The sequence below is a fragment of the Bacillus sp. FSL K6-1338 genome (assembly GCF_038006965.1).
Classification (GTDB): domain Bacteria; phylum Bacillota; class Bacilli; order Bacillales; family Bacillaceae_G; genus Bacillus_A; species Bacillus_A thuringiensis_S.
Genome location: NZ_JBBOWI010000001.1, coordinates 4,452,226 through 4,509,896, shown reverse-complemented (window position 1 = coordinate 4,509,896; position 57,671 = coordinate 4,452,226). Strand labels below are relative to the sequence as shown.

The window sequence follows — 57,671 nt, the reverse complement described above, 5'->3', positions numbered from 1 at the left end:
TAAGGGATGATGCAACAATTCAGCAAGGCCTTCAATATTTAATGGGTTCATTAAAAGCTATTGAATACAATGAATTTGTTGTATGCCATTGTGATGTAAACCATAACAATTGGATATTGTCGGATGAAGATGAGTTGTTTTTAATTGATTGGGATGGAGCTGTAATTGCTGACCCGGCTCTAGACCTTGGTATGTTATTATATTGGTACATTCCGCGCCAGGAGTGGAGTGAGTGGCTCGGTTTTTATGATATTGAAATGGATGAATCGCTGCTTAGGCGTATGAGATGGTATGTGATAGCACAAACGATTTTGTCTATTCAATGGCATACAACAAAAAAACAGCAAGCAGAAGCTGAATATTGGCATCAATATTTACAGCAACTACTTGCTTCAGAATAATACTTAAGAAAAATTGTCCATTCCAGCAATCCACTGAGTAAGTTGTTCTTGATTATTGGAAATATGGTTGTCCAAATTAGAGGAAGATTTACCCGATTGACTATAAGAATATACATCGTTTAGCATTGTTTTAGCGTCACTACTTATATTATCGTTTGCGAGTAACGATTGAATGAGGCGCTCTAATTGCTCGCATTCTGAAACTGTCCCGCAGCAATCACTTTGGTGGTTGACTAAAATATCTTTCAGCACTTCTAATTGATGTTGTTGATTAATTGGCATGAACGGATCATCCTTTCGATTGTTTTTCTCTTCAAATGTAAGAGAAAAAGCTGTTTCGTCATGGAATGTTTAATGCTGTATGTAGTTTTTATCAAAATGGTACATCTTATACTTGAAAGAAACGGACCGAGTGCTCGTACGTACTTGGTTTTTTGTTTGGTAGATTAATTAAAAAAAGAAAGAAGGAATTATTCCTTTAAAATAGTTTTGTAAAGAGAGGGAGACATCTATGCGTTTAAGACATAAACCATATGCAATGGATCGAATTAACGAGTATTCACATATCGTAATCGGAAACCCAGAGGAGCGCGCTGGTAACTGGAAAGAAGTATTTGGAAATGAACAACCAATTCATATTGAAGTAGGTACAGGTCGTGGCCGCTTTATGTATGATATGGCAAAAGCGAATCCACATATTAATTATATTGGAATTGAAAAATTCACAAGTGTTGTTGTAGATGCACTTGATAAATTAATTGAAGAAGAAGTGCCGAACTTAAAGTTAATTAATAAAGATGCTGAAGATTTAACAGTTTTCTTTGCAAAAGGTGAGATTGATCGCGTTTATTTAAACTTCTCAGATCCATGGCCAAAGAAGCGTCATACGAAGCGTCGTTTAACGTATAAAACGTTTTTACGTAATTATGAAGAAGTGTTAGTAGAAGGCGGAGAAATTCATTTTAAAACAGATAACCAAGGTTTATTTGAATATTCTCTTATGAGTATGGCTGAGTATGGTATGTTACTAACGTACTTAAGCTTAGATCTTCATAACAGCGACTTTGAAGGTAACATCATGACTGAATACGAAGAGAAATTCTCTAGTAAGGGTCATCGTATTTACCGAGTTGAAGCAAAATATCGTACAGAGCCTATGCAGTAATGCATAGGTTTTTTTATGCCTAAAATAATCAGAATTTTATGTTAAGATTAATTAAAAGGGGGATGTGTAATGGAACAGTTACAAATTGGAGATATAAAAGTAACGTGGTTAAAAGGCGGAAATACACATTTAGATGGAGGCGCAATGTTTGGTGTTGTGCCGAAAGTACTTTGGTCACGTAAATATAAACATAATGACACAAATCATATTTACTTACGAACAGATCCGTTACTTTTACAAACGAAAGATGGAAATATGCTCATTGATTCAGGAATAGGAAACGGTAAGTTGAATGAGAAGATGAAACGAAATCAAGGTGTAACAGAAGAATCATCGGTTTATGAATCGTTAGAAAAACAGGGATTAAAGCCTGAAGATATTCAATATGTTTTAATGACACACCTTCATTTTGATCATGCATCTGGTCTAACAAAATGGGAAGATGATCACCTTGTACCGGCATTTCCAAATGCGAAAGTTTACGTAAGTGAAACAGAGTGGAATGAAATGAGGAATCCAAACATTAGATCACGTAATACATATTGGAAGGAAAATTGGGAGCCAATTGTAGATCAAGTTGTTACGTTCCAGCAAGAAATAGAAATTACAGATGAAATCAAGATGACGCATACCGGTGGTCATAGCGATGGACATGCAGTTATCGCTTTGGAGAGTCAAGGAGAAACGATGCTACATTTAGCAGACCTATTGCCGACACACGCGCATCAAAATGTATTATGGGTAATGGCATACGATGATTATCCGATGACTTCGATTGAAAATAAGCAAAAGTGGATGAAGTATGGTGCTGAAAAAGAGGCGTGGTTTACGTTTTATCATGACGCATATTATCGTGCTGTGAAGTGGAATGAGGAAGGACATATTGTAGAAAAAATAGAACGGAAAACGAGTATAGAAGCTTAAAAAGAGGAGATTGTTCCATCATATTTGTTGGAGCAGCTTCTTTTTTATTATCGGATTTTGTCGGTAAGTCGATATATTCGGAAAATCGCTGATATAATTTTAATCAATACCCACAATTTCAAAAAAATAAGAGGTTCACCTAATGGGAACCCTCCTTTTTATGCTGCTATAACTTCTAAAACAGTACCTGTTTTAGCATCAACTAAAAATTCAAATCGTTCTTGTATATCATCTAACATTGTTGTAAGACCGCCGCGATAAACTTCATATGCGACATCATATTTTTCAAATGTCTCTGGAACCATATGTACCCAAGAGCCAGTAATTTCACCTTTATGACTTAATGCTTGTTTCACCATTTTCAATGCTTTTTCTGAAGAAATATGGGATTGTTCTTGTACTTTGTTTGCAACGAGATAACCAGCTGCGAACCCAACGCCAAGACCTGCTACTAAACCTTTCCAACTCATATATTCACCTCAATTCTATAAAATAAAAATAGTGTACCAATAATAATTATAAAGCAAATACAGTTAAAAAAGAAGAAACTAGAAACATTTCGAAAATTTCGTTACAATAAAAGAGGTATTCTACTAAGGTTTGAAAGAAGGGGACTTCGTGAATAAAGAGACATTACAATTATTTCGTACGTTAACAGAATTACAGGGGGCATCAGGTTTTGAACATGATGTACGCCGTTTTATGAAACAAGAATTAAGCAAATATGCGGATGAAATTGTACAAGACGGTTTAGGTAGCGTATTTGGTCTGAAAAAAGGGGACGAAACTGGCCCGCGTGTTCTTGTAGCAGGTCATATGGATGAAGTAGGTTTCATGGTTACGCAAATTACGAAAAACGGAATGCTTCGTTTTCAAACGTTAGGCGGCTGGTGGAGCCAAGTTTTATTAGCACAGCGTGTACAAGTTATGACGAAGAATGGTCCTGTTATTGGGGTTGTTGGTTCTATTCCTCCTCATTTATTAAGTGACGCGCAACGTGCAAAACCGATGGATATAAAAAATATGTTAATTGATATAGGTGCAGATAGTTATGAAGATGCGATTGAAATTGGTGTAAAACCAGGACAACAAATCGTGCCGATTTGCCCATTCACACCGATGGCAAATGAGAAGAAAATTATGGCGAAAGCTTGGGACAATCGTTACGGATGTGGTCTTGCAATCGAATTGTTAAAAGAATTAAAAGATGAAACATTACCAAATACATTATATTCTGGTGCTACTGTACAAGAAGAAGTAGGCCTTCGCGGAGCGCAAACAGCTGCAAATATGATTCAACCAGACATTTTCTATGCGCTTGATGCAAGTCCAGCAAACGATGCATCTGGTGACAAAACGCAGTTCGGTCAATTAGGAAAAGGTGCTCTTCTTCGTATTTACGATCGCACGATGGTAACACATAGAGGAATGCGCGAATTCATTTTAGATACAGCAGAAACAAACAATATTCCGTACCAATACTTTATTTCACAAGGTGGTACAGATGCGGGCCGTGTACATACAAGTAACTCTGGTATCCCATCAGCAGTAATTGGTGTTTGTGCACGCTACATTCATACACATGCTTCAATTTTACATGTTGATGATTATGCAGCGGCGAAAGAATTAATTACGAAGCTTGTAAGAACAACAGATAAAACGACGTTAGAGACAATTAAGAATAACGCGTAGAGAAGAAGGGCGAAAAACCCTTCTTTTTTTAGGTTGAATAGATGACCCAGCGATGATTGGGAGCGGTCAGTGCTTAATTGGTGTTCGAATGATGTATGAAGACTCCAAGTAGGAAGTGAGAGGAAGGCTGTTTTTGTTTTCGAAGACGGTAATGTTGCTAGAAAAAACCTTCTTTTTTAGGCTGAATAGATGACTTGGTGATATGTGGTAGTGGTTGATACTTAATTCGTATCTGATGCGGATATTAGAATAGAATGATGAATTTTTATAGAGGTGAACGAAATGAAAGTAGTAGTTGGATCGAAGAATAAAACGAAAGTTGGTGCTGTGGAGAAGGTTTGGAAAGAGGCTACAATTACATCTCTCTCTGTTCCTTCAGGAGTAGCAAATCAGCCGTTTTCAGATGAAGAGACGATGCAAGGAGCGATTAATAGAGCGAAGCGAGCGCTAGAGGAAGGAGAAGCTCCAATTGGTATTGGGCTAGAAGGCGGTGTGATGAAAACGGAGCACGGTTTATTTATGTGTAACTGGGGCGCGCTAGCAACAAGTGATGGGAAAGTATTCGTGGCTGGAGGAGCGCGTATTACGTTACCAGACGATTTTTTAGCACCTCTTGAAGATGGCAAGGAGTTAAGTGAAGTGATGGAAGAGTTTGTACATAGAAAAGATATTCGTAGTCACGAAGGAGCGATTGGTATTTTTACAGATGATTATGTCGACCGCACGGAATTATTTGTACACGTTGTTAAGTTACTTGTTGGGCAATATAAGTATGACAAAAAGCAAGCATAAACCTTGCACCATGCGCGATGTATGGTAGTATAAAAGAAAGATTATAACATGAAAAATGCACTCGTTAGAGGAGGAAATATAGATGAAGTCATTAGAAAGCATGGAGCAATTCCAACAATTAAAAAATGAAGAGAATGTAGTCTTTATGTTCTCAGCAGAATGGTGCCCAGACTGCCGTTTTGTAGACCCATTTATGCCAGAAGTAGAAGAGAAATATAGTGATTTCTCATTTTACTATGTAGATCGTGATGAGTTTATTGATCTATGTGTAAAATTAGACGTATTTGGCATTCCGAGCTTTGTAGCGTACAATAAAGGTGAAGAAACTGGTCGCTATGTGAACAAAGATCGTAAAACACAAGAACAAATCGAAGAGTTCATTGAAGGTTTAAAATAAGGCAATTTGCCAATTGAATTGTAAAACAACCTCTACCTTCGCGGGGGAGGTTATTTTTTTGGAAGGGAGGAAAAAGAGATGAAGATGACAAGTAAAAAGATGAAAGACGAGTTAATGAAGAAATTATCTCGTCCAGAGTGGGACTTTCAGTATGATAGCGAGAAAGAGGTTCTACGTATAGAACAGAAAGACTCGAAAAAAGGTATTAACGTATCACTTCCAGGAGTTGTAGCAAAATGGGAAGTGAACAAAGAAAAGGCAATTGAAGAAGTTGCTTATTACGTACAAGAAGCGCTAATTGCGATGCATAAAGAAGAAAATAGCGGAGCAAAAATTTTACCTGTTATTCGTTCTACTTCTTTCCCGAAACAAGCAGAAGAAGGAAATCCGTTTATTATGACGGATCATACGGCGGAAACACGTATTTACTATGCGTTAGATTCGAATAAAACGTATCGACTAATTGATGAACGTCTGTTACAAAAATTAGAACTTACAGAACAGCAAGTGCGTGAAATGGCATTATTCAACGCACGCTCATTAGGTTATGAATTTAAACAAGACACAGTAGCGGGTAATACATTCTACTTTTTAAACACAAATGATGGGTATGACGCGACTCGTATTTTAAACGAATCGTTACTACAATCGATGCGTGAAAAGATTTCTGGTGACATGGTTGTTGCTGTTCCTCACCAAGATGTATTAATTATTGCTGATATCGTCAACGAAATCGGTTATGATATTATTGCACAAATGACAATGAAATTTTTTGCCGAAGGGCATGTTCCGATTACATCACTTTCATTCGTATATGAAGATGGAGAATTTGAACCAATCTTTATTTTAGCGAAAAATCGGAAGAAGACAGATGGAAAAGAGAAAGGATGAACGAAGTGAACGTTTTTTACAACCTTGAAGGAATTGGTGACACTTTAATTGTTGCCTTACAAGATATTACTTTAGAGAACCGTACTTTTGATCGCAAAGGAGATGTTGCACGCGTTTATGATCGTGAAAGCAACGTAACGGGAGGATTCAACATCTTTAATGCATCTTCTTATTTAGAAGTAACAGAAACAGGTAACCTTACATTAACGAAAGAGCTTGTTGAGAAAATCAACGAAATTTTAGCGAAGAACGGCTTTGAAGAAACAGTAGAAGCAGATCTTTCTCCGAAATTTGTTGTAGGTTATGTAGCTGAAAAAGAAAAGCATCCAAATGCTGATAAGTTAAACATCTGTAAAGTAGAAATCGGTACAGAAACATTACAAATCGTATGTGGCGCACCAAATGTTGATGCAGGACAAAAAGTTGTCGTTGCAAAAATCGGTGCTGTAATGCCAAGCGGTATGTTAATTAAGCCAGCTGAGCTTCGCGGTGTTCCTTCTTCTGGAATGATCTGCTCTGCACGTGAATTAGAGCTTCCAGACGCTCCACAAGAAAAAGGTATTCTTGTATTAGAAGATAGTTTTGAAGTTGGACAAGAATTTAAATTTTAATTGATATAAGAAAAGAGAGGTTGTCCTTTTGGGCAGCCTCTCTTTTTTGTCATTTTTGTTGGTAAGTCGAAATTTCGTGTTGAATCGTTAATATATTGAGGGTTGTGATAGATATACTCAAAAAATCGTAAATATGATAAAGGTGTCACCTTTTTTCTTAAAATCTATATTGTATTTTATAAACAAACTAGTTAAAATTTAGAAAAATAGAAGGGGATAGACGTATGAAACAACAACCAAAAATCGCAGAACTTCTAAAACGAATTGAAACTTCAAAACAGCAAGATGTTGAGCTAGGTACTTATGAAATATATGTGTTTAGTGAAAGTGAATTAGAAAAAGGACAAATCGGTTACCGATATGATAAACATAAAAATTCATTAATAAGTGAAGAAAACGGAAAGTGGCAAGAAGGATGGATTGCAATTGGATATGAAACGGATATGGGTGATCCAGTTTTCGTAAATATAGATGATAACGCTTATCCGGTTTATACTGCAGAGCGTGGTACAGAAACGTGGCATCCTGTTTATATTGGAAATATGGATGAGATTATAGGGCAATTATAAGAAAAACTTTGAATCCGGTGCAAAGTGATGGGAGAGAAGTATGAAGTATATAAAAATAATGAGCATGATTGCATTCATTGGAATATATATGGCTGGTTGTTCACAAGAGCAGCCGAAAAAAGAAACTACATCTTCTATACAAGAGAAAAGAAAAGATACCAAAGAAGATGCACCGGTAGAAAAGCAGCAAGAACAAGAAAAGAACGAAGAATCGCAAGCAATTAAAACGAATGAGCAAGTGGAGCATAAGCAGGAGGAAATGCCGACTGAAGAAAAGATAGAGGAAACTACACTGGTGCTGCCAACTGAGCAACCAGTGCAAAATAATGAACAAAAAGTAGAGAGTAATGAAAAACAAGAGAAGTTTCTCGTCGTTATTGATCCAGGGCATCAACAAAAAGCGAATTTAAATTTAGAGCCGATTGGGCCAGGGGCAACAACACAAAAATATAAAGTCACAGATGGTACAACTGGTGTTGTGACGAAAAAAAGAGAGGCCGTACTTGTATTAGAAATGGCTTTCGTATTAAAAGAAAAGTTAGAAGCGAAGGGAATGCAAGTATTAATGACGAGAACGTCACAAGACGTTGATATAAGTAATAAAGAACGGGCGACATTCGCAAACAATCATAAGGCAAATTTATTTTTACGTCTTCATGCAGATGGTTCTGAAAATCCAAACCAAAGTGGATTTGCTGTATTGACGCCAGCAGAAGACAGTCCGCATACGAAAGAGATTTATGCGGAAAGCCTTCAAATCTCTCAAATGATTGTAAATAAAATGAGGGAGAACCAGCAAGTGAAAGTAAATGGAATTAAATTCAGGGATGATCTTTCTGGATTTAATTGGTCCAAAGTACCTGGTGTACTATTAGAACTTGGGTTTATGTCAAATCTTGAAGAAGATAAAAAATTATCTGACCCGCAGTATGTAAATTCTTTATTGCAAAGTGTAACGGATAGTATAGATGCATATCGGAAGCGTAAAGCTTAAGCGCAGTCTTACATGAAAGGCTGCGTTTTTCCATATGAAACACTCGTAAATTAGAATATTGTGGATAAATATGACATGCTTAATTTTACCTGCACTTTTTGCCGAATGCTGATACAATAAAGGATGTTACTATTTAGTAGAAAGAGTGGTAAGCATGTTAGATTGGATGAAAAAGTTGTTTAACAAAGAGGAAGAACAAACAGCGTTGAATAAAGAAGTACAAAAGCAAATTGAAAGTCAGCCGAAAATTCCTCGTGTAAACCACTACACTGAAGCAAGAGAAGCACAAATGGCAAGTAGGAATGCAGGTAAATGCCGTTTTCCTTTAGTACCGGATAATGGGTTCGATGAAGAGGATGAAAGAGAAGTAGATCACTTCGAAGAACAACCTGTTCAAGGAGTAACATATGAAGAACCGACTGCTCAAAGAGGAATACAGGTGGAAAGAAGCAGACGACCGTATGTGGAAAAGGTAGTTTCTACATATGAAGAACCGGAAGTACAATATGAACCGGTGCGAGAGGCTGTCGTTAAAAAGGCATCTGCACCTTCGCAAGAGAGTAACCGTAGACCATTTCGTCCAACAGAAATGATTTCGCCAATTTATGGATATAATCGTCCTTCAGTAGAGAAAAAGGTTGAAAAGCAGGAGGAAGTAAAAGAAAGAGAAGATCTTGAAATATCTGTAGAGGGCAAAGCAGTTGTTGATGCATGGTTAGAGAAAAAAGGATATACATTATCAGATTTCTCAGAAGGGCAAGCAACGTCTTCTTCGCCTAGTCATGAATCGGTTGGTCAACAGGATAAAAAGCAAGAAAAATCAGTTGTTGATCAATGGCTAGAGAAAAACGGTTATGAAATCGAACGCCAAGAGCCTTTAGTAGAAGAAAAAGATGTAGTGGTGTTAAACGAAAACAATCTACAAGAAGAATTAGTGGCTTCTAAAGTAGAGCACGAGGATACAATATTATCAGAAGAAATTAAACGTAATACAGAAATAAAACAACCTACTATTGAAGTGGAAAAGCAAGCTCCAGAAGAATCAGTGATTGTCAAAGCAGAAGAAAAACTTGCAGAAACAATCATTGTGGAAATACCAGAAGAGCCAGAAGAAGTGGAAGTAATTACAGAAACAGAAGAGCCAGAAGAAGTGGAAGTAATTACAGAAACAGAAGAGCTAGAAGAAGTAGAAGTAATTACAGAAACAGAAGAGCTAGAAGAAGTAGAAGTGATTGCAGAATCAGAAGAAGTGGAAGTAATTGCAGAAGCAGAAGAGTCAGAAGAAGTAGAAGTAATCGCAGAAGCAGAAGAGTCAGAAGAAGTAGAAGTAATTACAGAAACAGAAGAGCTAGAAGAAGTAGAAGTGATTGCAGAATCAGAAGAAGTGGAAGTAATTGCAGAAGCAGAAGAGTCAGAAGAAGTAGAAGTAATCGCAGAAGCAGAAGAGTCAGAAGAAGTGGAAGTAATTACAGAAACAGAAGAGCCAGAAGAAGTGGAAGTAATCGCAGAAGCAGAAGAGTCAGAAGAAGTGGAAGTAATCGCAGAAGCAGAAGAGTCAGAAGAAGTGGAAGTAATTGCAGAAACAGAAGAGCCAGAAGAAGTAGAAGTAATCGCAGAAGCAGAAGAGTCAGAAGAAGTGGAAGTAATTGCAGAAACAGAAGAGCCAGAAGAAGTGGAAGTAATTGCGGAAACAGAAGAGCTAGAAGAAGTAGAAGTAATTGCAGAAACAGAAGCACAAGAAGAAGTGGAAGTAATTGCAGAAACAGAAGCACAAGAAGAAGTGGAAGTAATTGCAGAAACAGAAGAGCCAGAAGAAGTGGAAGTAATTGCAGAAGCAGAAGAGCTAGAAGAAGTAGAAGTAATTACAGAAACAGAAGAGCTAGAAGAAGTAGAAGTGATTGCAGAAATAAAAGCACCTGTAGTAGAGACATTTGTAGCACTTGAGGAAATTCAGCAAGAAGATGAAGCGATTGAACAAAAGAGTGAATTCATACATGTAGCTGAGGCTGATGAACAGACAAAGAACGACGTTCAAAGCTTTGCGAATGTTTTACTTGCAGAAACAGAAGAAAATAAACGAGTTGTAGAAGAAGCGCCAGTCGCAGAAGAACAACGAGTTGTAGAAGAAACACCAGTCGCAGAAGAACAACGAGTTGTAGAAGAAGCGCCAGTCGCAGAAGAACAACGAGTTGTAGAAGAAGCGCCGGTCGCAGAAGAACAACCAGTTGTAAAAAAAGAAGAACCAAAACGTGAGAAAAAGCGTCATGTACCATTTAATGTTGTTATGTTGAAACAAGATAGAACACGATTAATGGAAAGACATGCAGCTAGGGCAAATGCAATGCAGCATTCTGTTAATGTACGAGTAGAGAATAGACCAGTGCAACAAGTAGTAGCAGAACCACAAGTGGAAGAACAACCAGTGCAACAAGTAGTAGCAGAACCACAAGTGGAAGAACAACTAGTGCAACAAGTAGTAGCAGAACCACAAGTGGAAGAACAACCAATGCAGCAGGTGGTAGCAGAACCACAAGTGGAAGAACAACCAATGCAGCAGGTGGTAGTAGAATCACAAGTGGAAGAACAACCAATGCAGCAGGTGGTAGTAGAATCACAAGTAGAAGAGCAATCAGTGCAGCAAGTAGTAGCAGAGCCACAAATGGAAGAACGCCCAGTGCAGCAAGTAGTGGAAGAGCAAGTACAAAAGCCAATTTCAAGTACGGAAGTACAAGAGAAAGCATATGTTGTAAATCAAAGAGAGAACGATATGCGAAATGTATTGCACACACCACCGACATACACTGTTCCGCCATTAGCGCTGTTGTCGATTCCGCAGCAATCAGCGCTAGATAATACAGAATGGTTAGATGAGCAAAAAGAATTATTAGATACAACGTTTAATAATTTTCATGTTGGAGCACATGTTATTAATGTATCGCAAGGGCCAGCAGTAACTCGTTTTGAAGTGCAACCAGACCCAGGCGTGAAAGTAAATAAAATTACCAATTTAAGTGATGATATTAAGTTAAGTTTAGCTGCGAAAGATATTCGTATTGAAGCGCCGATTCCAGGGAAGAGTGCGATTGGAATTGAGGTTCCAAATAAAGAAAGTAAGCCAGTATTTCTTCGTGAAATTTTAAGAAGTCCTGTATTCACAAAGAGTGAATCACCGCTTACTGTTGCGCTTGGACTTGATATTTCAGGTGATCCAATTGTAACAGATATTCGAAAAATGCCGCACGGACTTATTGCGGGTGCAACGGGTTCAGGTAAAAGTGTGTGTATTAACGCGATTTTAACGAGTATTTTATATAAAGCGAAACCGCATGAAGTGAAGTTAATGTTAATTGATCCGAAGATGGTTGAGCTTGCACCATACAATTCTGTTCCACATCTTGTAGCACCTGTTATTACGGATGTAAAAGCAGCGACAGCGGCTTTAAAGTGGGCAGTCGAAGAGATGGAACGCCGTTATGAATTGTTTGCGCACGCTGGTGCTCGTGATTTAACTCGTTACAATACGATTGTAAGTGAGCGAGAAATTCCAGGAGAAACATTACCTTATATCGTTATTGTCATTGACGAGTTAGCCGACTTAATGATGGTAGCACCTGGTGATGTTGAGGAAGCGATTTGTCGTATTGCGCAAAAAGCACGTGCTTGTGGCATTCATTTATTAGTAGCGACGCAGCGTCCATCTGTAGATGTTATTACAGGTTTAATTAAGTCAAACATTCCAACGCGTATTGCGTTTACTGTATCATCTCAAGTTGATTCGCGTACGATTATTGATATTGGAGGCGCGGAGAAATTACTTGGCCGTGGTGATATGTTATTTTTAGGGAACGGTACATCTAAGCCAGTTCGTGTACAAGGTGTATATGTATCGGATGATGAGATCGAAAAGACAGTTGATCATGTGAGAAAGCAAATGAAGCCGAATTACTTATTTAAGCAAGAGGATTTATTAGCGAAAACAGAACAGGCTGAGTCGGAAGACGAATTGTTCTTTGAAGCATGTCAATTTGTTGTAGAACAAGGGGGAGCGTCCACATCTTCTGTACAGCGAAAATTCCGCATCGGTTATAATCGCGCGGCACGTCTCATTGAGGAGATGCAATCGCAAGGAATTATTTCTGAAGCAAGAGGGACGAAGCCAAGAGATGTCCTTATTTCTGAGGATGAATTCGCTGCTATGCAGGAAACGAATGTATAGTCCACGGTTTTGCTGTATACTAATAGAAAATGTTGGATAGTAAAGTAGGGAGTAAAGCGACATGAAAGAAATTGAATTAAAATTAAAAGGTGAAATAAATCGACTAACAAATAAAACATTTAAATTTGACGAACGAGTTGGAGAAGGGTGGTTCTCCGCCGTTTACTTTTTAAAAACTAGAGAAATTATTGAAGAATTTCGCCCGAAAAGTGTTGTAACGATGCAATTTTTCCAAAAAGAAAATGCAGTTCTTTGCGGAACAGATGAAGTAATTGCATTGCTACAAACATTCGCTAAAAATCCTGAGGAACTTGAAATTAACTCTTTAAAAGATGGCGATAAAATTAGTCCATTTGAAACAGTGTTAACAATTCATGGTCCTTATGAGAATTTCGGATTTTTAGAAGGTGTTATTGATGGGATTTTAGCTCGTCGTACATCGGTTGCAACAAACGTATATAATGTTGTCCAAGCTGCGCGTAGTGTAGATAAAGAAAAACCAGTTATTTTCATGGGAGATCGTGACGATCATTATACACAACAAGCTGGTGACGGTTATGCAGCATACATCGGAGGTATGAGCGCACAAGCGACGCATGCAATGAATGAATGGTGGGGCAGAAGTGGTATGGGAACAATGCCTCACGCATTAATTCAAATGTTTAATGGTGATGTTGTAGAAGCGGCAAAAGCATATCATAAGAAATTTCCAGAAGATGAATTAGTTGTACTAATTGATTACAATAATGATGTTATTACAGATGCACTTCGTGTAGCGCGTGAATTTGGATCAACATTAAAAGGTGTGCGTGTAGATACGTCTCGCACAATGATTGATCAATACTTTATTCGCCACCCAGAAGTACTTGGAACATTTGATCCACGTGGTGTAAATCCATCTCTTGTATTTGCACTTCGCAAGGCGCTTGATGAAGAAGGATTCCAGCATGTAGACATCGTTGTAACTGGTGGATTTGATGAAAAGCGTATTCGTGAATTTGAAGCTCAAAAGGTACCTGTTGACATATATGGGGTAGGGAGTAGCTTGTTAAAAATGAATATTGGCTTTACTGGTGATAATGTAGAATTAAATGGGAAACCAGAAGCAAAAGCTGGTCGTAAATATCGTCCAAACCCACGTTTAGAGCGTGTTCAATTAGAAAAAAGAGAAGATATGTAAAAGAGAGAAAAACTGATAGGTGATTGACCCTATCAGTTTTTCTGTTATCATAGTATAGCGGCTTCTTTTTTGCTATAATGGACTTGTTATGGACATATAAAGAAGTACGTACGAGTTTATCCTGATAAGTGAAGGGAAAGAATAACCTCACTACATCAAAAATGTATGATGATTACCAAAATAAGAAAAGATTCATATACTGTCTTATAGATAGGCCGTTGTATTAGTTCGAAATGTTGGAGGTTCTTTAAGATGACAGTTTACCATTTTGTAGGAATTAAAGGAACAGGAATGAGTTCATTAGCGCAAATTCTTCATGATATGAAGCATACTGTTCAAGGGTCTGATTATGAAAAGCGTTTCTTTACACAAACAGCGTTAGAAAAGCGTAGTATCTCGATCCTTCCTTTTGATAAGAATAATGTAGAAGAAGGACAAGTGATTATTGCAGGAAATGCATTTCCTGATACGCATGAAGAAATCGTAGCAGCAAAAGAATTAAACATCCCAGTACATCGTTACCATCACTTCTTAGGTGACCTTATGAGCCAATACACAAGTGTTGCTGTAACTGGTGCACACGGAAAGACATCAACAACAGGTTTGTTAGCCCATGTAATGCAAGGTGCACATCCTACATCTTACCTTATTGGAGATGGAACAGGGCATGGGGTAGAAAATAGTAAGTATTTTGTATTTGAAGCTTGTGAGTATCGTCGTCATTTCTTGTCTTACAATCCAGACTATGCAATTATGACGAATATTGATTTTGATCATCCAGATTATTTTGCAGACATCAATGATGTATTCAGTGCATTCCAAGAGATGGCATTGCAAGTGAAAAAAGGCATTATTGCATGTGGAGATGATGAAGAACTTCAAAAAATTCAAGCGAAAGTACCTGTTATTTTCTATGGATTTGGAGAAGATAATGATTTCCAAGCACGTAACATCCAAAAGAGAACAGATGGCACGATATTCGATGTATTCGTTCGTAATACGTACTATGACACGTTCAAAATTACAGGATACGGCAATCACAGCGTATTAAATGCGTTAGCAGTAATCGCACTTTGCCATTATGAAAACGTTGATGTAGAAGCAGTAAAACATCAATTAACAACTTTTGAAGGCGTAAAACGTCGCTTTAATGAAAAGCCGATGGGAGAGCAAGTTATTATCGATGACTACGCACACCATCCGACAGAAATTAATGCAACGATTGAAGCAGCTCGTCAAAAACATCCAGAGCGTGAAGTTGTCGCTGTATTCCAGCCGCATACATTCTCACGTACAGAAAAGTTCTTAGATGAGTTCGCTGAAAGCTTAAGCAAAGCTGATCAAGTATACTTATGTGATATTTTCGGATCAGCACGCGAAAACAAAGGTGAATTAACAATTGAAGATCTGCAAAAGCGTATTGATGGTGCAGAACTAATTACAGATACAACAACGGATGTATTAAAGAAACATAAAAACGGCGTTCTAATTTTCATGGGCGCAGGTGACATCCAAAAATTCGAAGCAGCTTACGTAAAAGAAGTTCAAGTTGCAGAGAAATAATAGAAAAGACGCATAGCTGTGGCTGTGCGTCTTTTTTTGTTGTGTTCAACTTTTATCCCGCATTAACGTGCAATAAGACCCCCACTGATTAAAGTTTCACTTTATTTATGTATTGACCTAGAGCTAACTCTAGGTTGTAAGATGAAAGTGTAAAAACAAGGGGGAGAGAACATGTATAAAATCGGCGAAGTAGCAGAATTAACAGGGATGAGCATTCACACTTTGCGCTACTATGAGAAATTAGGTTTATTACCACCACCAACGCGAAATAGCGGTATTCGTCAATATACAGAAGGCGATGTACGTTTATTAAAATTTTTATATTCATTAAAACAAACTGGGATGTCATTAGAAGAGATAGCTGAGTTTGCAAGTGATGGGTGCATTATAGAGGAAATTAGGCAGAAGAAAGAGGAAGTACCAGCGAAAGTAAAAAAGAGAATTTCCATTTTAACAACTCACTTGGAGCGATTAAAAGAACAGCAGGAACAATTGCAAAAAGTTGTTCAGCTAACGGAGGAGAAGTTAGAAATTTATTACGGTTTTCTAGAAGAAAAAGACTTGGAGGCCGGCAATGAAAAATAAAGTATATACGCAGTTATTAGGTTTTGCGATATTTACTGGTGGGACATTTAATGCTTCGAAATATGCGGTGCAGTATTTCGAAGCAATTCATATAGCAGCATGGCGTTTTGGGATTGCTGCATTTGTGATGTTATGTTTGTTAAAAATACGAAAAGATTTTGATTTGGAAGTATGGATGCAGAATAGGACCTATTATCTTTTGCTAGGTATTGTTGGTGTATTCGGCTTTAACTTCTTTTTCTTTTTAGGAATGAAATATACAGAAGCTGTTAATGGTGCACTTATTATGGCGACAAATCCTCTCGTTACGACGCTGTTAGCAAGTGTCATTTTACGAGAGAAAATTGTGAAGCGTCAAGCAATTGGAATGTTACTTGCACTAATTGGCGTTGTTTTTGTACTTACACAAGGTTCGTTTACAATACTACAACATTTATCATTTTCAAAAGGGGATTTTTATATTTTATTAGGGAATATTTGCTGGGCGTTATACGGCGTGCTAGGCAGAAGGTTTATTAAAACTGGTAATCCAATACAAACGACGACATATACGATGACTATTGGTGCACTTGCCTTTATTATCATATCTTCTACACAAAAAAGTATAGTACCAGTTTTAGAAATTCCTTGGTTGGCATGGGGAGCGATTCTCTTTATGGCAATTGGAATGAGTGTGCTTGGTTACTTATGGTGGAATAATGGAATTGCTCAAATTGGGGCAGCAAGGACATCTTTATTTTTTAATCTAGTGCCTGTTGTTACAATACTTATTTCTTTTATTGAAGGAGTCAATATAACATCTGCACAATCTGTAGGAATGATATTAGTTATTACGGGAATATTGTATTCTTCTGGTTTTATACAAAGAAAATCAAAAGAAAGTGTTAATATTTAACTTTTTATATCTAAAAATGTTAGAATAATAAGAAAAATAAAAAGGGGACTAAAAAACATGTTCACACTTCGAGTAGATGACGAAATTGAACTACAATTACTAGAAAAACATCATAAAGAAGAATTATATCAATTAATAGACCAAAACCGTAATCATTTACGAAAATGGCTTCCTTGGGTAGATGGGACAAAATCTGCTGATGCTTATGATGAGATTTTTCCGATGTGGTTAAAGAAATTTGCAGAGGGAGACGGTTTTGAAAGTGGTATACGTTACAAAGGAAAGCTTGTTGGGATGGTAGGTATTCATCCAGTGAGCTGGGGGAAGAGAGCGGCGAGTCTTGGGTATTACCTTGCAGAAGATGCTGGAGGAAAAGGCGTTATGACACGTAGCGTAAAGGCTGTGCTTCACTATGCATTTGAGAATTTAAAATTAAATAAAATGGAAATTAGATGCGGTGTTGAAAATGTGAAAAGCCGCGCTATTCCAGAGCGTTTAGGGTTTAAATTAGATGGTATTTTAAGAGATGAAGAATGGTTATATGATCATTTTCATGATATCGCTGTATATAGTTTATTAGCTTCAGAATGGAAAGATATTCGATGAACGAGAAGATTCGTATTATTCCGTATGAAAGTACGTTTCAAGAGGAAGTAGTAGATCTTATCGTTCATATTCAGCAAAAAGAGTATAATGTTCCCATTACGAAAGAAGAGCAACCTGATTTACTTGAAATAGAAACATTCTATCAAAAGGATCACGGAAACTTTTGGGTAGCACTTTATGATGGGAAAGTAGTTGGAACAGTAGCTTTATTAGATATTGAGAATCATCAAGTAGCGCTAAGAAAAATGTTCGTACAAAAAGAGTTTCGTGGAAAAGAATGTGGCGCGTCATATATGTTGCTTCAAACAGCAATTTCATGGGCTGAGGATAAAAAGTTGAAAGATATTTATTTAGGAACAACAGTAAAATTTTTAGCGGCACATCGCTTTTATGAAAAGAATGGTTTTCAAAGTGTGAGTATAGATGAGTTGCCGAAAAACTTTCCAGTGTTACAGGTAGATAAGAAATTTTATAGGTACATTGTGAAAAAGGTCATCTAGAAATGGCCTTTTTCTATGAACCAAAATGGAAATAGTGGTATAATTTGGATTAGGGGGTGTAGGTATGAACTTTCCAATTCAAAGAAGTAAGTCAGTAGTCATTTTCGTTTGTCTTACGTTAGCTTTTATGTGTATATATCCAATTGTCATGCTTTTCACTAATAAAGCGCATTGGATGTCAGCGTTGATTGGGATGGGTTTATGCTTCATTGTAAATGTACCACTCGTTTGGGAAGTATTTATTAAAAAACATAAAGTAGAAAATGGCGTATTAAAGTACGGTATTCTAAATGATGATGTTGTATTAAAAGATATAAGAGGTGTTCGTCAAGTTGGAAAGTATCTTGAAATTACGACGAATGCATATAAAGTACATATGGTTGCGATGCCGCAAGATATGAATGAATTTTTGGCGCTTATCGAGAAAGAAAATCCACATGTGAAAATAGAAATGGTAGGGAAGAAATAAAAAAACGCTCGGAGAAAATTCCGAGCGTTTTTATTATTATTTTAAGTTCTCTGGATTTAAAGCTTCTAATTCAGGTACAACGAAGCGTCCGTCTTTACGGATTAGTACGTCGTCGAAGTAAATTTCACCGCCGCCGTATTCAGGGCGTTGGATGCATACTAAGTCCCAATGGATGTTCGAGTTGTTACCGTTCCATGCATCGTCGTAAGCTTGTCCAGGAGTGAAGTGGAAGCTGCCATCGATTTTTTCATCGAATAGGATGTCTCCCATTGGATGTAAGATGTATGGGTTTACGCCGATTGCGAACTCACCAACGTAGCGTGCGCCTTCGTCTGTATCGAAGATTTTGTTAATGCGTTCTGAATCGTTTGCAGTTGCTTCAACGATTTGACCGTTCTCGAACTTAAGTTGTACATTTTCAAATGTATAACCGTTGTAAGGAGATGGTGTGTTGTAAGAAACTGTACCGTTAACAGAATCACGAACTGGTGCAGAGTATACTTCACCGTCTGGAATGTTTAAATGACCTGAGCATTTAATAGCTGGAATGTCTTTAATAGAGAATGTTAAGTCAGTTCCAGGACCAGTTAAACGAACTTTATCTGTTTTATTCATTAATGTAACAAGGCTATCCATCGCCTTATCCATTTTACCGTAGTCTAAGTTACAAACTTCGAAGTAGAAGTCTTCGAAAGCTTCTGTGCTCATTTTAGCAAGCTGTGCCATAGAAGCATTTGGGTAGCGAAGAACAACCCAACGTGTTTTTGGAACGCGAATATCTCTATGAACTTTTTTCCCAACTGTTTGGCCATGAACTTTCATGCGCTCACTTGGAACGTCAGCCTGTTCATTAATATTATCGCCAGAGCGAAGACCGATATAAGCGTCCATGTCTTTCATTACGCTTGCTTCATATGCAGCGATTTGTTCGAAATGTTCTTCAGTAGCACCCATTAATAAAGAGCGATCTACTTGATGATCTTTTAAAGAGACGAATGGGAAACCACCAGCTGCATATGCTTCTTTTACAAGTGCAGTTACAAGTTCTTTTTGTAAGCCAAAGTTTTCAATTAATACTTTTTCGCCTTTTTGTAAGCAAATAGAGTAGTTAATTAAATTGTATGCTAACTTTTCAATACGTGGATCTTTCATATGTAAAGCCTCCCTACTAATTATGTATCCTCTCCTATTGTAACCTACTTAGTGGAATTTGTTGAATGATTTATGTTACAGTTAACGAATAAGTATGAAAATTCTAATGATGAGATAGGGATTAGAATGAAACGGAAAATGATTGTATAATAGGGGAAAGTATGAAAAAGATAAAGGAAGTGATGAAATGCAAGTTCTTTTATATGTAAGTGCGGCTATTATCGCGGTTGCTTTCGCAGTATTAGTTGTGTATGTATGCAGAACGTTGTTATCGGTTCAGAAGACGTTAGAAAACGTTGCAAGCACGTTAGAAGGTTTAGAAAAACAAATGCAAGGAATTAGCGTAGAGACAGAGCAATTATTACATAAAACGAATGCGTTAGCTGATGATATTCAACAGAAGTCACAGTCTTTAAATAAAGTGGTAGCGGGTGTAGATGGGATTGGAACGACAATCCAATCTTTAAATACGAAGCTTCGTAATGTATCAGACTCTGTAACGGACGAAATTGAAAATAACGCTGATAAAGTAGCGCAAGTTGTACAGTGGAGCAGTGCGGCGATTGAAGTATACAATCATTACCGTGCGTCGAGACAAGAGAAGAAGGTTGAAAAAGAAGAGCGTAAATTAGAAAGAATTGAGAAAAACGCTGAAAAGAAAGAGAAGCGCTCTAGATTTCGTATGAGAGGTGAATCGTGATGAATATGACAAAGCTTGAAACAATTGAAGAGCTTGAAGTCTTAGTAGAAAAGAATGAGCCGTATGTTCTTTTTAAACATAGTACGACATGCCCGATTAGTCACGGTGCATACACAGAATTTCAAGCGTATTGCAGTGAAGAAAGAGAAGTGCCAGCGTATTACTTATACGTACAAGATGCGAGAGATGTGTCAAATCGTGTTGCAGAACAATACAGTATTAGACATGAATCACCGCAAGTGTTATACATAAAAGATGGGATGGTAGTATGGAATACATCTCATTGGAATATTAAAAAAGATGCTTTAGAAGAGAATATAAAGTAAAAAGAAGCAAGCTAAAGGTGCTTGCTTCTTTTTTTTTGTTTTTGTTGAAATATATTTAGTGGTACACTATTAATAGTTCAAACTAAATAACTAGATTGTTGAAAGTAGGTTTTAAGTAATGAAGAAAATGGCATTATCCTTCGCAGTCGTAAGTTTATTACTGGGAGCTTGTAGTAACAATAGTAATACGATTAGTAAGAAGGATGAAGTTATACAAAAAGATACAAAAGAAAAAAGTATGATTCCGAGAACTGCTGTTTCTAAAGATTATTATAGAACTGTTATTCCTTTAAAAGAACAAAAGGTTATTAATACAGCTAATATAAAAACAAATTCTAAATTAGATTTAGCAGAGTATGAAAATGGTTTAATAAATATTGCAACGCAGCAATTTGATACAGAGAGTCACGTACTGCAATTAAATCAGTATATTCCAGAGAAACTAGTTGATGAACTAGTTGCGAAAGTAGAAGCGCCAGTTTTGACGAATATTATAGAACAAGACTATTTTGGAAAACAGAATTCAAATGAATTAAGTTTATCTGGTGTTATGATTGGCTTAGCTATGTCTTCAAGTGTATCGAATGAAGAAGCTATGTCTAAAGGGTCTGAAGTTGCTAAACAACTTATTGAAGCTATTAACAAAAATGATAAATATAACAAATCTCCAATTACGTTTGCTATCTTTAAGCAAGAAAGTACAAGTTCTTTAAAAAATGGTACGTATATTGCTAGTGCTACTGTTCAAAAGAATGATATGAACCTTGGAAATTGGAGTACAATTGATGAAAAGTCGTATTCATATCCTTCTGATGAATTTACACAAGCACATGGAGAAGATAATACAAAAATAAATAACTTTGCTAAGGAAATAAAAGGTTTTTCTAATGGAGATTTTATTCCAGTCAATGCAAAAGTTTCTTATAAGAAAGATCAAATGGATACATTAAATATGAATATTGTTATTAAATATAACGGTAAAACAGAATTAATGGCTCTTACCCAATTGGCTGCTCAAGGTATGTTAGACAAATTGCCTAAAGATGCGAAAGTACAATTACAGATCAAGTCCGAGAGTAAAATTGAGGCCGTTATTATAAAAGAGAAAAGCAGTGATAAACCGTTTGTTTCCTTCTTGTAAAAAAGACAGTATGTAAACTGTCTTTTTTTATTTTAAATGAAAATATAAAAGGTTTTTTGATGGTAATTCATTGCTGTATATCGTGTGACAATCGTATATGTATCAACTATAATAAGTTATCTTAAAAAAGTAATATATAGGGATTTGAAAGAGATGGCTTTCTTATGGCATCACAACAATTAGGTCGTTTACGTTCTGAAATTGATCAACTTAATTTACAAATATTAGAGTTACTAAACGAAAGAGGTCGTCTCGTACAAGAAGTTGGTAATTTAAAAGAAGTATAAGGTGTGAAACGTTTTGATCCTGTACGTGAAAGTAATATACTGGATTTAATTGCAGAGAATAATAATGGTCCATTTGAAACTTCGACTTTATAACATATTTTCAAACAAATTTTTCAAGTTGGTTTAAAGTTACAAGAAGAGGATCATCGTAAAGCACTACTTGTTTCTTGTAAGAAAAAAACAGAAGATACGATTGTTGAAATTAATGGTGAAAAAATTGGTAACGGAAATTAGTATTTTATTATGGGACCGTGTGCAGTGGAAAGTTATGAACAAGTACGTCAAGTTGCTGAAGCAATGAAAGAGCAACGCGTAATACGCTTGATATTTCCGCTGTACCGATTTTAAAGAAAGAGACACATTTACCTGTCGTTTTTGATGTAACGCATTCTACAGAGAGACGTGACCTTCTCTTACTAACTGCAAAAGCAGCGATGGCAATTGGTGCAAACGCAATTATGGCTGAAGTACATCCAAATCCAGCTGTAGCTTTATCAGATGCGGCGCAGCAAATGAATATCCCGCAGTTCAATGATTTTATGAATGAATTAAAATCATTTGGAAGTAAATTATAAAAACTTTTAATGAACTGTTCCAAAAAGGCATTTTGGGACAGCTGTATAGCGACTGTCATTGTCGATTTTTGTTGGGAAGTTGGTATATTAAAAAAATCGCTGATATAATTAGAGTTGTGGTCGATATATTCGAAAAATCGCCGATATAAATTTCATTTACTATCGTACTGCTTAAAATAAGATTTCTACTTAGGAAATATCTATTTTTTTACAAAAAATGCCCTTTTTTCATAAAAAATACGAAAATACGAGAAAAGAAGCGAATTTTTTCGAAACTTTTGCGGGAAAATATTGTATGAGCCTGCGTTTATATCGTATCATTAGTAAAAGGAAGAACTCGGGACGATTGGTGGCATCTGCAAATAGAGTTGATGTCTTTTTTTCATTCAAGTAACCGATACATAAAAATAGATAACAAAAATAGAAGGAGTGTGCGATGAGATGAACGTAACAATCTATGATGTAGCGCGCGAAGCGAACGTTTCAATGGCTACCGTATCACGCGTTGTGAACGGTAACCCAAATGTAAAGCCTACAACAAGAAAGAAAGTATTAGAAGCAATTGATCGTTTAGGATACCGTCCAAATGCGGTAGCACGTGGACTAGCAAGTAAGAAGACAACTACGGTAGGTGTTATTATTCCTGATATCTCAAATACGTTTTATGCAGAACTTGCACGTGGAATTGAAGATATCGCAACAATGTACAAATATAACATCATTTTAAGTAACTCTGATCAAAACAAAGAGAAAGAGTTCCATCTATTAAATACGATGCTTGGAAAACAAGTGGACGGAATTGTTTTCATGGGTGAAGATATTACAGACATTCACATTGAAGAATTTAAAAAATCTCCAGTACCAATTGTATTAGCAGCGTCATTTGATGAGCAAAATGAAACGCCATCAGTAAATATTGATTATACACAAGCAGCTTACGATGCAATGAAGCACTTTATCGAGCAAGGACATAAGCGTATCGGTTTCGTCTCTGGTCCATTCATTGATAAAGCGGGAAGCGCGAAGAAGTTACAAGGTTATAAAAAAGCTTTAGAAGAAGAAGGTATTTCATATGATGAAAATCTTGTAATCGATGGAGATTACACATATGACTCAGGTATCGAAGCATTCGAAAAGCTTTGGAGCAATGATGAAAAGCCAACAGCAATCTTCGTGTCTTCTGATGAAATGGCACTAGGTGTAATCCATGCAGCACAAGATGCTGGATTAAACGTACCAACTGACGTAGAAGTACTTGGTTTCGATAATACACGCCTTGCATTAATGGTTCGTCCGCAGCTTTCAACAGTTGTACAACCGATGTATGATATCGGTGCAGTAGCAATGCGTCTATTAACAAAGTATATGAACAAAGAAAAAGTGGAAGATCACACTGTTATCTTACCTCACCGTATCCAATTTAGAGATTCAACGAAATAAGTATAAAAAAGCTCACAGCGATTGCTGTGAGCTTTTATTCATATTCAGGATAATATTTTTCAATTACTGTATCTACAGTTTCATTTTTCTTAACGTGTAAAAATTTTGCGTACAATTCTTTTCCAGTTTCAAATGGGGTATCGTCTAATTCAAACACATGTAACACTTTTCGGAACGTCCATGTGATTTGCTCATCATACATATTATCGTATGTGTGCTCCGATTGTATAGCTATATTTTCACCTAGTTCATGAGCTTCTTCTAAACTGTTTGCTTTAACAAGAATAATACTTTCTTCAAAAAGTGTATCGTGATTCTCTTCATAATGCTCATCAATTTTCGTAGGATCAGGCTCACCAGCATGAACAGACTCAAACAATAATTTTACAGCGTACACATTATGCTGCATGTTTCACTTTATAAATAATACTTGCGACAAGCGAAGCAGGTATTGTAAATAAGTTACTTTGATAATGGTAATGCACTTGGGATTCTTCATAAGACATGTTGTCATATAGTTCGTTTTGTGAGACATTCATTTTTTTCTGTTTTTCTTTGAGCATTTTAATGTAGTTGTACTGTATTGGGACGAGAATGATGAAATAAGCTAATACGATTAGTGAAATCCAAATCATTATGAACACTCCCTTACAAAGAATATTTGTATATGGTAATTATATCAATTTATATGAGGGATATCCATATTTTTCTAGTGGTCAATTTCTTTTCCAAAATGCAAAAAGTTCTTCAGCGCTTCGTAAATTATGTTCAAGGCATGTTTGTGCAGTGCGTTTAAAATTTTGTATTAAATGCTCTAGCCTAGAAGAATCATAGTGCTTTGCTTTTCCATCTACAATCGTTTTATCTTTTTTTTAAGTTAAGTGATATTTTTAGCAAAGTTACATTTGTTTCTATTTGTACAACTTCCATGTAAAAAAAATTTTGTCTAAGTCGATTGTAATATAATCAAATCGCTCTACTTGTTTAAAATATCCTACAATATCATCTTCCAATTGAAATCCTCCCTAGTATATAGCTTACCTGGAAGAGTTCTCTATAGATTGTATGATTCCTTGTTATATGTCACATAAGTGTAAAAATAACTATTATAGGGCAATGTCATGTATAATAGAAAGAAAAGGCTTGTGAGGGGGGAAAAGAGATGATCGTTCTTTGGATAATTACGCTTTGTATGACTGCTATTTTTGCATATATGACGTTAAAACAAAATGGTTTAAAGCGATTTGTTCCAGGAAGTATTCTTGCAGGAATTGCCCTTATCACGTATGTAATTTCTATTTTTATTGAAAGTGTATCAGTAGATATGAGCAAAAGTTTAATGTTTATTGGTATTACACTATTTGCAGGTAGCATTATGGTACTTATGGTTGCTGGTATTATTTTATTTATTCATATGAATTCGGAAACGTTATAGCATATAGAAAAGGCATGTCCCGAGGGACATGCCTTTTTATCCGTTCAATTATGCTCTATCTTTAGAAGAATTTTGTTGTTTTAATAAGTCGCGAATTTCGCCAAGAAGAACTTCTTCTTTTGTTGGTTCTGGAATTTTTTCCTCTTTTTCGTCTTCTTTTTTAGATGTTAGTTTGTTGAAAACTTTAATAAACATAAAGATAGAAGCTGCGATAATTAAGAAATCAAAAATTGTTTGGATGAAGTTACCATACATAACAGCTGATTTACCGTATCCAAAGTGCAAATCTGTAAAGTTAACGCCACCTAATACCATACCAAGTAATGGTGTAATAATGTCTTTTACTAAAGAACTAACGATTTTACCGAATGCAGCACCGATTACAACCCCGACAGCTAAATCAACGACATTCCCTTTGAAAGCGAACTTTTTAAACTCGTTCCACATGTGTCAATCCCATCCTTTCCACGATTCATTATGAAATTTATAATTCCTATCAACATATTTTATAGAAATTTACGAGAGAAATAAAGGGGAAATGGGAATGAAAGTAAATTCTGAAAAATGTATCCGTTTTAATTTTTGTTTACATCATCTAGTAAAGATTGTAGCATTTGCTGCGTTTTTAATCCTTCTAATCCATCTACAACAGGCTTTGTATCTCCGTGTACACATTCAATAAAATGATGAACAGCATCTTCAAAACCACGTTGTTTTAACGTCGTATCCCATGATGGAGAACCGCTTTGTGAAACTGAGTTTTCCTGTTCAATTTCAAATGTATTCATATTTTTTACGCGAATGATTTTCCCTGGCGTTACAAGTTCAATTTGTTCTAAATTTGTACCGGCATGGCGATGCATTGCAGTAGAAAGTAACAGTCCACTTGGAGTTGTATATGTATGATGTCCGTAAAGAAGTTCATTCTTTTCATTGATTTGCATCATATTGTGAACGACGTTAAGGTCATCATTAGCGAACCAGCGAGCAGTATCTACAATGTGTAAATAATCATCTAACATAGTGAAGTCGTACGTATATGGCCCGACTTTATTTGTGCGATGCTTTTCAATTCGAATCCATGAAATATCATGAGCCTGTTCTTTGGCAGCAACATACATAGGAACGAATCTGCGATTAAATCCGACCATTAACTTTCGGTTATACTTCTCGCTCAACTCGACTAGTTGCTCAGCTTGTTCCACAGTAGCTGCTAACGGCTTATCAACATAAACGTCGATTCCTTTTTTCAAAAGCTCAGAAACGATTTCATAATGCGATGCAGTTGAACTATGAACGAAGATTGCATCACATTCCGAAGCTAACGTTTCAATAGAATGAAAGTCTTGAATTCGGTATTGCTGGCAAACTTGTTTTCTTTTCTCTGCGTTAGGTGTAAACGCCCCGACAAAGTTCCAATCTGTTTCTTTTGTAAGTGTTGGAAGATAGGCCTTTTGCGCAATGCTACCAAGTCCAATCATCCCAATTTTAGGTTTATTCATATGTATTCCCACCCTATTAATATTGATGTAACGGCTTAAATGTAGCATAGGATGGGGGAGGAAGGCAAAGATAAGCTTTTTACTTATTTCCTTCTAACAAAATTTTCTCTATCTCTGCAAAATTATGAGCGCGAGCATGCTCTAACGGGGTAACACCATCATTATCTGGAATATTTACATCTGCACCGTGCTCAATAAGAAGGCGAATGACTTGTTGCTGTGTTTCGTTTCCGTTACTTAGTACGATAGCTTCCATTAAAGCTGTCCATCCTAGGTTATTTACATGATTTACATCAATATTTGTTCGAGTGAGGAGTTCTTTTATAACGTCAATATAGCCATGTTCTGAGGCTGGGATAAGAGCTGTTCCGCCGTAACGATTTGTAATCGTAGGATCTGCACCAGCATTAATTGTTAGCTTTAAAATGTCTAAGTAACCTTCCGCACCGGCGTATAGAAAGGGATTGTTTTTCATGTCATCTTGGATATTTACGTCAGCACCAGCTTCGATAAGTGCTTTTGCGGTTTTTACATCATTTTTGTATGTAGCAATCATAAGAGGGGTACGTCCTTGATTATCCGTCGCATTTATATTTGCACCTTGTTTTAGTAAAGATATAACAGTATTCGTTTCATTTTTTTCAGTAGCTGCTAGTAGTGCAGTCTCCATGTTTGTCATCTCCTTTTTGACTTCTTGTTCTTGCGAGCATCCTTGTAAAAAAATTACGCAACATATCATACTGAATGTTTTTTTGAACATGGAATTTCAACCTCCTAATTTCAACTGTAAAATAGGAACATTAAATTTTTATAAACTGACGCTAAAATTACTATAAAATCGCTTGAGTATTTGAACATATATTTTTATGCTTATGAATATGAAGGATGGGTAAAGTGAGGATGTAACATATGTCTATTAAAACAAGGTTTTTATTTTCTTATATTGCTGTAATTCTCGTTTCTATTACGCTCATATTAGTCGCGGGATTTTTAATTGTTTTTTCAATAACAGGTGATTTGGAAGCAGTGAAAAATTTCTATAAAAGTTCTTACATTCAAAAGCCGCTTACACCAGAAGAAGAAAATGCCTATCTTGAATTAAAATTAGCGGCAAAGCAACATCAATCTCAATTATTAGATAAATCGTTCGTTTCATCAATTGAAAAAGAAGGTGTGAAAATAATTGTAAGAAAGGGAGAAAACATTTCTTATGCTAATAAGGGATTTGAAAGTTCGACTTTAACAGAAGCCCTTCCGAAATTTGAAGCGGCAAATATTAATAGTCGTGGTACAACGGAACTAGGCAAGACATTTTATCGATATGTAAAGTTTGATTTTTATTTTCCAGAGAAAGAAGAAGGGAGTATATTTGTACTAAAAAAGCAAAGTTCATTTGTAGATCTTACACAAAAATTATTTCCAATCTTATTCGTATCGCTTTTACTATTAGCCATTTTACTCATTGGTTTATTAAGTTATCTTGTTTCAAGAAGTGTAATAAAACCAATTTTTGTATTGAAAGGTGCAACGGAGAAAATTAAAGAAGGAAATTTAGATTTTCAAATGCCAGTTACATCGCACGATGAAATAGGTCAATTAAATCAAGGATTTGAGGAAATGAGGAAGAAGTTAAAGGAATCGATTGAAGTACAAACGCAGTATGAAGAAAATCGAAAAGAACTTATTTCAAACATATCGCATGATTTAAAAACACCGATTACATCTATTATCGGATATGTAGAAGGAATAAAGGACGGGGTAGCAAATACGCCAGAAAAAATGGATAAGTATTTAACGACAATTCATACGAAGGCAAAACATATGGACACACTCATTGATGAACTCTTTTTGTTTTCGAAGCTCGATTTAAATCGAGTTCCATTCCAATTTGAGACAGTTGAATTAAATACGTTTATGCAAGAATTAATAGAAGAGATGCAGATGGATTTAAGTGAAGAAGGTATAGAAATTAACTTACAATTACATTCATCGCCATTATATGTAACGGCTGATTGCGAAAAGATAAATAGAGTTATATCAAATTTAATTCATAATAGTGTGAAGTACATGGATAAAGAAGAGAAGAAAATTACCGTAACAGTATCGAGTGATAACAATAAAGTTATTGTGAAGGTGATAGACAATGGATCAGGTATAGAATCTGATACGCTACCGTATATCTTTGAACGTTTTTATCGTGCAGAACAATCGCGAAATTCTAGCACAGGTGGAAGTGGACTTGGTTTAGCAATAGCGAAGCAAATTGTTGAAGAACATGGCGGGGAAATTTGGGCGGAAAGCGAGCTTGGTAAAGGCACAAGCATTTTCTTCTCATTGGAAAAAGTAGAGGAATGTGGTGAGTAAATTGAAAAGAATTTTACTAATAGAAGATGAAGTAAGTATTGCAGAATTACAGCGAGATTATTTAGAAATTAATGATTTCCAAGTTGATGTAGAGCATTCAGGAGAAACAGGTTTACAAATAGCCCTGCAAGAAGACTATGATTTAATTATTTTAGATATTATGCTTCCGAAAATGAACGGATTCGAAATTTGTAAACAAATACGTGCTGTAAAAGATATTCCGATTCTACTTGTTTCAGCAAAAAAAGAAGATATAGATAAAATTCGCGGGCTCGGATTAGGAGCGGATGATTATATAACGAAACCGTTTAGCCCAAGCGAATTAGTCGCAAGAGTAAAAGCGCATATTGCTCGTTATGAAAGATTATCAGGAAATGTAAGTAAGCAACGTGATACGCTATACATTCACGGAATTTCTATCGATCAACGAGCGAGGAAAGTTTTTATAAACAATGAAGAAGTGGCATTTACAACGAAGGAATTTGATTTATTAACATTCTTTGTCACACATCCAAACCAAGTATTAAATAAAGAACAGTTATTTGAACGCATTTGGGGATTAGATTCCGCTGGTGATTTAGCCACTGTTGTCGTCCACATTAGAAAGCTACGTGAAAAAATTGAAAGAGATCCTGCCCACCCGCAATATATTGAAACAGTATGGGGAGCTGGTTATCGTTTTAATGTGTAGGGAACCTGTCAAAGTTTTGGCAGGTTTTTTTGTATGTGATCAAAAGGGGATAATAGGTAATTTATGTTAAAATATAAAGAGAGATAAAACATAGGAGAGTGTGAGAGGGCGTGCTACATTTTGGGGGATACATTAAAAGATAATAAATCAAACAAGGTTTTAAAGATTGGAACTAATATTGTACTTATCTTATTAATTATTGGTGCAATACAAATGTTTTATGATGAAGATTCTACGAATGATCATTTGGGTTGGTTATTTATGATGGTCTTTTTTGCAATTAAAATAATTTCTAGTTTTATGATAAGTTTAAAAGAAGGAGATAAAAAGTCAGTATTTATTGATTTAGGTTTAATGATTTTTTCTGTTCTTCTTTTGGTTGTTACTAGTGTGAAATATTTCTTTTGAAAAACCTCATAGTCTTATAGAGGCTGTGAGGTTTTTGTTGGAAAATTAACTTGCGACCTTAATATGCTATTTTAGAGTTCCTTGTTGCAATGATTTATAAAATATTTGAGTAGTAGAAGTAAACTGAGCAGCTTCTTCTAAAAAAGGATAATGGTTGCTCTCCTCAAATGTCACAAAAGTAGAATCGCATATACCCTCATGTATCTCGATGGAATATTGAATAGGACACTGCACATCGTGTCTTCCACACATAATTAGTGTTTTTGTTTTTATAGAAGGTAAATACTCCCTTAAATCAAATGAAGGATATTCATTGGCGAAAGCATTCATCCGGCTAACGGACATTGTTTTTTTGATTGGTTTACAAAAATAAGAGTTGTAGTTTTCTGGTTTATACAATGATAATTTTGTTCTCTTAGTAGATAGTTCTTTCCGTTCTTCACTTGTAAGGTGAGGGCTTTTTAAGTTTTCGATGAGCTCTTGCATATAATGAAACTGTGAATGTTCTGGATGATAAATACAAAATGGTGTTTCGGTATAGTTACTTGCTGCAGCGCCTGCTACGACTAATGATTGTAAGGAATTTGGATATGTAATCGCATATAAAAGTCCAAGCATACCACCTGTTGAATGACCAGTGAAATGCCATGTTGGGAGTTGTAAAGCTTCCCGTATTGCTTCTAAATCGTGAACCGTTTCAATCATACTTAATTCGTTTTCTGACTGGGTGGTTACAGAGCTACCAGCATCTCGTAAATTAATGAGAAATACACGATGCGTAGCAGTGAAAACATCTGCAAAGTAATCACCAGTTTCATTAAATTGTGAATAGTGATGTGTAATACAAAGCGGTTCGCCATTTCCTTTTGTAAAGAGTTCAAATGTGCCGCGTTTTGTGGGGATCATTTGTTGTGTCCACATAATATCACGTCCTTTTTTCATAAAAGTTGGACCGGTTAATTATTAAATAAAATATATCGGCGCAACTCGAAACATATCGACTTACCGACAGTAGTCGACAATAAATAAAAGGAGGCTATTCAAAAACGAGCCTCCTTTTCGTTTAGTACAAAGATTTTGTCATATTATTCCGAATGATTTCAAGGGATTTCGCTACAGTTAATGCATTCTTTTCTTCAATTTCTGGTTTACGGGGGATAGGTTTATACATGTTGTCTGGATCTTCCCATGTGAGGGGAAGTTCTGTTTCGGCTTGTCCTTTCCAAGCGTCAATCCATTCTGGAGGGAGATAACCCGAGATGTTTTGGATGTTGTTCATTTCGAGCCAAATAAGTGCCCAAGCTCTTGGTACGACGCGCCAATGGTCATAGCCACCGCCGCCGACAGCGATCCAGCGACCGTCGCAATATTCATTAGCAATTTCACGAGCGAGCTTCGGTATTTCGCGGTAAATATTCATGGTTGCACAAAGGTGTGTAAGTGGGTCGTAGTAATGTGCGTCGGCACCATTTTGCGTTAAAATAATATCCGGTTTAAAGTACGCTGCAACTTCTTTTACAACTGTTCGATATGATTTTAGAAAGGATTCATCTTCTGTAAAAGCATCCAGTGGAACGTTAAAAGAATAACTATAACCATTACCTTGTCCACGTTCGTTTACAGCGCCAGTTCCAGGGAATAAATAGCGACCAGTTTCATGTAATGAAATGGTGCATACGTTAGAATCATCATAAAACGACCACTGCACGCCATCACCGTGATGAGCGTCTGTATCAATATATAAGACGCGTAAACCGTATTTCTTCTGAATATACTTCATTGCGATGGAGCTATCGTTATAAATACAAAAACCAGATGCCTTGCCACGGAAGCCGTGATGTAAGCCTCCACCTAAGTTAAGTGCGTGTTTTACTTTTCCGGAAAGAACAGCATCGACAGCTGTTAACGTACCGCCAACGAGCAATGCGCTTGCTTCGTGCATATTTGGGAACATCGGTGTATCTTCTGTTCCTAGTCCATATGTCATCGCAATTGATTTTTCTAACTTTCCTTCTCCAGCACGTTTTACCGCATTTATGTACTCCTCTGTATGAACGTAGGCAATCTCTTCATCTGTAGCCATCCGTGGTGAGATGATTTGAGAGGGAGAGATGAAACCACCCTTTTGTAATAAATCATACGTAAGTGTGACGCGCAGTTGGTTAAAAGGATGATCAGGGCTAAATGAATAGCCCCGAAAGTCATCCGAATAAATAAACGCGCTACTCATGCTTGCATCCCCATGATGTTCGGCCATAATACGAGATAGCCTTCTGCTTCAAGTGCATCAATCACTTTTAGAGGATTCATCGTTTGAATGCGGAAAACAAGTACTTTATCATTCTCATCTTTTGCTGGGTAGACGAGAACGCTCACGATATTTATTTGTAAATCACTAAAAATAGCAACGACTTTTCCAAGAATACCAGGTTCATTTTTTACTTGAATTTCAATTTGTGAACTCGGTTGATGTGCTCCTGTTAATTTTACTAACGTGTGCAGTACTGTAGATTCTGAGATTATTCCAACTAACTTCCCAGCTTTTGTAACAGGAAGACAGCCAATTTTATTTTCAAAAAATAAAGTAGCAATTTCCTCAACGAAATCGAGAGGGTGGCAAGTCATTACAGGATGTTTCATAATAAGTTCAAGCGGTTGCTGTAGCATATCGAGTGAAACTTGTTCATCTAGAATAGACGGACTTGCATCTCTTACATCCCGATCAGAAATAATGCCTACGACGTGATTATTTTGATCGACAATTGGAATGTGCCGAATTCCTTTCGTGCGAATCGTTCGGATTGCTGTTTCGATTGTATCGTTTGGATGTAGTGTAACTACATTTTGATTCATAATTTCTTCTACAATCATTCCAGTTGCCCCCTTTATTAATACATAAAACGATTGTGAAAACGTAGACGATCAAAAGCTTGAATAGAATCCGTATCAACGCGTTTACCGATGCGGACCATTAAACAGTTGGCGGGATGTGAACAAATTTCAGGATCGTCTGTAGCCATCCATTGTAACCCGCCGGCATTCATCATCTTTTCCATTACTTTTCGGTATTCCCAAACATTTAATCCTGTTTGTTTCAAATCCCAGTGCCAATAATATTCAGTCGTCAATATAATGTAATCTTCCATATAATCGTCCATCATAGAAACCTCTAGTAAGTTCTTTCCGACAGAACTCCCGCGGAAGGCTGGAACTACTTCAATTGCCCCAAGCTCAATTAAGTTTTCTATTTTTCCTTCTGACCATCGTTCAAGTGGATCAGGATATAAATATGTAACATATCCAACAATCATCTGGTCATGTCTAGCAATAATGAGTCGAGCTTCTGGTAATTTAGAAATTTCGACAATTGCTTTATATTGCTGTTCAGCAGGACGAAATGCAACTAAATCTGGATGAAATTCATACATTTCAAGATTATGTGTAGAGACAGGACCTTCAATAATTAAAGTGCCTTTCGCTGTTTTTAAGTTTCTAGCATTGTATATTTTTTTATGAATCAATGTATTGCTCACCACCTTGAGGGTTTGTGAATCTATTAATATCGTACTTTATAATATATGCGATGTGAATCGAATTTTGTCATTAAAAATTTGTCTAAAAACCAACAAATATACTGAAAATTTTAAATAATATCATTATAATAGATAATAGAATACATAGGAGGGGGATGTAAAGTATGAAAGTAGAAACGCTTCCTGTCATTAAAGGAGAAAATAATTTGCCGAATTATGATGAGGCATACGCGAATTTTAACTGGGAAGAGGTTAATAAAAACTTTACTTGGAATGAAACAGGCCGAGTAAATATGGCGTATGAGGCAATTGATAAGCATGCGAAATCCGATCGAAAGAATAAAGTAGCTCTTTATTATCAAGATGGATCGCGAAAAGAGAAATATACATTTAAGGAAATGAAGGATTTTTCTAATAAAGCAGGAAATGTCCTGAAAAATTATGGCGATGTAGAAAAAGGCGATCGCGTTTTTATTTTTATGCCACGTTCTCCAGAATTATATTTCGCACTTTTAGGTGCAGTGAAATTAGGAGCAATTGTTGGACCGTTATTTGAAGCATTTATGGAAGGTGCGGTTCGCGATCGTTTAGAAGATAGTGAAGCGAAGGTGTTAATTACAACGCCTGAGTTATTAGAGCGTGTACCATTAAATGATTTACCTGCTTTAAAAACAGTTTTTCTTGTTGGAGATAATGTAGAAGAAGGCGGTAAAACGGTAGCGTTCAATCCTTTATTTGAACAAGCTTCAAAAGAATTACATATTGAATGGTTAGGCCGTGAAGATGGTTTAATTCTTCATTATACGTCTGGTTCTACTGGTAAGCCAAAAGGTGTGCTTCATGCGCAAAATGCAATGGTTCAGCACTATCAAACGGCGAAATGGGTATTAGATTTAAAAGAAGACGATGTATATTGGTGCACAGCTGATCCAGGCTGGGTAACGGGAACTGCTTACGGTATTTTCGCACCGTGGTTAGTTGGAGCGTCAAATGTTATTTTAGGTGGGCGATTTAGTCCGGAAGCTTGGTATGAAGCACTGCAAGATTACGGTGTAACAGTTTGGTATAGTGCACCGACAGCGTTCCGTATGTTAATGGGAGCTGGACAAGACGCAATTAAAAAATATGACTTATCACAAGTTCGCCACGTATTAAGCGTTGGTGAGCCGCTAAATCCAGAAGTAATTCGCTGGGGTATGAATGCATTTGGACTTCGTATTCATGATACGTGGTGGATGACAGAAACAGGTGGACAAGTTATTTGTAACTACCCTTGTATGGAAATCCGTCCAGGTTCAATGGGTAAACCCATTCCAGGTGTAAAAGCAGCGATTGTTGATAATGAAGGAAATGAAGTTCCTCCATACACAATGGGTAACTTAGCAATTGCGAAAGGTTGGCCATCTATGATGCGTGCAATCTGGAATAACCAGCAAAAGTATGAATCTTATTTCATGCCGGGAGATTGGTACGTATCAGGTGACTCTGCCTATATGGATGAAGATGGATACTTCTGGTTCCAAGGACGTATTGACGATGTAATTATGACGTCAGGTGAGCGCGTTGGTCCGTTTGAAGTAGAAAGTAAATTAATCGAGCATGCTGCTGTTGCAGAAGCAGGTGTAATTGGTATTCCTGATCCAGTGCGTGGCGAAATTATTAAAGCATTTATCGCACTTCGAGCAGGATACGAACCATCTGATGAATTAAAAGAAGAAATTCGTCAATTTGTAAAGAAAGGCCTAGCAGCTCATGCAGCGCCACGACAAATTGAATTTAGAGATAAATTACCGAAAACGAGAAGTGGTAAAATTATGCGCCGCGTATTAAAAGCGTGGGAGCTGAATTTACCAACAGGTGACTTATCAACGATGGAAGATTAAGAGAGGAAGGTCTGAACGAAAAAATGTTCAGGCCTTTTTTTATGTTATTATTAACTTATATATATAAGTTAACGGGGGTAGTATGATGAAAACAGAAAAAGAAAAGATGATACTAGGAGAAATGTATATACCGGCTGATCCAGTTTTAGTACAAGAAAGAGAGCAAGCACGTATATTAACGAGAAAATTAAATGATACGCCAGAAGAGCAATTGAAAGAGCGTAGCGAAATCATAAAAGAATTATTCGGAACGACAGGAGATAATATTCATCTTGAATCTTCTTTTAGATGTGATTACGGCTATAACATTCATGTCGGTGAAAATTTTTACGCGAACTTTGACTGCACGATTTTAGACGTATGCCCGGTAACAATCGGAGTGAACTGTATGTTAGCTCCAGGTGTTCACATTTATACAGCAACGCACCCGCTTGATCCAATTGAGCGTATAAGCGGATCAGAATACGGAAAACCAGTTACAATTGGCGATAACGTATGGATTGGCGGAAGAGCAATTATTAATCCAGGTGTAACAATTGGAGACAATGCGGTGATCGCATCTGGTGCTGTCGTAACGAAAGATGTGCCTAATAATGTAGTAGTTGGCGGGAATCCTGCAAAGATTATAAAAAAACTAAAATAATATTTGAACGAAGTGCCTTCCTCGTCTGTATACATTTATGAAAGAATAGATGAGGGAGGCTTTTATATGTCTAATAAATTACTTCTTACTTTTGCTTTAATTGGGATTATAGTTGTATTTTCTTGTGGTCTTTTCTTACCGATACCAATTGGATATAGAGTATCAATGCTTACAGCTGGAGTTATAATGGGTGTTATGTTTTCAATCATTATTCCATTTGATAGAAAACATATAGTACGAAAAAAAGGGAATAAAATCGATTTTACAAAAACAAAAGTTTATTTTCGCTGGAATGTATTTGATACGATTTCTGTTTGTCTGGCATTGTATGCATGCATATGTGTGCAAGCGTTAAATACTTTAGTTGCAATGGGATTTACGATTCAAAACCCATATGTGCAATTTTTTACAAATCAATCACAATTGTGGATTTTTATTGCGATTGCATATTTAATTTCCCGTATTTCATTAACGTTAAAAGGAATAAAGGAGATCAAAAATCATGGCGCAGATTGGGATTGAGGAGGAGCTCATGCTTGCGTATCAAAGTGGAGATAAACAAGCGGGAGAAAGACTATATGTTTTAATCAAACCAGCGCTATACACATTTTTATATCGATTTAACCGAGATGAACAATTAAGTATCGATCTTGTGCAAGATACGTTTTTGACGCTAGAGCGTAAGAAACATATGTATGAACTTGAAAAAGGTAAAATAAAAACGTATTTATTTCAAATTGGTTATCGTCTTATGATTAATAAGTTAAATAGGAGAAAAAAGTGGCGTACGCTTTTGCCATTTTTAGTGCCGATTCCGGAAAAAGAATTTTCTCACGAAGATCGGCTTACAGTAAGAGAAGCAATTTTGAAAGTTCCAGAAGAGCAAAGAGCGGTCCTAATCCTTTCTTATTATCATGACATGCAGCAAAAAGAAATTGCAGAGATATTAAACATTCCGATTGGAACAGTGAAATCGAGACTCTATAACGGGATAAAGAAATTGAAACAATTGCTGGAGGTGGATGAAATTGAGCGAAAATCTCTTTAAAAGTGAATATAAATTAAAGCAACATTTAGATAGTGATCATGTAGAAATACCAGACTTTCCAAAAACGGTAAGTCAATTCGATCGATTAATCGGGTTTCTTGGTTCTCCAGCGAAAGATCCTGTGGAGGCGACCATTGGGAATGATTTATCGGTTGTGTTTCATGTATCGTTATTAGTTGGGGTTCCAATTCTTTCTCTTATTACGATACTCTTTATGGCGTTGTAAAGGATTGGCAAGGAGGGAAACCTGACCTCTATTTGACACGCCTATATAAATGATGGTATAAAGAAAAGTATATGAATAATTGAGCGTGGAAAGGGAGAAGTAGTGATCATTTCCCTGTTTTAGAGAGCTGATGGCCGGTGAAAATCAGCACATAGATGATCGCGAATTACGCCCCTAGAGCATCTTTTTTCGATTGAATTGTATTCAAAAGGGAAAAGACGGTGCTAAGCCGTTATGTAAATAAGGTGGTAGGCTTTTTTGCCTGCAACTAGGGTGGTAACGCGATAATCAAAATCGTCCCTTATTTGAAGGGGCGATTTTTTTATGTTTTCAACCTTCACGCCAGTAATGAACTTAAAGGAGAGTATGTAGGATATGGGTATTTTACAAGATCTTGAATTTCGCGGTCTAATTAATCAGCAAACAGATGCTGAGGGCCTTGAGCAATTATTAGAAAAAGAAAGCGTTAAATTATACTGTGGTTTCGACCCGACAGCGGATAGTTTACATATTGGTCATATGTTACCAGTATTAATGTTACGTCGTTTCCAATTAGCTGGCCACCAACCAATCGCACTTGTTGGCGGTGGTACTGGTATGATCGGTGACCCGAGTGGTAAAAAAGCAGAACGTACATTAAATACGAAAGATACAGTTGCTTACTACACAGAAAGCATTAAAAACCAACTTTCAAACTTCTTAGAGTTTGAAAACGTGGACAACCCAGCAACGATGGCTAACAACTATGACTGGCTTGGTAGCTTAGATGTAATTTCATTCTTACGCGATATCGGTAAAAACTTCGGTTTAAACTATATGTTAGCAAAAGATACAGTAGCATCTCGTTTAGAAACTGGTATTTCATTCACTGAGTTCAGTTACATGATTTTACAATCATACGACTTCTTAAACTTATACCAACACCATAATTGCCGTCTGCAAATCGGTGGTAGTGACCAATGGGGTAACATTACAGCTGGTCTTGAATTAATTCGTAAATCAGAGGAAGATGCGAAAGCATTCGGTTTAACAATTCCACTTGTTACAAAATCTGACGGTACGAAGTTTGGTAAAACAGAAGGCGGCGCAATTTGGTTAGACCCAGAGAAAACAACTCCTTACGAGTTCTACCAATTCTGGATTAACACAGATGACCGCGACGTTGTTAAATACTTAAAATACTTCACATTCTTATCTCATGAAGAAATTCTTGAGCTTGAAAAGCAAGTAGCTGAAGCACCAGAAAAACGTGCAGCACAAAAAGCATTAGGTTCTGAAATGACAAAACTTGTTCACGGCGAAGAAGCATTAGAGCAAGCGATTAAAATTTCAGCTGCACTATTCAGCGGTTCTGTAGCAGAACTAACTGCAAGCGAAATTGAACAAGGATTCAAAGACGTACCATCTGTAGAACGTACTGCAGAAGATACAGTATTAATCGACTTACTTGTAGAAAGCAAAATCTCTCCATCAAAACGTCAAGCACGTGAAGATGTAACGAACGGCGCAATCTACGTAAACGGTGAGCGTACACAAGCGTTAGACTACGTTGTAACAGAAAACGACCGCATCGAAGGTAAATTTACAATCATTCGCCGCGGTAAAAAGAAATATTTCTTAATTCGTTACTAATAAATAAAAAGCTTTGGGGAAATTCCTCAAAGCTTTTTTTGTTTTAATCTCCTTTTCGAGTTCATACGGAAATCACATGTAAGCGGTATGATAAACGTATAACAATTAGAAAGGAGTGGTAAAACGAAATGTCACTAGAAGCGTTGATTATTTTTTCTTTGCTAAACGCGGGTCAACTTGCAGAGAATTCGAAGGTTGATATACATAAAGAGCAGAAAGATGCTTATGTATATGTTCAAAAAGAGGAAAATAAATAACTTTAATATATATAAATAAAAGCTACTCGAAGTAACTGTTTTGGTGTCTTCGGTAGCTTTTTTGTATGCATAGGATTCAAATTTAGTAAGTGAGCTATTTAATAGAGGGTTTGTAGAAGAAAAAAATATAATTAATGTGAACTGATAAATTGATAAAAATAAATCGTTATAAACAGGAGGATTTGTATGGAACATAGTGAGGCATCTCAAAGATTGTTACTTTCAGATTGCATGGATTCTATAATTACTATCCAAAAGTTAGGGATAGATGAACAGTTTACCCCGATAGGTTATGATAATCTATTTAGTCATAAAACAAGTAGTGACTCCTAAAGGGAACGTTTAGATAATTTAGTGTATAAAATCAAAGAAAGGTTTATCATGATATTAATATTTTCCTTTATTAAAAACAGCCGTTTCAAGTATTGACTTGAGAAGGCTGTTTTTTTGATTTAATCTTTTAAGTCCCCCTGTCAAAAAATAAAATTTGTCCTCTGGGGAGGATAGGTAGCGTAGGGGCACATCAATAGTTGCACTATTTTTAAAAAAATGAAAGGGTGGTGAAATGTCTACGAAACTCTATAAGTATTACATAATAAAAGCCACAACTCATGAAAAGACCTTCTAATATATTGTTAGTTTATTTGATTAATATTCTTTGTCCACTTTTCGTAACTCTGACTGTGTAAGTCCATATGTCTATGTTGTACAACCTGCTAACAACATAACAGGAATAGCTAAGGCTAATAGTTTACGTTTCATTGACATATACCCCTTTGTGTTATTTCTTTTTACTTAGTTCTTTTGTTGCTTTGTCTACTAACTCAGAAGCTTCGTCTAAATCCTGTTTAGCGAATTCAATTGTATCTTTATCATCCTTTTCTAAACCTGCCTGTATGTTTTCTACCCCTGATTTCGAGAATAACATTGCTTTACTTATGTTTATCGGTGCTTTATTGTCTTCAGCTAACTTATAATCTAATTTATCAATCTTATCAATTAATTCGAAATAAGGTTTCGATAACTCTTTTAACTTTTCAGCCTTCTTCTTATTAGATTTTCTGCTATCTATAAGGTCTTTTATTTCTTCCGTTTGTTCAGTGTAATCTTTAAGTAAGTATGTTGCATTCTTACTATAGTCTTCTTTCTTGTTTTCTTTAACAGAAGCTTCCATTACTTCGTCTTTCTTTTTATCGTTTGACTCACAACCTACCCCTGTTATTAACAACATTGGAATCGCTAAAGTTAATAGTTTACGTTTCATTTTTTCATACCCCTTTAGTATTTATTATTCTGCTTCACTTACACTTTGTATTTCCGCAAGACCTTGTGCGATACTCGCAGCTAGTTAAAGTGCTGTACTATAGTTATCACTAGATGTTTGATTAAATTCATATAGGTGTTCTAACTTTTCTTTCAGTTTTACCTCTCATGACTGCAAAAAGATTTGCCATAGCGTCCAGACCTGAGATTGGCATAGCTTGATCGATTGTTTCCGTACTTGCTATCATTCGATCGATTTCTCGAATTTGTTCTAATATCTCCTGTTCGATAACATCTGTAGAAGCTACCTGTGATTGAAAGCCTCTTGGAAAAGCATCATTTTGAAGGATTAATTCTTCGCATAAGTAAATGCTTCTTTGTGCTAACGGACGAAAGGTTTGTAAGAAATATGCTTTTGCACCGCTATATGTTTGTCCTTGTAGAACAGTATCCAATGCAAAAGCGTCAATAGAATGAATAATTTGTTCCATACCTTGAATAGTAGCGATACATAAAGAGTTCATACTTTCTGTTTAAGCTTGTACTTCACCGAGATGCATATTTAAAGACACGAACTTTCCCTCCCCTTACAAGAAAATAATACCAATTTAAGGGAGGGGTTGTAAACGGAATATTCTAATGATTTAACGATTAAAGAGGTACTCGTTTATTAAGTTTTTTAATCTCATTCGGATGCTCGAGTGATGAAGAGGTTTTTAAGGTTGAATGTAAATAGAAAAGGGAAGATATAGATTATGTGCAAATAAATACGTTGTAAAAATAATGTTAAGAAAAGGAGAGTACAGCAAAGAAAAATGAGTTATGGGATAGAATGTAGTGTTTTTAAGTGTTAGAAGAAGGGGGAGGTTTTTATTAATGTGGATAAAAAATGGATGGAATTCTAGAGAGGGGGTTAAGTTTTATTAACTATAGACTTGCAGTTCTTTTTTATTTTGTTACATTGGTCTGTTTCTATGCATATAATCGGGTTATATTCAATAAAAAAAGCCCAGGCTCCTTGATAAACAAGGTTCCTAAGGCTTTTAATACTACTCTTTGCAGAGTACCGAGATTAACGAGAGTAGAACTCTACGATTAATGCTTCGTTGATTTCAGCTGGTAACTCAGCACGCTCAGCGTGACGAGTGTAAGTAGCTTCTAATTTGTCAGCATCGAAAGTTAAGTATTCTGGTACGAAGTTGTTAACTTCGATCGCTTCTTTAACAACAACAAGGCTGTTAGATTTTTCGCGAACGCTGATAGTTTGGTTAGGTTTTACACGGTAAGATGGGATATCTACGCGAGCGCCATCAACCATGATGTGACCGTGGTTTACTAATTGGCGAGCTGCACGACGAGTGCGAGCTAAGCCCATACGGTAAACTAAGTTGTCAAGACGAGCTTCAAGAAGGATCATGAAGTTTTCGCCGTGCTTACCAGGCATTTTACCTGCTTGGTCAAATGTGCGACGGAATTGACGCTCAGTCATGCCGTACATGTGACGAAGTTTTTGTTTCTCTTGTAATTGTAAACCGTATTCTGAAAGTTTCTTACGTTGGTTAGGACCGTGAGGACCTGGTGCGTAAGGGCGTTTTTCTAATTCTTTTCCTGTGCCGCTTAGAGAGATTCCAAGACGACGAGACAGTTTCCAAGCTGGACCTGTATAACGAGCCATAGTTGACTCCTCCTTTAAAAATGTTTTTATTTACGTAAAATAAAAACAGACGTAATCGATATTTACGGGCATTTTGTTTTCATGTACCTTCGCTCCAGCAGCAGGGAGTTACGAGATACACCTCCGTAGAGGAACAAAATACAAACGATAAACTCACATTACAAGGCTGCCTTTTTATTTTACACAAACGCTATTATATCTTTTACCCAGAGTTTCGTCAAGCGAGTACGTTTTTGTTTTATGCATATAAATTTTGGAAATTAATATAAGAAGGAATTTAAAACAATATAAAAGAAGAGATAGAAACACAAATAAAACGCTTACATAAAATGTAGTAAAAACGTTCATCAGTTTTTATTGGTGAATATGCGGGATAAAAACATAAAGGGGATGTTTTTATGAAAAAGAAGCATATGGAGACAGCGTTAATTCATCACGGTTATACACCTGAGGAACATAAAGGAAGTTTAACACCACCTTTATTTCAAACTTCTACATTTACATTTGAGACTGCGCAGCAAGGAGAGGCGAGTTTTGCGGGAGTGGATCCATCTTATATTTACTCACGGCTTGGAAATCCAACTGTGAAATTATTTGAAGAACGTATGGCGGTGTTAGAAGGAGGAGAAGAGGCACTTGCCTTCGGATCTGGTATGGCAGCTATTTCAGCAACTTTAATTGGTCTTTTAAAGGCTGGAGATCATATTATTTGTTCAAACGGATTATATGGGTGTACGTACGGTTTTTTAGAAGTGTTAGAAGAAAAATTTATGATTACGCATTCGTTTTGTGACATGGAGACAGAGGCTAATATTGAAAATAAAATTCGTTCGAATACAAAGCTTATTTTCGTTGAAACACCGATTAATCCAACAATGAAATTAATCGATTTAAAACAAGTGATTCAGGTTGCGAAGCAAAATGGCTTACTTGTCATTGTTGATAATACGTTTTGTTCGCCTTATTTACAAAGACCGCTTGAGCTTGGCTGTGACGCTGTTGTGCATAGTGCGACAAAATATATTGGTGGCCATGGTGACGTTGTAGCGGGTGTAACGATTTGTAAAACGAAAGCGTTAGCTGAAAAGATTCGCCCGATGCGAAAAGATATCGGCGGTATTATGGCGCCGTTTGATGCGTGGTTATTATTACGCGGGTTAAAGACGTTAGCAGTAAGAATGGATCGTCATTGTGATAATGCAGAAAAAATTGTATCGTTCTTAAGAAAACATGATGTGGTAGAAGATGTTTGGTATCCAGAAGGGGAGTTAGCATCTCGTCAAATGAAACGCGGGGGCGGTGTTATTTCTTTTTCAGTAAAAGGCGGAAAAGAAGAGACGCAAGCGTTTATTAATGATCTTCACTTTATTACAATTGCGGTAAGTTTAGGCGATACAGAAACATTAATTCAGCATCCAGCAACGATGACGCACGCTGCGATTCCGGCTGAACTAAGAAAAGAAATGGGCATTTTCGATAATTTAATACGCTTATCGGTCGGTTTAGAATCGTGGGAGGATATCGTTTCTGATTTAGAGCAGGCATTAAAGAAAATATCTACTGTTAATCAATAAAAAAAGAGTGAGCTATCGGTTTTGTACAGGACGTACTAAGTCGATAACTCGCTCTTTTCTTTTTACATATGTTTTAGGAGTGTCTCCACAAACTTTTCTAAATAGCGCTGATCTACTTCATCAAAACGATTTTTTTCAGGACTATCAATGTCAAGTACACCAATGACAGCTCCTTCTTTCACAATCGGTACAACGATTTCCGAATTAGAAGCACTATCGCAAGCGATGTGACCTGGGAATTGGTGAACGTCCGCTACAAGCTGAGTTGTTTTCGTTTCAGCTGCTACGCCGCAAACGCCTCGTCCAAATGGAATGCGTACGCAAGCAGGCATTCCTTGGAACGGTCCAAGGACAAGCTGATTTCCTTCTGTTACATAAAAGCCAACCCAATTAACGCGATCTAAAAATTGGTTTAATAATGCGGACGCATTTGATAAGTTTGCGACTACGTTTGATTCGCCAGTTAATAACGCATCCAGTTGTTTAATTACTGTCTCATATTGCTGCACGCGAGATCCTGCATAACTTTCTTTAGTAAACATGGAAACAGCTCCTTTTTTATCGAGATGTGTAAAATATTAGCAAAATACGATGTATTTCACATGACTTTGTCGATAGAAAATTAAAGGAATTTGTCTTAAAAGTCAAGAAATTTAAACTATAGCTGTTCATTGAGAGGAAGTGAGCGCATGAAGCAGACGAAACAAAAAGTAATTGATGCGGCAATATCGTTGTTTAATACGAAAGGTTATGATGGAACGTCGGTGCGAGACATTGCAAAGCGAGCGGATGTGAATGTAGCGAATATTTCATATTATTTTGCTGGGAAGCAAGGTTTATTAGAACAGCTTATTACTGATTTTTTAGAAGGGTATATTCATGTGATTGAAATTTCGTTTGAACAGAGAGAGTATTTGTCGACTAAAGATGTGATGGTGCAAATGGTGCGTGGGATGTTACGATATCAATTTGAAAATAGAGAACTAACACGTTTCTTCTACCGAGAGCTTTCGCTTGATACGACATTAATTCGTGAAGTGATGACCGTTTATTTTTCTAAAGAAAGATATTATATAGAGCAAATTATTAGGCAAGGACAAATAAAACAAGAATTTCAGAAAGTATCATTTACAATGTTTATGACGCAATTAAAAGGCATGATAAATATGCCGTTTTTATATCCACAATATATATCAGAAGTACTGCATTCTTTCCCGTCTGAGACATTTTTCATAGAAATGTACACGAAAGAGATTGAGCAATGGATGGAACAAGCATTATGTAAAGCGAATATGTACCATGAATGGCCAAGAGCTGTTCATATGTGAAGAATCCCCACCTAACGAACTGAGGTGGGGAGTTTTATGTTTATTTTTCTTTGCCATAAATTGTTACATAATAGCGCGATAATTGTTAACGTTGCTCCAGCGATTTCAATTTTATCGACTGTATAACCTCGAAAGATAGAACCGATCAGTGCAAGAATAGGAACTAAATTCATAAATAATATGCCGTTAATAGATGAAATATAGCGATTTCCCATATTCCAGCAAAATACAGCGATAACTCCTGCGATAATCGACATATAAAAGAGCTCAAAACGAACGCTCACAACTTTACGCAGTGACGGCATAGTAACTATATTTGTGTACGTTAAGAAAGTAACAATAACGATGAGTGAAATGGAGCCAAATAAACAAGTTAATGTCGTGTACCTAAGTGGTGAACAGGATTGAAAACGAGCACCTCCGTTTGTATAAATGACCCAGCAAGTAACGCCGCATAGCATTAATATGTTTGTCGATAAGTGGCTTGCAGCTCCAAATAATAAGTGAATATTTCCTTTTGAAATGACAAGCATAACACCAAGTAATGCAACGAACATACAAAGAAATGTGTAGTTTTGTGGGCGACGATTTTTCGTTACCCATTGCAGTGATAAGGCGATCAGTGGCATAAGAGACTGAATCATAGCTGCATGAATTGCTCCGGAAGGTCCAGCAAGTTGTTGTCCGTAGAAAACGAGAAAACCATATCCTGCGAAACCGACTGTCCCGTAAAAGAACAGAGAAAGTGTTCTTTTTTCTAAGCGGAGTGAAGTCTTCCCTTCAGTAATTAATAGCAAAATAAGAAAAATAATAGCTGCTGATCCATAGCGAATCGTTGTGAAGAAGAACGGATCGATAAATTGCAGAGCATTTGCCATTACAGGAAACATAAATCCCCAGGCAGTGACGGCGAGTAAGCATAGAAAGGATCCGAGTAGCATTTGTTTTTTGTTCAAGAGTATCTTTCCCCTTTGCATTTCGTTATAGTAAGTTGATGAAATAAGTATAAAGAGTAATTGTTTATAGGAGGAAATATCGATTTCTTATAACGGTTATAACTTTTTGTTAGAGGTGTGTACGATGGATTTGGAGGCAGTACGATCGTTTATCGAAGTGAAGCATACGCGAAGTTTATCAAAGGCAAGTAAAATTTTACATATATCTCAACCAGCGCTTAGTAAGCAAATTCGAAAGTTAGAAGCGGATTTAGAGGTTACTTTACTTAAGCGTTCTGCGCAAGGAGTGGAGTTAACGGAGGCAGGAGAGTTATTTATAAAAAGAATGCTACCGATTTTGGAACAAATAAATGAAGTGAAAACAGAAATGAGGGGGTATCAAGAGAACCGAAAGTTTTCAATTGGTATACTACCGAGTTTAGCAGAGCATTACATATTAGAATGTAAAGATGTATTAGGTGATGAGTTCGAAGTAGAGTGGCAAATTGGACATACGGAAGTATTAAGAGATTTATTTAAAGCGCGGGAGATTGACGCGATGTTCATCGATTCCGTAGTAGAAGGTGCTACGTATATAAAAGAAGTGCAACAAGAGAAAATTGTTTGTGCCGTTTCAAATAATCATACGTATAAAGAGAAGAAAGCCATTCAAATAGAAGAGCTGCAAAATGAAAAATTAATTGTATATCCAGAAATATGCGATGTAAGGAAAATGATTATGAACATGTTTCATGAGATAGGTGTAAAGCCAACTATAGCTGTGGAAACATCTTACGCACAACCGATGCTTACAATGGTAAAAGCCGGACTTGGTATCACGTTACTTCCAGAAAGGGCAGTAGAGCAGTCTGTAAGGCAGGGAAATGTACATGTAATTTCTGTTGAACCACCACTCATGCGGAAAATTTATTTCGTATCTCATACGAAAGATTGTTTGTTATTACAATCATTTGAGGATAGGTATTGAGGTAGGCGGAATATTGAGAAAGATTACAATCGCATTGAAAGAAACATGAAATTTTAAAAAAAACTAGGTCAAAAACAAGCCATTACATGGTATGATTAGTACATTGTTAGTTGTTAAATATAGGGGAATTCCCTTTTTATACATAATGCCTTCCATTTCATAAACGGAACGGACAAAAAAAGAGATATAACTAGGAGGCTTTTTTGCATGGATTCTATCCTGACGATCGTTATCATTGTAGTAAGCTCTATTCTAGTGCTGCTCATGATAGAGCTTGTGATAAGAAATCGTTCATATAAAGATATTGAAGCACTGGAGCAGTGGAAACAAGAGATAAAAGATAAACCTGTGGCAGATGAACTAAAACGGGTAAAAGATTTAAACATGACGGGTCAAACAGAAGAACTGTTTGGTAAATGGCGTGAAGAATGGGATGAAATTGTATCAACAACCCTTCCGAAAGCGGACAAAGATTTAGCGCAAGCGCGAAAATTCGCCTCGCAATTCTCCTTCCGAAAAGCAAAGCATGCGATGAACGAATCCATAAGTGGTTTAGATGACGCTGATAATCGTATTACAGGTGTTTTAAATGAATTACAGCAATTGTTAGAAAGCCATGAGAAAAATAGCTCGGAAATTGAAGGATTACGTGATACATATCGTAGTATGAAAAAGAGTGTTCTTGCTCATAGACATATGTATGGAGCAGCAGAGCAGAAAATCGAAGAGATGCTAGACGCTGAATCTAATAAATTTAAAAGCTTTGAAGAAGCAACAGATAATGGTGACTACTTAAAAGCGAGAGAAATTGTTATTAGTTTAGAAGAAGGTTTAGCAAGTTTAGAAATCATTATTCACCAAATTCCAGATTTATTAGTAGAATGTCAAGCGACGCTACCAGTTCAACTGGAAGATTTATTACAGGGTCATAATGATATGGTAAGACAAGGTTATGTATTAGAGTATTTGGAAATCCCTAAAGAAGTTCGTGATATGACGACACAACTAAACACATGTTTAATGGATATACAGGAGCTTCATATAACAGAAGCGGCTGAAAAAGTGGAAGACTTAAAAACTCGTTTAGATGGTTTCTATGATCAACTTGAGCAAGAGGTGCATGCGAGACATTATGTGGAGCAAAAAACACTTTCTGTTTATGAAGACTTAGAAGAAATACGTATCGAAACGATTGAAACGAAAACAGAAACACAACTTGTGAAACAAAGCTATCAATTGCAAGATAAGGATATTGAATCTCAAAAAGTAATTGAAAAGCAAATGCACATTTTAACGAAACGTTTTGAAATGCTACAATTACGCGTTGCTGAACAAGATATTGCCTTCTCTATTATTCGTGAGGAACTAGAAGAGGTTTATGAGCAATGTGAAACGTTAAAAGTACTTCATGCAGAATATAAAGAGATGCTGCAAACGATGCGTAAAGAAGAATTTGAAGCGCGTGAGAAGTTACAAGAAATGCGAAATACTATTTTCGAAACGAAACGCTTTATGCAAAAGTCGAATTTGCCAGGTCTTCCAGAGAGTATTATGGAAGATTTAAAAAGAGGGCAAATGGCAATGCAAGCTGTATATGAACAATTAGAAGTGAAGCCGTTAAATATGAACGCTGTAAATAGCAGTTTAGAAGAAGCATACACAACTGTGAACGGTGTAGCTGAAATGACAGAAGAGTTAATTGGACAAGCGTATTTAGTTGAAAAATTAATTCAATACGGTAACCGTTACCGCAGTCATGATGAAAGCCTTGCAGAAAGCTTAAATTATGCGGAGAAATTATTCCGTGAATATCAATACGATGCAGCTTTAGAACAAGCAGCTTCTGTACTAGAGCAACTTGAACCTGGTGTTGTTCAAAAAATAGCTGAATATGTAGACAATGAACAAACCCTTTCATAAAAGGGTTTGTTTTTTTGTGTAATTTTGCAGACGATGTTGCTATAATGAATAGCGGAATACAGTAAGGTTATTCGTTTCAAAATAAAGTGAAACTGTAATCAGTGGGGGGGATTCATCCTCCACTGATTACTAGTTGAACCAATCGGGCATTTACGGGCAGTTGATCTCCTACCTAACTTCTTTGCTCTAGTTGAACTTTGAGGTGAGAGTCTTACTGCCCGTTAATGCGGGGTAAAGTGAAACTGTAATCAGTGGGGGTATCTCACTAATTATTATTATTCACTAATCGGGATAAAACGGAACCTTTGCGTAGTCTTAGCGTAATGACACGTATTTATGATATGATTATATGATGTGATAGCGCTGAAAGGGGAAGAACGATGATCTATTTTGATAATAGTGCGACGACGAAGCCATATCCAGAAGCTCTTCAATCGTACGTGACGGTTGCTGGGAAATATTTTGGTAATCCTTCTTCTATTCATTCGCTTGGAGGAGAGGCAGAGCGTCTATTAACACAATCAAGAACGATTGCAGCGCAGCTTCTTCACGTTAAACCTTCTGAAATTATTTTCACATCAGGTGGAACGGAAGGGAACAACCTTGCGATTAAAGGGATAGCGATGAGGAATCGTTCGCGCGGCAAACATATCATTACAACAAATATTGAACACGCGTCTGTGTTTGAGGCATATAAGCAATTAGAAGAACTCGGATTTGATGTAACATATTTACCGGTTAACGAGCATGGTGTTGTATCGGTAGAGAATGTAAAACGAGCACTTCGTGAAGATACGATTCTTGTATCAATTATTCATGTGAACAACGAAACTGGAGCAATTCAGCCCGTTGCTGAAATTGGAACGTTATTATCGAATCATCCGAAAATAAGATTCCATGTAGATCATGTACAAGGGATAGGAAAAGTACCGCTTGATTTATATGCTTCTCATATTGATCTTTGCTCAATATCTGGACATAAATTCCACAGTGTAAAAGGAACGGGTCTTCTTTATATACGTGATGGCGTAAGATTAGATCCGATTTTATCAGGTGGTCAACAAGAGCTTAAGTATCGCTCTGGTACAGAGAATTTACCTGGCATTGTAGCGATGGTGAAAGCACTTCGCATGACAATGGAACAAGTGAAAGAAAAGGTAGCTCATTTGCAAGGTTTACAAGCGGAGCTTGTCAGCTTCTTTAAAGAGATGGAAGATGTGACGATTAATACATCGCTTGCATATGCAGCACCGCACATTTTAAATGTATCATTTGTTGGTTTAAAACCAGAAGTAGTCGTTCATGCTTTAGAAGAACACGGTGTATATGTGTCAACGAAATCAGCTTGTTCTTCAAAAGCAAATGAAGTAAGCAGAGTGTTAGTGTCGATGGGAGTGCCGCATGCAGCAGCTGCAAGCGCTATTCGTATTAGTTTGGCACCAGATAACACGATGGAAGAAGTAAAACAATTTGAAGGTATTGTAAAAGAGACAATGCCAAAATTATATGAAGTGATGAGGTAAAGAAATATGATGACATATGAATATATTTTAGTGCGTTACGGAGAAATGACGACAAAAGGTAAGAACCGTTCTAAATTTGTAAGCACATTAAAAGATAACGTGAAGTTCAAACTGAAAAAGTTCCCAAACATTAAAATTGATGCAACGCATGACCGTATGTACATCCAGTTAAACGGTGAAGATCATGAGGCAATCTCTGAAAGGTTGAAAGACGTATTTGGTATTCATAAGTTTAACTTAGCGATGAAAGTACCATCAGAATTAGAAGACATTAAAAAAGGTGCATTAGCAGCTTTCTTACAAGTAAAAGATGATGTGAAAACATTTAAAATTACAGTGCATCGTTCTGATAAGCGCTTCCCAATGAAGACGATGGAGTTACTTCCAGAAATCGGTGGGCACATTTTAGAAAATACAGAGGATATAACAGTAGATGTTCATAATCCAGATGTGAATGTACGTATAGAAATTCGCAGTGGTTATAGTTATATTATGTGTGGTGAGCACATGGGAGCTGGCGGTTTACCAGTTGGCGTTGGTGGAAAAGTAATGGTACTTCTTTCTGGTGGTATTGATAGCCCGGTAGCAGCGTACTTAACGATGAAACGCGGCGTATCTGTGGAAGCAGTTCACTTCCATAGCCCACCTTTCACAAGTGAGCGTGCAAAACAAAAAGTAATCGATTTAGCACAAGGGTTAACGAAATACTGTAAACGTGTAACGCTGCACCTTGTTCCGTTTACAGAAGTGCAAAAAACGATTAATAAAGAAATCCCATCTAGCTATTCAATGACGGTTATGCGCCGTATGATGATGCGTATTACAGAGCAGATTGCTGAGGAGCGTAACGCACTTGCAATTACGACTGGTGAAAGTCTTGGACAAGTAGCAAGCCAAACATTAGATAGCATGCATACGATTAACGAAGTAACAAACTACCCAGTTATTCGTCCGCTTATTACGATGGATAAATTAGAAATTATTAAAATTGCTGAAGAAATCGGCACGTATGATATTTCAATTCGTCCATACGAAGATTGCTGTACAGTATTCACACCAGCTAGCCCGGCGACGAAGCCGAAGCGTGAAAAAGCAAATCGATTTGAAGCGAAATACGATTTCACACCGTTAATCGAAGAAGCTGTAGCGAACAAAGAAACAATGGTATTACAAACGGTTGAAGTAGTGGCGGAAGAAGAAAAATTTGAAGAACTTTTCTAAAACCATAAATTACCATATCTAAAACGTGTATGAAGTCATGTTGTTTATCACACTCTATACTCACAAGGAGGTGATACAACATGTCACGTAGCACAAATAAATTAGCGGTTCCTGGTGCTGAATCAGCATTAGACCAAATGAAATACGAAATCGCTCAAGAGTTTGGTGTTCAACTTGGAGCTGATGCAACAGCTCGCGCTAACGGTTCTGTTGGTGGTGAAATCACTAAACGTCTAGTTTCACTAGCTGAGCAACAATTAGGCGGTTACCAAAAATAATCCCATATGATGGCTTAGAAAGAGCGGGTTCTCTCGCTCTTTCTTTTTGTTGTTCATATTAGTATAAATTCATTTCGACAAAAGCATAAAAAAATTGTCAAAAGAAGAGGGTTCAAAATTTACTGAAAATTCTTTATTATATAAGGGAGGCATAAAGAAAAAGGAGGATGTTTATGAAGAGAGAGGAATTGTTGGCACCACCATCTTATAATTTAGTTTCAGAAATAGAGAAATATACAGACGATAAAGAGAAGCTTGCTTTAATTTGGCAAGATGATAAAGGGAATAGACGAGAAGTTACATATTTTGAATTAATGCAAGGTGCAAATAAAATTGGAAACGCTTTTATAAAAAGTGGCTTACAAAAAGGGGACAAGCTCCTTATTATGATGCCGCGTTTAATTGAAGCGTACATGACGTATATCGCTGCGATTAAAGCAGGATTTGTCGTAATTCCAAGTTCGGAAATGTTGCGTAAAAAAGATATCGAATATCGAATTGGACATGGCGAAGTAAAAGCGATAGTAAGCTATGAGCCGTACATTGGACAGTTTGATGATATAGAAGCAATGGAATCTCTTCAAAAATTCGTCCTGAGCGAGCAGTCAGTAGACGGATGGATCAATTTAAAAACAGCATTAGAAACAGAAAGTGACATGTTAGAAATGGCGAAAACAGATAAAGAAGATATGGTCTTTTTATCTTACACGTCAGGGACGACAGGAAACCCGAAAGGTGTCGTTCATACTCACGCGTGGGCATACGCTCATTTACGTACAAGCGCCCCGAATTGGCTCGGAATTGAAGAGAATGATGTTGTATGGGCAACGGCTAGTCCAGGGTGGCAAAAGTGGATTTGGAGCCCGTTTTTAGCAACTCTCGGTTCAGGGGCAACAGGATTTGTGTACAACGGCAAGTTTGAACCGAAAACGTATTTAAATTTATTAGACGATAATAAGGTGAATGTGCTTTGTTGTACACCGACTGAGTATAGATTAATGGCAAAGGTAGAAGATTTAAGCCAGTACAATTTAGAGGCGTTACATAGCGCTGTATCCGCAGGTGAGCCGTTAAATAGAGAAGTTATTGGAACGTTCCAAAAGCACTTTGATATTACAGTAAGAGACGGCTATGGGCAAACGGAAAATACACTACTTGTTGGTGTAATGAAAGGGATGGATATTAGACCAGGATCAATGGGGAAACCAACGCCAGGTAACCACGTCGATATCGTAAATGAGGAAGGTATTCCAGTTAAAGTAGGCGAAGTTGGTGATATTGCAGTTCACATTGAAACGCCGGCACTCTTTAAACAATATTATAAAGACGATGAGCGTACAGCGATGCAATTCCGCGGTGATTATTATATTACAGGTGATAAAGCGAAGAAAGATGAAGATGGCTACTTCTGGTTTGAAGGGCGTGGTGATGATATCATTATTAGCTCTGGTTATACAATCGGGCCGTTTGAAGTAGAGGATGCGCTTGTAAAACATCCTTACGTAAGAGAATGTGCGGTTGTCGCAAGTCCTGATGAAATTCGCGGAAGTGTCGTGAAGGCATTTATCGTATTAAGAGAGAATATAGAAAAGAACGAAGAAACATTAATTCCAACACTCCAACAACACGTCAAAGAACTCACTGCACCATATAAATACCCTCGCAAAATTGAATTTGTAGATGAACTACCAAAAACGATTTCTGGAAAAATTCGCCGTATTGAACTTAGAAAACAAGAGATGGAGATTCCGTCAAAATAATTTTGAAAACAGTGAAGTAAATAGTTGAATGAAATGCAAAACAATGATAATATAAAAACGAACACAAGTTCGATTTTATAAACTTAAAAAAGAGGTGTCCGTATGATTTTAGGTATTAATCCGTACTTAGTTTTAGATGGTAGTGGGCAAGAAGCTGTACAGTTTTATAAAGAGGTTTTAGATGCAAAAGTAGAAGTCATGCAAACTTTTGGTGACATGCCTGAAAATCCAGAATACCCGATTCCAGCTGAAGCGAAAGAGCGCGTTTTACACGCTACTTTAAAAGTTGGTAATACGGATCTTATGATTTCTGATACATTCCCAGGTCAAGGGCATGCAATCGGATCTCAAGTAACAATCGCAATTCAAATTAGTAATGCAGAAAAAGCAAAAGAAGTATTCGATAAGTTACAAGAAGGTGGAGAGGTTATCATGCCACTTCAAGAAACATTCTGGAGCCCAGCATACGGACAAGTAAAAGATAAATTTAATATTGAATGGCAAGTTACAACGTCTACTACTGAACAAAAGTAATTTTTAGAAAAGCACCATGTTTTGAAATGGTGCTTTTTTTTATACAATAAAATAAAGGAGATGGGATATATGAGAGAAATTTGGTATGGCGGCACCATTTACACAATGCGAGAAAAGAATGAAAAAGTAGAAGCTATTTATGTTGAAAATGGCATAATCGTTGATGCTGGGAGTAAGGAAGAATTAGAAAGTAGATATTCAAACGTTAAGTTGCAGGACCTAAAAGGAAAAACAATGATTCCGGGTCTCGTTGATAGCCATATGCATCTTATTGGGCATGGGGAGAGATTACTCCGTCTAGATTTATCAAATTGTACATCTTATGGTGAAATGCTTACTCTTGTTCAGAAGCGAGTGGAAGAAGCACCAAAGGGATCTTGGGTTATTGGAGAAGGATGGAATGAAAATAACTTTACAGATACGAAAGATGTTCATGCGCGTGATTTAGATGAAATTTCGAAAGAACATCCCATTTTATTAAAGCGAGTTTGTCGTCACGTTACATGGGTGAATTCATACATATTGCAAGAAGCGAACATAACAGAAGCGACGCAAAATCCAAAAGGCGGGAAAATTGGCAGGGATTCATCAAATAAGTTAACAGGACTTTTATATGAACAAGGGCAAGAATTAATTAAACACGTTCAGCCAGAAATTGATGAAGCTTATTTACAAAGAGCTCTGCAAACAGCGATTAAAGATTGTTGGCAATATGGACTTGTTGGCGGGCATACGGAAGATTTAAATTACTATGGTGGCTTTAGAAAAACGCATAATGCGTTTTCTCACGTTATAAAAGAAATGCCATTTAAAGCACATTTGCTCGTTCATCATGAAGTAGCACAAGAACGAAAAGAATATGAAAATGAACATTATATTGAATTTGGGGCAATGAAAATTTTTTCTGACGGTTCTTTTGGCGGAAGAACAGCATTATTAAGTGAACCGTATGAAGATGCGAAGGAAACGAATGGGGTTGCAATTTTCTCACGTGAAGAACTTGCAGAATTAGTGAAGAAAGCACGAGACTTACATATGCCAGTTGCGATTCATACTATCGGTGACTTATCGCTTGAATATGTCATTAATGCACTCGAATTATATCCACCAGCAAAAGGGTTACGTGACCGTATTATTCATTGTCAGCTTGCTCGTGAAGAGTTGATTGAAAGAATGAAAAACTTGTCGGCTATTATCGATATACAGCCGGTCTTTCTTTCCTCAGATTTCCCGTCAGTCATTGAAAAACTAGGCGAGCGTCGTCTTCGTTATGCATACGCTTGGAAGACGTTACTGGAAGCAGGATTACGCTGCAACGGTGGGTCTGACGCACCAATTGAACAAGTGAATCCATTTTTAGGCATATATAGCGCTGTTACACGTAGAAGTTTTATTGACGATGTATGCTATATGCCTGAGGAAAGATTAACGGTATATGAGGCTGTTTCTCTATTTACAACAGGAAGTGCCTATGCAATCGGAAAAGAAGCGAAGCGAGGGCAAATTATAAAAGGATATGAAGCAGACTTTACGATATTAGACCGTAATATTTTTGAAATTGAGGCAGAAGAAATGAAAGAAGTACAAGCAGAAATGACCGTAATAGATGGCCAAGTTGTCTATAGAAAAGGTATGTAAAAATATATGAGCGATTATTGAAATATATCGACTTACCGACAAAAATAGCAACTAATAGTTAGAGAAATAAACAACCGCAGAATTATGGAATTCCATAATTCTGCGGTTATTTTAATTCTATAAAAACGTTCTTTGTACTTTTTCCCAGAAAGAGTTGTTTTTTAATTTAACTGTTTTAATTTGTTTATCGCTTAAGCGTACAACAGCTTTTTCCACTTGTTTAATGCTAAGCGCTTCGTTATCCATGCCGATAACAGGATAATCGTTACCGTCTGGTCTTAGTTTTAAAGTTAATATACGTTCGTGATTTAAAATGAACGGTGAACCGAGCGTACGGTAAGTGTTGTTGTTTAAAGATGCTAGTTCGCTTACTTGGAAACATGGAATAAGTGGGTCAACAACTGCACCATGCAATGATTTATTGTAAGCTGTACTTCCTGTTGGGGTAGAAACTACTAAACCGTCCCCTCTAAATGTTTCGAAGTATAAATCATCAACGTGAACATCTACAACGAATGTTTTAATAATGCTAGAACGTAATGAGAACTCATTTAAACAATAGAAAGATGTACCATGATCTACATCTACCTGAATTGTTGGATATTTGCGCACTTCAATTTCATTTTTTGTAATTTCTTGAAGGGCTGTATCAATGTGATCAATGTGAAAATCGCAGTAGAACGAAGTTTCATCTTTCGTAGAAATCCCTGCGTATAAGCAATCTTCTCTAAAACCAGTTTTACGAACGGCTTGTAAGAAGGTTGCATCATCTCCAACACTGACGATAGCGTTTGCATTTTTTGGATGATCTAATATGGTAAATCCATTCTCTTCTAAAATACGATAGATTGGTTTCATTTTTTCAACGAGCGTTGCTTTGTCATCACCATAAAAGAAAAATAAATTGCGACGATCTGCCATTATGTATCCCTCCACTGCAGTTAAATTTTCTGTTTTTCGTGCTGCATATCATTAGAGTCCGTTCCCTGATGATATGTTCAAATAATATATTTCGATATAAATTGTCAAAATACCTTTTTATTTTTAGAAAAATTTTTATATTCAATCTTATAAAACTCTGTTTAACGATGAATAAACTTGTCGATAATGGGTATGGAGTGAAAGGATGATACGTATGAAGTGGCTCGTAATTGGAATAATAATTCTTCTCCTTTTTATTTTGCTTATACTATTGTCGAAAATATCGCTTAAGGTGACATTTTTATATTCAGAAATGGAAAAGCAATGTTTATTTCAAGTGAAAATATGGATGATTCGATATACATTTGATGTGTTGGAAAGAATTGAAAAACAGCAGAAAAAGACAGGACAGAAAATCGA

At 36.6% G+C, this 57,671-nt stretch carries 62 protein-coding genes, 3 pseudogenes and 1 other annotated feature (2 of these 66 only partly in view); of the genes and pseudogenes, 46 read left to right on the top strand and 19 right to left on the bottom strand.

Going from position 1 to position 57,671, the window contains the following annotated elements:
* Positions 1–401: the 3' portion of a phosphotransferase family protein gene (locus NZ044_RS23145; protein WP_002162466.1), read on the top strand. It extends 397 nt beyond the left edge of the window; only the last 401 of its 798 coding nucleotides appear in the window; its start codon lies off the left edge, out of view; it ends in the stop codon at positions 399–401.
* A gap of 3 nt (positions 402–404) precedes the next feature.
* Here NZ044_RS23145 and NZ044_RS23140 read toward each other — a convergent pair whose 3' ends face one another.
* Complete coding sequence (locus NZ044_RS23140) at positions 405–683, bottom strand: YtzH-like family protein (protein ID WP_001122235.1); 279 nt, start codon at positions 681–683, stop codon at positions 405–407.
* Positions 684–912: 229 nt separating this feature from the next.
* On the opposite strand from NZ044_RS23140, the gene trmB reads away from it, so the two are divergent.
* Positions 913–1,566 (top strand): tRNA (guanosine(46)-N7)-methyltransferase TrmB, encoded by a 654-nt coding sequence (gene trmB / locus NZ044_RS23135; protein WP_001239383.1) that lies wholly within the window; start codon positions 913–915, stop codon positions 1,564–1,566.
* Between the two features lie 69 nt (positions 1,567–1,635).
* Positions 1,636–2,490, top strand: a complete 855-nt coding sequence (locus tag NZ044_RS23130) for a YtnP family quorum-quenching lactonase (protein WP_000436873.1) — start codon at positions 1,636–1,638, stop codon at positions 2,488–2,490.
* A 158-nt stretch (positions 2,491–2,648) separates the two neighbouring features.
* Here the strand turns inward: NZ044_RS23130 and NZ044_RS23125 are convergent, their stop codons facing one another.
* Positions 2,649–2,960 carry a PepSY domain-containing protein gene (locus NZ044_RS23125; RefSeq protein ID WP_000118541.1) on the bottom strand — a complete coding sequence of 104 codons (312 nt, stop codon included), beginning with the start codon at positions 2,958–2,960 and terminating at the stop codon, positions 2,649–2,651.
* Between the two features lie 148 nt (positions 2,961–3,108).
* Between NZ044_RS23125 and NZ044_RS23120 the strand changes: the two genes are divergently transcribed.
* The 15 genes from NZ044_RS23120 to NZ044_RS23050 all read left to right on the top strand — a co-directional run bounded on the left by NZ044_RS23120 (position 3,109) and on the right by NZ044_RS23050 (position 18,450).
* Positions 3,109–4,182 (top strand): M42 family metallopeptidase, encoded by a 1,074-nt coding sequence (locus NZ044_RS23120; protein WP_001031517.1) that lies wholly within the window; start codon positions 3,109–3,111, stop codon positions 4,180–4,182.
* A gap of 282 nt (positions 4,183–4,464) precedes the next feature.
* Entirely contained in the window at positions 4,465–4,974 is a 510-nt protein-coding gene (locus tag NZ044_RS23115; RefSeq protein ID WP_016099039.1) for a DUF84 family protein, read from the top strand.
* 82 nt (positions 4,975–5,056) lie between these two features.
* Entirely contained in the window at positions 5,057–5,371 is a 315-nt protein-coding gene (locus tag NZ044_RS23110) for a thioredoxin family protein (protein WP_000838193.1), read from the top strand.
* Positions 5,372–5,449: 78 nt separating this feature from the next.
* Positions 5,450–6,262: a DUF1444 domain-containing protein gene (locus NZ044_RS23105; RefSeq protein WP_000784606.1), complete on the top strand. Its 813-nt coding sequence runs from the start codon at positions 5,450–5,452 to the stop codon at positions 6,260–6,262.
* Complete coding sequence (ytpR, locus tag NZ044_RS23100; protein WP_001006777.1) at positions 6,259–6,873, top strand: YtpR family tRNA-binding protein; 615 nt, start codon at positions 6,259–6,261, stop codon at positions 6,871–6,873. Before NZ044_RS23105 ends, ytpR begins: the two co-directional genes overlap by 4 nt.
* A 224-nt stretch (positions 6,874–7,097) precedes the next feature.
* The gene (locus tag NZ044_RS23095; RefSeq protein WP_000813351.1) at positions 7,098–7,442 is read left to right on the top strand and encodes a hypothetical protein; all 345 of its coding nucleotides are present in this window, start codon (positions 7,098–7,100) and stop codon (positions 7,440–7,442) included.
* 40 nt (positions 7,443–7,482) lie between these two features.
* Entirely contained in the window at positions 7,483–8,436 is a 954-nt protein-coding gene (locus tag NZ044_RS23090) for an N-acetylmuramoyl-L-alanine amidase (protein ID WP_118961728.1), read from the top strand.
* Positions 8,437–8,590: 154 nt separating this feature from the next.
* Positions 8,591–12,652 (top strand): DNA translocase FtsK, encoded by a 4,062-nt coding sequence (locus NZ044_RS23085; protein ID WP_340950003.1) that lies wholly within the window; start codon positions 8,591–8,593, stop codon positions 12,650–12,652.
* 61 nt (positions 12,653–12,713) lie between these two features.
* Positions 12,714–13,832 (top strand): nicotinate phosphoribosyltransferase, encoded by a 1,119-nt coding sequence (locus tag NZ044_RS23080; protein WP_000658372.1) that lies wholly within the window; start codon positions 12,714–12,716, stop codon positions 13,830–13,832.
* Positions 13,833–14,084: 252 nt separating this feature from the next.
* Positions 14,085–15,395 (top strand): UDP-N-acetylmuramate--L-alanine ligase, encoded by a 1,311-nt coding sequence (gene murC / locus NZ044_RS23075; protein WP_000219469.1) that lies wholly within the window; start codon positions 14,085–14,087, stop codon positions 15,393–15,395.
* 171 nt (positions 15,396–15,566) lie between these two features.
* Positions 15,567–15,980 carry a MerR family transcriptional regulator gene (locus NZ044_RS23070; RefSeq protein WP_000276608.1) on the top strand — a complete coding sequence of 138 codons (414 nt, stop codon included), beginning with the start codon at positions 15,567–15,569 and terminating at the stop codon, positions 15,978–15,980.
* Positions 15,970–16,875, top strand: coding sequence for a DMT family transporter (locus NZ044_RS23065; RefSeq protein ID WP_000792471.1), 906 nt, complete (start codon positions 15,970–15,972; stop codon positions 16,873–16,875). Before NZ044_RS23070 ends, NZ044_RS23065 begins: the two co-directional genes overlap by 11 nt.
* 57 nt (positions 16,876–16,932) lie before the next feature.
* Entirely contained in the window at positions 16,933–17,481 is a 549-nt protein-coding gene (locus tag NZ044_RS23060) for a GNAT family N-acetyltransferase (protein WP_000494654.1), read from the top strand.
* On the top strand, positions 17,478–17,981 hold the full coding sequence (locus NZ044_RS23055; RefSeq protein ID WP_001003146.1) for a GNAT family N-acetyltransferase: 504 nt from the start codon (positions 17,478–17,480) through the stop codon (positions 17,979–17,981). Before NZ044_RS23060 ends, NZ044_RS23055 begins: the two co-directional genes overlap by 4 nt.
* Before the next feature lie 64 nt (positions 17,982–18,045).
* A complete protein-coding gene (locus NZ044_RS23050) occupies positions 18,046–18,450 on the top strand; it encodes a PH domain-containing protein (protein ID WP_098505945.1) in 405 nt (134 codons plus the stop codon).
* A 36-nt stretch (positions 18,451–18,486) separates the two neighbouring features.
* Here NZ044_RS23050 and NZ044_RS23045 read toward each other — a convergent pair whose 3' ends face one another.
* Positions 18,487–19,602, bottom strand: a complete 1,116-nt coding sequence (locus tag NZ044_RS23045) for an aminopeptidase (RefSeq protein ID WP_000654720.1) — start codon at positions 19,600–19,602, stop codon at positions 18,487–18,489.
* Positions 19,603–19,789: 187 nt separating this feature from the next.
* On the opposite strand from NZ044_RS23045, the gene NZ044_RS23040 reads away from it, so the two are divergent.
* From NZ044_RS23040 to ccpA, 5 genes and pseudogenes are all read left to right on the top strand, one after another.
* Positions 19,790–20,302 (top strand): DUF948 domain-containing protein, encoded by a 513-nt coding sequence (locus tag NZ044_RS23040; RefSeq protein WP_001197721.1) that lies wholly within the window; start codon positions 19,790–19,792, stop codon positions 20,300–20,302.
* The gene (gene ytxJ / locus NZ044_RS23035; protein WP_001057469.1) at positions 20,302–20,628 is read left to right on the top strand and encodes a bacillithiol system redox-active protein YtxJ; all 327 of its coding nucleotides are present in this window, start codon (positions 20,302–20,304) and stop codon (positions 20,626–20,628) included. The genes NZ044_RS23040 and ytxJ overlap by 1 nt, the downstream gene beginning before the upstream one ends.
* Before the next feature lie 118 nt (positions 20,629–20,746).
* Positions 20,747–21,769 carry a CamS family sex pheromone protein gene (locus tag NZ044_RS23030; RefSeq protein WP_098505942.1) on the top strand — a complete coding sequence of 341 codons (1,023 nt, stop codon included), beginning with the start codon at positions 20,747–20,749 and terminating at the stop codon, positions 21,767–21,769.
* Between the two features lie 164 nt (positions 21,770–21,933).
* Positions 21,934–22,631: pseudogene (gene aroA, locus NZ044_RS30885) on the top strand (chorismate mutase).
* A gap of 441 nt (positions 22,632–23,072) precedes the next feature.
* Positions 23,073–24,071 carry a catabolite control protein A gene (gene ccpA, locus NZ044_RS23015; RefSeq protein ID WP_001103303.1) on the top strand — a complete coding sequence of 333 codons (999 nt, stop codon included), beginning with the start codon at positions 23,073–23,075 and terminating at the stop codon, positions 24,069–24,071.
* Between the two features lie 34 nt (positions 24,072–24,105).
* On the opposite strand, the gene NZ044_RS23010 is transcribed toward ccpA, so the two are convergent.
* The 3 genes and pseudogenes from NZ044_RS23010 to dhp61 all read right to left on the bottom strand — a co-directional run bounded on the left by NZ044_RS23010 (position 24,106) and on the right by dhp61 (position 25,084).
* The gene (locus tag NZ044_RS23010; RefSeq protein WP_118961690.1) at positions 24,106–24,468 is read right to left on the bottom strand and encodes a DUF4288 domain-containing protein; all 363 of its coding nucleotides are present in this window, start codon (positions 24,466–24,468) and stop codon (positions 24,106–24,108) included.
* A gap of 1 nt (position 24,469) precedes the next feature.
* Entirely contained in the window at positions 24,470–24,706 is a 237-nt protein-coding gene (locus tag NZ044_RS23005) for a DUF3949 domain-containing protein (RefSeq protein ID WP_000637898.1), read from the bottom strand.
* An 81-nt stretch (positions 24,707–24,787) separates the two neighbouring features.
* Positions 24,788–25,084: pseudogene (gene dhp61, locus NZ044_RS23000) on the bottom strand (protein Dhp61).
* A gap of 149 nt (positions 25,085–25,233) precedes the next feature.
* On the opposite strand from dhp61, the gene NZ044_RS22995 reads away from it, so the two are divergent.
* Entirely contained in the window at positions 25,234–25,506 is a 273-nt protein-coding gene (locus tag NZ044_RS22995) for a DUF3917 domain-containing protein (protein ID WP_000636586.1), read from the top strand.
* A gap of 48 nt (positions 25,507–25,554) precedes the next feature.
* On the opposite strand, the gene mscL is transcribed toward NZ044_RS22995, so the two are convergent.
* From mscL to NZ044_RS22980, 3 genes are all read right to left on the bottom strand, one after another.
* Positions 25,555–25,953 carry a large conductance mechanosensitive channel protein MscL gene (gene mscL / locus NZ044_RS22990; protein WP_079246033.1) on the bottom strand — a complete coding sequence of 133 codons (399 nt, stop codon included), beginning with the start codon at positions 25,951–25,953 and terminating at the stop codon, positions 25,555–25,557.
* A gap of 128 nt (positions 25,954–26,081) precedes the next feature.
* Positions 26,082–27,008, bottom strand: coding sequence for a Gfo/Idh/MocA family protein (locus NZ044_RS22985; protein ID WP_001039702.1), 927 nt, complete (start codon positions 27,006–27,008; stop codon positions 26,082–26,084).
* Positions 27,009–27,087: 79 nt separating this feature from the next.
* Positions 27,088–27,768, bottom strand: a complete 681-nt coding sequence (locus NZ044_RS22980; protein WP_079246031.1) for an ankyrin repeat domain-containing protein — start codon at positions 27,766–27,768, stop codon at positions 27,088–27,090.
* 149 nt (positions 27,769–27,917) lie between these two features.
* Between NZ044_RS22980 and NZ044_RS22975 the strand changes: the two genes are divergently transcribed.
* The 3 genes from NZ044_RS22975 (at position 27,918) to NZ044_RS22965 (ending at position 30,471) form a co-directional block, all read left to right on the top strand.
* Positions 27,918–29,372, top strand: a complete 1,455-nt coding sequence (locus NZ044_RS22975) for a HAMP domain-containing sensor histidine kinase (RefSeq protein WP_097890880.1) — start codon at positions 27,918–27,920, stop codon at positions 29,370–29,372.
* A gap of 1 nt (position 29,373) precedes the next feature.
* A complete protein-coding gene (locus tag NZ044_RS22970) occupies positions 29,374–30,063 on the top strand; it encodes a response regulator transcription factor (protein WP_003280338.1) in 690 nt (229 codons plus the stop codon).
* Positions 30,064–30,183: 120 nt separating this feature from the next.
* A complete protein-coding gene (locus NZ044_RS22965) occupies positions 30,184–30,471 on the top strand; it encodes a hypothetical protein (protein ID WP_000502927.1) in 288 nt (95 codons plus the stop codon).
* Between the two features lie 66 nt (positions 30,472–30,537).
* Here NZ044_RS22965 and NZ044_RS22960 read toward each other — a convergent pair whose 3' ends face one another.
* The 4 genes from NZ044_RS22960 to acuA all read right to left on the bottom strand — a co-directional run bounded on the left by NZ044_RS22960 (position 30,538) and on the right by acuA (position 33,992).
* Entirely contained in the window at positions 30,538–31,413 is an 876-nt protein-coding gene (locus tag NZ044_RS22960) for an alpha/beta fold hydrolase (protein ID WP_133963689.1), read from the bottom strand.
* A 121-nt stretch (positions 31,414–31,534) separates the two neighbouring features.
* Complete coding sequence (gene acuC, locus NZ044_RS22955) at positions 31,535–32,701, bottom strand: acetoin utilization protein AcuC (RefSeq protein WP_017763659.1); 1,167 nt, start codon at positions 32,699–32,701, stop codon at positions 31,535–31,537.
* Positions 32,698–33,342: an acetoin utilization AcuB family protein gene (locus NZ044_RS22950; protein WP_097890882.1), complete on the bottom strand. Its 645-nt coding sequence runs from the start codon at positions 33,340–33,342 to the stop codon at positions 32,698–32,700. Before NZ044_RS22950 ends, acuC begins: the two co-directional genes overlap by 4 nt.
* Before the next feature lie 17 nt (positions 33,343–33,359).
* The gene (gene acuA, locus NZ044_RS22945; protein ID WP_000581392.1) at positions 33,360–33,992 is read right to left on the bottom strand and encodes an acetoin utilization protein acetyltransferase AcuA; all 633 of its coding nucleotides are present in this window, start codon (positions 33,990–33,992) and stop codon (positions 33,360–33,362) included.
* A 176-nt stretch (positions 33,993–34,168) separates the two neighbouring features.
* On the opposite strand from acuA, the gene acsA reads away from it, so the two are divergent.
* From acsA to NZ044_RS22905, 8 genes are all read left to right on the top strand, one after another.
* On the top strand, positions 34,169–35,887 hold the full coding sequence (acsA, locus tag NZ044_RS22940) for an acetate--CoA ligase (protein WP_000862047.1): 1,719 nt from the start codon (positions 34,169–34,171) through the stop codon (positions 35,885–35,887).
* A gap of 82 nt (positions 35,888–35,969) precedes the next feature.
* The gene (locus NZ044_RS22935; RefSeq protein WP_097890884.1) at positions 35,970–36,530 is read left to right on the top strand and encodes a maltose acetyltransferase domain-containing protein; all 561 of its coding nucleotides are present in this window, start codon (positions 35,970–35,972) and stop codon (positions 36,528–36,530) included.
* Between the two features lie 66 nt (positions 36,531–36,596).
* Positions 36,597–37,052 carry a hypothetical protein gene (locus NZ044_RS22930; RefSeq protein WP_000066443.1) on the top strand — a complete coding sequence of 152 codons (456 nt, stop codon included), beginning with the start codon at positions 36,597–36,599 and terminating at the stop codon, positions 37,050–37,052.
* Entirely contained in the window at positions 37,033–37,578 is a 546-nt protein-coding gene (locus tag NZ044_RS22925) for an RNA polymerase sigma factor (RefSeq protein ID WP_000057202.1), read from the top strand. The genes NZ044_RS22930 and NZ044_RS22925 overlap by 20 nt, the downstream gene beginning before the upstream one ends.
* Positions 37,559–37,804, top strand: a complete 246-nt coding sequence (locus NZ044_RS22920) for a hypothetical protein (RefSeq protein ID WP_001293698.1) — start codon at positions 37,559–37,561, stop codon at positions 37,802–37,804. Before NZ044_RS22925 ends, NZ044_RS22920 begins: the two co-directional genes overlap by 20 nt.
* A 77-nt stretch (positions 37,805–37,881) precedes the next feature.
* Positions 37,882–38,109, top strand: a binding site (T-box leader).
* Between the two features lie 70 nt (positions 38,110–38,179).
* Positions 38,180–39,436 (top strand): tyrosine--tRNA ligase, encoded by a 1,257-nt coding sequence (gene tyrS, locus NZ044_RS22915; RefSeq protein WP_063675844.1) that lies wholly within the window; start codon positions 38,180–38,182, stop codon positions 39,434–39,436.
* A 128-nt stretch (positions 39,437–39,564) separates the two neighbouring features.
* On the top strand, positions 39,565–39,693 hold the full coding sequence (locus NZ044_RS22910) for a hypothetical protein (RefSeq protein WP_000050940.1): 129 nt from the start codon (positions 39,565–39,567) through the stop codon (positions 39,691–39,693).
* Positions 39,694–39,879: 186 nt separating this feature from the next.
* Positions 39,880–40,026, top strand: coding sequence for a hypothetical protein (locus NZ044_RS22905; protein WP_017763656.1), 147 nt, complete (start codon positions 39,880–39,882; stop codon positions 40,024–40,026).
* 448 nt (positions 40,027–40,474) lie between these two features.
* On the opposite strand, the gene NZ044_RS22900 is transcribed toward NZ044_RS22905, so the two are convergent.
* From NZ044_RS22900 to rpsD, 3 genes and pseudogenes are all read right to left on the bottom strand, one after another.
* A complete protein-coding gene (locus NZ044_RS22900) occupies positions 40,475–40,957 on the bottom strand; it encodes a hypothetical protein (protein WP_017763655.1) in 483 nt (160 codons plus the stop codon).
* 87 nt (positions 40,958–41,044) lie between these two features.
* A pseudogene (locus NZ044_RS22895) lies at positions 41,045–41,480 on the bottom strand (T7SS effector LXG polymorphic toxin); the annotation flags it as partial.
* 548 nt (positions 41,481–42,028) lie between these two features.
* Entirely contained in the window at positions 42,029–42,631 is a 603-nt protein-coding gene (gene rpsD, locus NZ044_RS22890; protein ID WP_000135320.1) for a 30S ribosomal protein S4, read from the bottom strand.
* A 398-nt stretch (positions 42,632–43,029) separates the two neighbouring features.
* On the opposite strand from rpsD, the gene megL reads away from it, so the two are divergent.
* A complete protein-coding gene (megL, locus tag NZ044_RS22885; RefSeq protein WP_063675842.1) occupies positions 43,030–44,205 on the top strand; it encodes a methionine gamma-lyase in 1,176 nt (391 codons plus the stop codon).
* Between the two features lie 62 nt (positions 44,206–44,267).
* On the opposite strand, the gene NZ044_RS22880 is transcribed toward megL, so the two are convergent.
* Positions 44,268–44,747, bottom strand: a complete 480-nt coding sequence (locus tag NZ044_RS22880; RefSeq protein WP_000494340.1) for a GAF domain-containing protein — start codon at positions 44,745–44,747, stop codon at positions 44,268–44,270.
* A gap of 147 nt (positions 44,748–44,894) precedes the next feature.
* On the opposite strand from NZ044_RS22880, the gene refZ reads away from it, so the two are divergent.
* Positions 44,895–45,533 carry a forespore capture DNA-binding protein RefZ gene (refZ, locus tag NZ044_RS22875; RefSeq protein WP_000814915.1) on the top strand — a complete coding sequence of 213 codons (639 nt, stop codon included), beginning with the start codon at positions 44,895–44,897 and terminating at the stop codon, positions 45,531–45,533.
* An 11-nt stretch (positions 45,534–45,544) separates the two neighbouring features.
* Here the strand turns inward: refZ and NZ044_RS22870 are convergent, their stop codons facing one another.
* Positions 45,545–46,489 (bottom strand): DMT family transporter, encoded by a 945-nt coding sequence (locus NZ044_RS22870; protein ID WP_063675840.1) that lies wholly within the window; start codon positions 46,487–46,489, stop codon positions 45,545–45,547.
* Positions 46,490–46,613: 124 nt separating this feature from the next.
* Here NZ044_RS22870 and NZ044_RS22865 point away from each other — a divergent pair, with 124 nt between their 5' ends.
* The 8 genes from NZ044_RS22865 to NZ044_RS22830 all read left to right on the top strand — a co-directional run bounded on the left by NZ044_RS22865 (position 46,614) and on the right by NZ044_RS22830 (position 56,330).
* A complete protein-coding gene (locus NZ044_RS22865) occupies positions 46,614–47,456 on the top strand; it encodes a LysR family transcriptional regulator (protein ID WP_063675838.1) in 843 nt (280 codons plus the stop codon).
* A 207-nt stretch (positions 47,457–47,663) separates the two neighbouring features.
* Positions 47,664–49,376 (top strand): septation ring formation regulator EzrA, encoded by a 1,713-nt coding sequence (gene ezrA / locus NZ044_RS22860; protein ID WP_000377317.1) that lies wholly within the window; start codon positions 47,664–47,666, stop codon positions 49,374–49,376.
* A 380-nt stretch (positions 49,377–49,756) separates the two neighbouring features.
* Complete coding sequence (locus NZ044_RS22855; RefSeq protein ID WP_063675836.1) at positions 49,757–50,899, top strand: cysteine desulfurase family protein; 1,143 nt, start codon at positions 49,757–49,759, stop codon at positions 50,897–50,899.
* Positions 50,900–50,905: 6 nt separating this feature from the next.
* A complete protein-coding gene (gene thiI / locus NZ044_RS22850; protein WP_000989272.1) occupies positions 50,906–52,120 on the top strand; it encodes a tRNA uracil 4-sulfurtransferase ThiI in 1,215 nt (404 codons plus the stop codon).
* Between the two features lie 80 nt (positions 52,121–52,200).
* Positions 52,201–52,398: an alpha/beta-type small acid-soluble spore protein gene (locus NZ044_RS22845; RefSeq protein ID WP_000091640.1), complete on the top strand. Its 198-nt coding sequence runs from the start codon at positions 52,201–52,203 to the stop codon at positions 52,396–52,398.
* 173 nt (positions 52,399–52,571) lie between these two features.
* On the top strand, positions 52,572–54,158 hold the full coding sequence (mbcS, locus tag NZ044_RS22840; protein WP_000817728.1) for an acyl-CoA synthetase MbcS: 1,587 nt from the start codon (positions 52,572–52,574) through the stop codon (positions 54,156–54,158).
* A 102-nt stretch (positions 54,159–54,260) separates the two neighbouring features.
* Complete coding sequence (locus NZ044_RS22835) at positions 54,261–54,692, top strand: VOC family protein (RefSeq protein ID WP_000600368.1); 432 nt, start codon at positions 54,261–54,263, stop codon at positions 54,690–54,692.
* Positions 54,693–54,761: 69 nt separating this feature from the next.
* A complete protein-coding gene (locus NZ044_RS22830; RefSeq protein ID WP_063675832.1) occupies positions 54,762–56,330 on the top strand; it encodes an amidohydrolase in 1,569 nt (522 codons plus the stop codon).
* A 117-nt stretch (positions 56,331–56,447) separates the two neighbouring features.
* On the opposite strand, the gene NZ044_RS22825 is transcribed toward NZ044_RS22830, so the two are convergent.
* Entirely contained in the window at positions 56,448–57,251 is an 804-nt protein-coding gene (locus tag NZ044_RS22825) for an NAD kinase (protein WP_063675830.1), read from the bottom strand.
* 205 nt (positions 57,252–57,456) lie between these two features.
* Here NZ044_RS22825 and NZ044_RS22820 point away from each other — a divergent pair, with 205 nt between their 5' ends.
* Positions 57,457–57,671, top strand: partial view of a DUF2953 domain-containing protein gene (locus NZ044_RS22820; protein WP_000620652.1) — the 5' end (the start) only. 424 nt of this gene lie beyond the right edge of the window; only the first 215 of its 639 coding nucleotides appear in the window; its start codon is at positions 57,457–57,459; its stop codon lies beyond the right edge, outside the window.

Coding starts and splice junctions, on each gene's coding strand:
- NZ044_RS23140 (WP_001122235.1), bottom strand. CDS start 683: ATGCCAATTAATCAACAACATCAATTAGAAGTGCTGAAAGATATTTTA.
- trmB (WP_001239383.1), top strand. CDS start 913: ATGCGTTTAAGACATAAACCATATGCAATGGATCGAATTAACGAGTAT.
- NZ044_RS23130 (WP_000436873.1), top strand. CDS start 1,636: ATGGAACAGTTACAAATTGGAGATATAAAAGTAACGTGGTTAAAAGGC.
- NZ044_RS23125 (WP_000118541.1), bottom strand. CDS start 2,960: ATGAGTTGGAAAGGTTTAGTAGCAGGTCTTGGCGTTGGGTTCGCAGCT.
- NZ044_RS23115 (WP_016099039.1), top strand. CDS start 4,465: ATGAAAGTAGTAGTTGGATCGAAGAATAAAACGAAAGTTGGTGCTGTG.
- NZ044_RS23110 (WP_000838193.1), top strand. CDS start 5,057: ATGAAGTCATTAGAAAGCATGGAGCAATTCCAACAATTAAAAAATGAA.
- NZ044_RS23105 (WP_000784606.1), top strand. CDS start 5,450: ATGAAGATGACAAGTAAAAAGATGAAAGACGAGTTAATGAAGAAATTA.
- ytpR (WP_001006777.1), top strand. CDS start 6,259: ATGAACGAAGTGAACGTTTTTTACAACCTTGAAGGAATTGGTGACACT.
- NZ044_RS23095 (WP_000813351.1), top strand. CDS start 7,098: ATGAAACAACAACCAAAAATCGCAGAACTTCTAAAACGAATTGAAACT.
- NZ044_RS23090 (WP_118961728.1), top strand. CDS start 7,483: ATGAAGTATATAAAAATAATGAGCATGATTGCATTCATTGGAATATAT.
- NZ044_RS23085 (WP_340950003.1), top strand. CDS start 8,591: ATGTTAGATTGGATGAAAAAGTTGTTTAACAAAGAGGAAGAACAAACA.
- NZ044_RS23080 (WP_000658372.1), top strand. CDS start 12,714: ATGAAAGAAATTGAATTAAAATTAAAAGGTGAAATAAATCGACTAACA.
- murC (WP_000219469.1), top strand. CDS start 14,085: ATGACAGTTTACCATTTTGTAGGAATTAAAGGAACAGGAATGAGTTCA.
- NZ044_RS23070 (WP_000276608.1), top strand. CDS start 15,567: ATGTATAAAATCGGCGAAGTAGCAGAATTAACAGGGATGAGCATTCAC.
- NZ044_RS23065 (WP_000792471.1), top strand. CDS start 15,970: ATGAAAAATAAAGTATATACGCAGTTATTAGGTTTTGCGATATTTACT.
- NZ044_RS23060 (WP_000494654.1), top strand. CDS start 16,933: ATGTTCACACTTCGAGTAGATGACGAAATTGAACTACAATTACTAGAA.
- NZ044_RS23055 (WP_001003146.1), top strand. CDS start 17,478: ATGAACGAGAAGATTCGTATTATTCCGTATGAAAGTACGTTTCAAGAG.
- NZ044_RS23050 (WP_098505945.1), top strand. CDS start 18,046: ATGAACTTTCCAATTCAAAGAAGTAAGTCAGTAGTCATTTTCGTTTGT.
- NZ044_RS23045 (WP_000654720.1), bottom strand. CDS start 19,602: ATGAAAGATCCACGTATTGAAAAGTTAGCATACAATTTAATTAACTAC.
- NZ044_RS23040 (WP_001197721.1), top strand. CDS start 19,790: ATGCAAGTTCTTTTATATGTAAGTGCGGCTATTATCGCGGTTGCTTTC.
- ytxJ (WP_001057469.1), top strand. CDS start 20,302: ATGAATATGACAAAGCTTGAAACAATTGAAGAGCTTGAAGTCTTAGTA.
- NZ044_RS23030 (WP_098505942.1), top strand. CDS start 20,747: ATGAAGAAAATGGCATTATCCTTCGCAGTCGTAAGTTTATTACTGGGA.
- ccpA (WP_001103303.1), top strand. CDS start 23,073: ATGAACGTAACAATCTATGATGTAGCGCGCGAAGCGAACGTTTCAATG.
- NZ044_RS23005 (WP_000637898.1), bottom strand. CDS start 24,706: ATGATTTGGATTTCACTAATCGTATTAGCTTATTTCATCATTCTCGTC.
- NZ044_RS22995 (WP_000636586.1), top strand. CDS start 25,234: ATGATCGTTCTTTGGATAATTACGCTTTGTATGACTGCTATTTTTGCA.
- mscL (WP_079246033.1), bottom strand. CDS start 25,953: ATGTGGAACGAGTTTAAAAAGTTCGCTTTCAAAGGGAATGTCGTTGAT.
- NZ044_RS22985 (WP_001039702.1), bottom strand. CDS start 27,008: ATGAATAAACCTAAAATTGGGATGATTGGACTTGGTAGCATTGCGCAA.
- NZ044_RS22980 (WP_079246031.1), bottom strand. CDS start 27,768: ATGTTCAAAAAAACATTCAGTATGATATGTTGCGTAATTTTTTTACAA.
- NZ044_RS22975 (WP_097890880.1), top strand. CDS start 27,918: ATGTCTATTAAAACAAGGTTTTTATTTTCTTATATTGCTGTAATTCTC.
- NZ044_RS22960 (WP_133963689.1), bottom strand. CDS start 31,413: ATGAAAAAAGGACGTGATATTATGTGGACACAACAAATGATCCCCACA.
- acuC (WP_017763659.1), bottom strand. CDS start 32,701: ATGAGTAGCGCGTTTATTTATTCGGATGACTTTCGGGGCTATTCATTT.
- NZ044_RS22950 (WP_097890882.1), bottom strand. CDS start 33,342: ATGATTGTAGAAGAAATTATGAATCAAAATGTAGTTACACTACATCCA.
- acsA (WP_000862047.1), top strand. CDS start 34,169: ATGAAAGTAGAAACGCTTCCTGTCATTAAAGGAGAAAATAATTTGCCG.
- NZ044_RS22935 (WP_097890884.1), top strand. CDS start 35,970: ATGATGAAAACAGAAAAAGAAAAGATGATACTAGGAGAAATGTATATA.
- NZ044_RS22930 (WP_000066443.1), top strand. CDS start 36,597: ATGTCTAATAAATTACTTCTTACTTTTGCTTTAATTGGGATTATAGTT.
- NZ044_RS22925 (WP_000057202.1), top strand. CDS start 37,033: ATGGCGCAGATTGGGATTGAGGAGGAGCTCATGCTTGCGTATCAAAGT.
- tyrS (WP_063675844.1), top strand. CDS start 38,180: ATGGGTATTTTACAAGATCTTGAATTTCGCGGTCTAATTAATCAGCAA.
- NZ044_RS22910 (WP_000050940.1), top strand. CDS start 39,565: ATGTCACTAGAAGCGTTGATTATTTTTTCTTTGCTAAACGCGGGTCAA.
- NZ044_RS22905 (WP_017763656.1), top strand. CDS start 39,880: ATGGAACATAGTGAGGCATCTCAAAGATTGTTACTTTCAGATTGCATG.
- NZ044_RS22900 (WP_017763655.1), bottom strand. CDS start 40,957: ATGAAACGTAAACTATTAACTTTAGCGATTCCAATGTTGTTAATAACA.
- rpsD (WP_000135320.1), bottom strand. CDS start 42,631: ATGGCTCGTTATACAGGTCCAGCTTGGAAACTGTCTCGTCGTCTTGGA.
- megL (WP_063675842.1), top strand. CDS start 43,030: ATGAAAAAGAAGCATATGGAGACAGCGTTAATTCATCACGGTTATACA.
- NZ044_RS22880 (WP_000494340.1), bottom strand. CDS start 44,747: ATGTTTACTAAAGAAAGTTATGCAGGATCTCGCGTGCAGCAATATGAG.
- refZ (WP_000814915.1), top strand. CDS start 44,895: ATGAAGCAGACGAAACAAAAAGTAATTGATGCGGCAATATCGTTGTTT.
- NZ044_RS22865 (WP_063675838.1), top strand. CDS start 46,614: ATGGATTTGGAGGCAGTACGATCGTTTATCGAAGTGAAGCATACGCGA.
- ezrA (WP_000377317.1), top strand. CDS start 47,664: ATGGATTCTATCCTGACGATCGTTATCATTGTAGTAAGCTCTATTCTA.
- NZ044_RS22855 (WP_063675836.1), top strand. CDS start 49,757: ATGATCTATTTTGATAATAGTGCGACGACGAAGCCATATCCAGAAGCT.
- thiI (WP_000989272.1), top strand. CDS start 50,906: ATGATGACATATGAATATATTTTAGTGCGTTACGGAGAAATGACGACA.
- NZ044_RS22845 (WP_000091640.1), top strand. CDS start 52,201: ATGTCACGTAGCACAAATAAATTAGCGGTTCCTGGTGCTGAATCAGCA.
- mbcS (WP_000817728.1), top strand. CDS start 52,572: ATGAAGAGAGAGGAATTGTTGGCACCACCATCTTATAATTTAGTTTCA.
- NZ044_RS22835 (WP_000600368.1), top strand. CDS start 54,261: ATGATTTTAGGTATTAATCCGTACTTAGTTTTAGATGGTAGTGGGCAA.
- NZ044_RS22830 (WP_063675832.1), top strand. CDS start 54,762: ATGAGAGAAATTTGGTATGGCGGCACCATTTACACAATGCGAGAAAAG.
- NZ044_RS22825 (WP_063675830.1), bottom strand. CDS start 57,251: ATGGCAGATCGTCGCAATTTATTTTTCTTTTATGGTGATGACAAAGCA.